This is a genomic window from Pseudoalteromonas sp. MEBiC 03485, from assembly GCF_004195145.1.
Classification (GTDB): Bacteria; Pseudomonadota; Gammaproteobacteria; order Enterobacterales; family Alteromonadaceae; genus Pseudoalteromonas; species Pseudoalteromonas apostichopi.
In genome coordinates, this window is record NZ_SGBT01000001.1 from 2,735,368 (window position 1) to 2,793,038 (window position 57,671).

The 57,671-nt window shown below is 39.5% G+C and carries 57 protein-coding genes and 1 tRNA gene (2 of these 58 only partly in view); 21 read left to right on the plus strand and 37 right to left on the minus strand.

Annotated elements, in window-relative coordinates:
* Positions 1-893, minus strand: partial view of a gamma-glutamyltransferase gene (gene ggt, locus EVU92_RS12585; RefSeq protein WP_130051513.1) — the 5' portion only. Its footprint begins 865 nt before the window's first position; only the first 893 of its 1,758 coding nucleotides appear in the window; the start codon lies at positions 891-893; the stop codon falls past the left edge of the window.
* A gap of 85 nt (positions 894-978) precedes the next feature.
* On the opposite strand from ggt, the gene rrtA reads away from it, so the two are divergent.
* Both rrtA and EVU92_RS12595 read left to right on the plus strand, forming a co-directional pair.
* Complete coding sequence (rrtA, locus tag EVU92_RS12590) at positions 979-1,563, plus strand: rhombosortase (RefSeq protein ID WP_130051514.1); 585 nt, start codon at positions 979-981, stop codon at positions 1,561-1,563.
* 53 nt (positions 1,564-1,616) lie between these two features.
* On the plus strand, positions 1,617-2,210 hold the full coding sequence (locus EVU92_RS12595; protein ID WP_130051515.1) for a hypothetical protein: 594 nt from the start codon (positions 1,617-1,619) through the stop codon (positions 2,208-2,210).
* Between the two features lie 73 nt (positions 2,211-2,283).
* Here the strand turns inward: EVU92_RS12595 and EVU92_RS12600 are convergent, their stop codons facing one another.
* From EVU92_RS12600 to EVU92_RS12635, 7 genes are all read right to left on the minus strand, one after another.
* Positions 2,284-4,776, minus strand: coding sequence for a prolyl oligopeptidase family serine peptidase (locus EVU92_RS12600; RefSeq protein WP_130051516.1), 2,493 nt, complete (start codon positions 4,774-4,776; stop codon positions 2,284-2,286).
* Between the two features lie 105 nt (positions 4,777-4,881).
* A complete protein-coding gene (locus tag EVU92_RS12605; protein WP_130051517.1) occupies positions 4,882-6,045 on the minus strand; it encodes an endonuclease/exonuclease/phosphatase family protein in 1,164 nt (387 codons plus the stop codon).
* Positions 6,042-6,974, minus strand: coding sequence for a putative sulfate exporter family transporter (locus EVU92_RS12610; RefSeq protein WP_205987932.1), 933 nt, complete (start codon positions 6,972-6,974; stop codon positions 6,042-6,044). Before EVU92_RS12610 ends, EVU92_RS12605 begins: the two co-directional genes overlap by 4 nt.
* Entirely contained in the window at positions 6,971-7,201 is a 231-nt protein-coding gene (locus tag EVU92_RS12615; protein ID WP_130051519.1) for a DUF2798 domain-containing protein, read from the minus strand. The genes EVU92_RS12610 and EVU92_RS12615 overlap by 4 nt, the downstream gene beginning before the upstream one ends.
* Positions 7,202-7,518: 317 nt before the next feature.
* Positions 7,519-8,667, minus strand: coding sequence for a 5-(carboxyamino)imidazole ribonucleotide synthase (locus EVU92_RS12625; protein WP_130051521.1), 1,149 nt, complete (start codon positions 8,665-8,667; stop codon positions 7,519-7,521).
* A 1-nt stretch (position 8,668) separates the two neighbouring features.
* Complete coding sequence (gene purE / locus EVU92_RS12630) at positions 8,669-9,151, minus strand: 5-(carboxyamino)imidazole ribonucleotide mutase (RefSeq protein WP_054553887.1); 483 nt, start codon at positions 9,149-9,151, stop codon at positions 8,669-8,671.
* A 148-nt stretch (positions 9,152-9,299) separates the two neighbouring features.
* Positions 9,300-10,886 carry an ABC-F family ATPase gene (locus tag EVU92_RS12635; RefSeq protein WP_130052292.1) on the minus strand — a complete coding sequence of 529 codons (1,587 nt, stop codon included), beginning with the start codon at positions 10,884-10,886 and terminating at the stop codon, positions 9,300-9,302.
* 207 nt (positions 10,887-11,093) lie between these two features.
* Between EVU92_RS12635 and EVU92_RS12640 the strand changes: the two genes are divergently transcribed.
* Together EVU92_RS12640 and EVU92_RS12645 are read left to right on the plus strand one after the other, a co-directional pair.
* Positions 11,094-11,615: a TetR/AcrR family transcriptional regulator gene (locus EVU92_RS12640; protein WP_130051522.1), complete on the plus strand. Its 522-nt coding sequence runs from the start codon at positions 11,094-11,096 to the stop codon at positions 11,613-11,615.
* A 171-nt stretch (positions 11,616-11,786) separates the two neighbouring features.
* Positions 11,787-12,995 carry a porin gene (locus EVU92_RS12645; protein WP_130051523.1) on the plus strand — a complete coding sequence of 403 codons (1,209 nt, stop codon included), beginning with the start codon at positions 11,787-11,789 and terminating at the stop codon, positions 12,993-12,995.
* A gap of 631 nt (positions 12,996-13,626) precedes the next feature.
* Here EVU92_RS12645 and EVU92_RS12650 read toward each other — a convergent pair.
* The 4 genes from EVU92_RS12650 to EVU92_RS12665 all read right to left on the minus strand — a co-directional run bounded on the left by EVU92_RS12650 (position 13,627) and on the right by EVU92_RS12665 (position 15,367).
* The gene (locus tag EVU92_RS12650) at positions 13,627-13,938 is read right to left on the minus strand and encodes an antibiotic biosynthesis monooxygenase (protein WP_175580369.1); all 312 of its coding nucleotides are present in this window, start codon (positions 13,936-13,938) and stop codon (positions 13,627-13,629) included.
* A 5-nt stretch (positions 13,939-13,943) separates the two neighbouring features.
* Positions 13,944-14,354, minus strand: a complete 411-nt coding sequence (locus EVU92_RS12655) for a GFA family protein (protein WP_130051525.1) — start codon at positions 14,352-14,354, stop codon at positions 13,944-13,946.
* A gap of 20 nt (positions 14,355-14,374) precedes the next feature.
* On the minus strand, positions 14,375-14,806 hold the full coding sequence (locus EVU92_RS12660) for a DUF3859 domain-containing protein (protein ID WP_130051526.1): 432 nt from the start codon (positions 14,804-14,806) through the stop codon (positions 14,375-14,377).
* 81 nt (positions 14,807-14,887) lie between these two features.
* Positions 14,888-15,367: a GNAT family N-acetyltransferase gene (locus EVU92_RS12665; protein ID WP_168990019.1), complete on the minus strand. Its 480-nt coding sequence runs from the start codon at positions 15,365-15,367 to the stop codon at positions 14,888-14,890.
* An 80-nt stretch (positions 15,368-15,447) separates the two neighbouring features.
* Here EVU92_RS12665 and EVU92_RS12670 point away from each other — a divergent pair, with 80 nt between their 5' ends.
* Positions 15,448-15,651: a hypothetical protein gene (locus EVU92_RS12670; protein WP_054561447.1), complete on the plus strand. Its 204-nt coding sequence runs from the start codon at positions 15,448-15,450 to the stop codon at positions 15,649-15,651.
* Positions 15,652-15,689: 38 nt separating this feature from the next.
* On the opposite strand, the gene htpX is transcribed toward EVU92_RS12670, so the two are convergent.
* The 5 genes from htpX to bioB form a co-directional block, all read right to left on the minus strand.
* Positions 15,690-16,550, minus strand: coding sequence for a protease HtpX (gene htpX / locus EVU92_RS12675; RefSeq protein ID WP_054561446.1), 861 nt, complete (start codon positions 16,548-16,550; stop codon positions 15,690-15,692).
* A gap of 174 nt (positions 16,551-16,724) precedes the next feature.
* Positions 16,725-17,408 carry a dethiobiotin synthase gene (bioD, locus tag EVU92_RS12680; protein WP_130051528.1) on the minus strand — a complete coding sequence of 228 codons (684 nt, stop codon included), beginning with the start codon at positions 17,406-17,408 and terminating at the stop codon, positions 16,725-16,727.
* 13 nt (positions 17,409-17,421) lie between these two features.
* Complete coding sequence (locus EVU92_RS12685) at positions 17,422-18,210, minus strand: methyltransferase domain-containing protein (RefSeq protein WP_130051529.1); 789 nt, start codon at positions 18,208-18,210, stop codon at positions 17,422-17,424.
* The gene (locus EVU92_RS12690) at positions 18,207-19,340 is read right to left on the minus strand and encodes an 8-amino-7-oxononanoate synthase (RefSeq protein WP_130051530.1); all 1,134 of its coding nucleotides are present in this window, start codon (positions 19,338-19,340) and stop codon (positions 18,207-18,209) included. Before EVU92_RS12690 ends, EVU92_RS12685 begins: the two co-directional genes overlap by 4 nt.
* A 7-nt stretch (positions 19,341-19,347) precedes the next feature.
* Positions 19,348-20,388 (minus strand): biotin synthase BioB, encoded by a 1,041-nt coding sequence (bioB, locus tag EVU92_RS12695; protein WP_054553903.1) that lies wholly within the window; start codon positions 20,386-20,388, stop codon positions 19,348-19,350.
* A 97-nt stretch (positions 20,389-20,485) separates the two neighbouring features.
* Between bioB and bioA the strand changes: the two genes are divergently transcribed.
* On the plus strand, positions 20,486-21,778 hold the full coding sequence (bioA, locus tag EVU92_RS12700) for an adenosylmethionine--8-amino-7-oxononanoate transaminase (protein ID WP_130051531.1): 1,293 nt from the start codon (positions 20,486-20,488) through the stop codon (positions 21,776-21,778).
* A 43-nt stretch (positions 21,779-21,821) separates the two neighbouring features.
* Here the strand turns inward: bioA and EVU92_RS12705 are convergent, their stop codons facing one another.
* Positions 21,822-22,256 (minus strand): ATP-binding protein, encoded by a 435-nt coding sequence (locus EVU92_RS12705; protein WP_130051532.1) that lies wholly within the window; start codon positions 22,254-22,256, stop codon positions 21,822-21,824.
* A gap of 271 nt (positions 22,257-22,527) precedes the next feature.
* On the opposite strand from EVU92_RS12705, the gene asnS reads away from it, so the two are divergent.
* Positions 22,528-23,925, plus strand: a complete 1,398-nt coding sequence (asnS, locus tag EVU92_RS12710) for an asparagine--tRNA ligase (protein ID WP_130051533.1) — start codon at positions 22,528-22,530, stop codon at positions 23,923-23,925.
* A gap of 155 nt (positions 23,926-24,080) precedes the next feature.
* Positions 24,081-25,013 carry a substrate-binding domain-containing protein gene (locus tag EVU92_RS12715; RefSeq protein ID WP_130051534.1) on the plus strand — a complete coding sequence of 311 codons (933 nt, stop codon included), beginning with the start codon at positions 24,081-24,083 and terminating at the stop codon, positions 25,011-25,013.
* Between the two features lie 237 nt (positions 25,014-25,250).
* On the opposite strand, the gene EVU92_RS12720 is transcribed toward EVU92_RS12715, so the two are convergent.
* Entirely contained in the window at positions 25,251-26,177 is a 927-nt protein-coding gene (locus EVU92_RS12720) for an FAD-binding protein (protein WP_130051535.1), read from the minus strand.
* Positions 26,178-26,927, minus strand: coding sequence for an electron transfer flavoprotein subunit beta/FixA family protein (locus EVU92_RS12725; RefSeq protein WP_130051536.1), 750 nt, complete (start codon positions 26,925-26,927; stop codon positions 26,178-26,180). It lies immediately after the preceding gene.
* Positions 26,928-27,120: 193 nt separating this feature from the next.
* Between EVU92_RS12725 and EVU92_RS12730 the strand changes: the two genes are divergently transcribed.
* The 6 genes from EVU92_RS12730 to EVU92_RS12755 all read left to right on the plus strand — a co-directional run bounded on the left by EVU92_RS12730 (position 27,121) and on the right by EVU92_RS12755 (position 33,824).
* A complete protein-coding gene (locus EVU92_RS12730) occupies positions 27,121-28,767 on the plus strand; it encodes an electron transfer flavoprotein-ubiquinone oxidoreductase (protein ID WP_130051537.1) in 1,647 nt (548 codons plus the stop codon).
* 109 nt (positions 28,768-28,876) lie between these two features.
* Complete coding sequence (locus EVU92_RS12735; RefSeq protein ID WP_054561436.1) at positions 28,877-29,341, plus strand: acyl-CoA thioesterase; 465 nt, start codon at positions 28,877-28,879, stop codon at positions 29,339-29,341.
* A gap of 239 nt (positions 29,342-29,580) precedes the next feature.
* Positions 29,581-30,153: an outer membrane beta-barrel protein gene (locus EVU92_RS12740; RefSeq protein ID WP_130051538.1), complete on the plus strand. Its 573-nt coding sequence runs from the start codon at positions 29,581-29,583 to the stop codon at positions 30,151-30,153.
* A 99-nt stretch (positions 30,154-30,252) separates the two neighbouring features.
* On the plus strand, positions 30,253-30,957 hold the full coding sequence (gene tsaA / locus EVU92_RS12745) for a tRNA (N6-threonylcarbamoyladenosine(37)-N6)-methyltransferase TrmO (protein ID WP_130051539.1): 705 nt from the start codon (positions 30,253-30,255) through the stop codon (positions 30,955-30,957).
* A gap of 126 nt (positions 30,958-31,083) precedes the next feature.
* Positions 31,084-32,808 carry a proline--tRNA ligase gene (locus EVU92_RS12750; protein WP_130051540.1) on the plus strand — a complete coding sequence of 575 codons (1,725 nt, stop codon included), beginning with the start codon at positions 31,084-31,086 and terminating at the stop codon, positions 32,806-32,808.
* Positions 32,809-32,990: 182 nt separating this feature from the next.
* Entirely contained in the window at positions 32,991-33,824 is an 834-nt protein-coding gene (locus EVU92_RS12755; protein WP_130051541.1) for a UDP-2,3-diacylglucosamine diphosphatase, read from the plus strand.
* Here the strand turns inward: EVU92_RS12755 and EVU92_RS12760 are convergent.
* The 4 genes from EVU92_RS12760 to EVU92_RS12775 form a co-directional block, all read right to left on the minus strand.
* Entirely contained in the window at positions 33,821-36,871 is a 3,051-nt protein-coding gene (locus EVU92_RS12760) for an ATP-binding protein (protein ID WP_240701313.1), read from the minus strand. The two genes, EVU92_RS12755 and EVU92_RS12760, sit on opposite strands and share 4 nt — an antisense overlap.
* Positions 36,872-37,026: 155 nt before the next feature.
* On the minus strand, positions 37,027-38,235 hold the full coding sequence (locus EVU92_RS12765) for an ABC transporter permease (RefSeq protein ID WP_130051542.1): 1,209 nt from the start codon (positions 38,233-38,235) through the stop codon (positions 37,027-37,029).
* The gene (locus EVU92_RS12770; RefSeq protein ID WP_130051543.1) at positions 38,228-39,016 is read right to left on the minus strand and encodes an ATP-binding cassette domain-containing protein; all 789 of its coding nucleotides are present in this window, start codon (positions 39,014-39,016) and stop codon (positions 38,228-38,230) included. The genes EVU92_RS12765 and EVU92_RS12770 overlap by 8 nt, the downstream gene beginning before the upstream one ends.
* On the minus strand, positions 39,013-39,825 hold the full coding sequence (locus tag EVU92_RS12775) for a DUF3025 domain-containing protein (RefSeq protein ID WP_130051544.1): 813 nt from the start codon (positions 39,823-39,825) through the stop codon (positions 39,013-39,015). Before EVU92_RS12775 ends, EVU92_RS12770 begins: the two co-directional genes overlap by 4 nt.
* Positions 39,826-39,935: 110 nt before the next feature.
* Between EVU92_RS12775 and EVU92_RS12780 the strand changes: the two genes are divergently transcribed.
* Together EVU92_RS12780 and EVU92_RS12785 are read left to right on the plus strand one after the other, a co-directional pair.
* Positions 39,936-41,561, plus strand: coding sequence for a M28 family metallopeptidase (locus EVU92_RS12780; protein WP_130051545.1), 1,626 nt, complete (start codon positions 39,936-39,938; stop codon positions 41,559-41,561).
* A gap of 71 nt (positions 41,562-41,632) precedes the next feature.
* Positions 41,633-42,805: a putative manganese transporter gene (locus EVU92_RS12785; RefSeq protein WP_130051546.1), complete on the plus strand. Its 1,173-nt coding sequence runs from the start codon at positions 41,633-41,635 to the stop codon at positions 42,803-42,805.
* Between the two features lie 61 nt (positions 42,806-42,866).
* Here the strand turns inward: EVU92_RS12785 and EVU92_RS12790 are convergent, their stop codons facing one another.
* The 6 genes from EVU92_RS12790 to seqA form a co-directional block, all read right to left on the minus strand.
* Positions 42,867-44,438, minus strand: a complete 1,572-nt coding sequence (locus EVU92_RS12790; RefSeq protein ID WP_130051547.1) for a dihydrolipoyllysine-residue acetyltransferase — start codon at positions 44,436-44,438, stop codon at positions 42,867-42,869.
* Between the two features lie 8 nt (positions 44,439-44,446).
* Positions 44,447-45,424, minus strand: a complete 978-nt coding sequence (locus tag EVU92_RS12795; RefSeq protein WP_130051548.1) for an alpha-ketoacid dehydrogenase subunit beta — start codon at positions 45,422-45,424, stop codon at positions 44,447-44,449.
* A complete protein-coding gene (locus EVU92_RS12800; RefSeq protein WP_130051549.1) occupies positions 45,424-46,638 on the minus strand; it encodes a thiamine pyrophosphate-dependent dehydrogenase E1 component subunit alpha in 1,215 nt (404 codons plus the stop codon). The genes EVU92_RS12795 and EVU92_RS12800 overlap by 1 nt, the downstream gene beginning before the upstream one ends.
* 269 nt (positions 46,639-46,907) lie before the next feature.
* Positions 46,908-47,963, minus strand: coding sequence for a succinylglutamate desuccinylase (gene astE, locus EVU92_RS12805; RefSeq protein ID WP_130051550.1), 1,056 nt, complete (start codon positions 47,961-47,963; stop codon positions 46,908-46,910).
* Between the two features lie 79 nt (positions 47,964-48,042).
* Complete coding sequence (gene pgm / locus EVU92_RS12810) at positions 48,043-49,680, minus strand: phosphoglucomutase (alpha-D-glucose-1,6-bisphosphate-dependent) (protein WP_130051551.1); 1,638 nt, start codon at positions 49,678-49,680, stop codon at positions 48,043-48,045.
* 16 nt (positions 49,681-49,696) lie between these two features.
* Complete coding sequence (gene seqA / locus EVU92_RS12815; RefSeq protein WP_130051552.1) at positions 49,697-50,299, minus strand: replication initiation negative regulator SeqA; 603 nt, start codon at positions 50,297-50,299, stop codon at positions 49,697-49,699.
* Between the two features lie 131 nt (positions 50,300-50,430).
* Between seqA and EVU92_RS12820 the strand changes: the two genes are divergently transcribed.
* The 5 genes from EVU92_RS12820 (at position 50,431) to fur (ending at position 52,973) form a co-directional block, all read left to right on the plus strand.
* Complete coding sequence (locus EVU92_RS12820) at positions 50,431-51,195, plus strand: alpha/beta fold hydrolase (RefSeq protein WP_130051553.1); 765 nt, start codon at positions 50,431-50,433, stop codon at positions 51,193-51,195.
* Between the two features lie 99 nt (positions 51,196-51,294).
* Positions 51,295-51,516, plus strand: a complete 222-nt coding sequence (locus EVU92_RS12825; RefSeq protein WP_036968243.1) for a DUF2788 domain-containing protein — start codon at positions 51,295-51,297, stop codon at positions 51,514-51,516.
* A 2-nt stretch (positions 51,517-51,518) separates the two neighbouring features.
* On the plus strand, positions 51,519-51,797 hold the full coding sequence (gene ybfE / locus EVU92_RS12830) for a LexA regulated protein (protein WP_004586673.1): 279 nt from the start codon (positions 51,519-51,521) through the stop codon (positions 51,795-51,797).
* A 14-nt stretch (positions 51,798-51,811) separates the two neighbouring features.
* Complete coding sequence (gene fldA, locus EVU92_RS12835; protein WP_130051554.1) at positions 51,812-52,339, plus strand: flavodoxin FldA; 528 nt, start codon at positions 51,812-51,814, stop codon at positions 52,337-52,339.
* A 190-nt stretch (positions 52,340-52,529) separates the two neighbouring features.
* Entirely contained in the window at positions 52,530-52,973 is a 444-nt protein-coding gene (gene fur / locus EVU92_RS12840; protein WP_130051555.1) for a ferric iron uptake transcriptional regulator, read from the plus strand.
* A 228-nt stretch (positions 52,974-53,201) separates the two neighbouring features.
* Here fur and EVU92_RS12845 read toward each other — a convergent pair whose 3' ends face one another.
* The 7 genes from EVU92_RS12845 to EVU92_RS12875 form a co-directional block, all read right to left on the minus strand.
* Positions 53,202-53,819, minus strand: a complete 618-nt coding sequence (locus tag EVU92_RS12845) for an FKBP-type peptidyl-prolyl cis-trans isomerase (protein WP_130051556.1) — start codon at positions 53,817-53,819, stop codon at positions 53,202-53,204.
* A 73-nt stretch (positions 53,820-53,892) separates the two neighbouring features.
* Positions 53,893-54,294, minus strand: coding sequence for a hypothetical protein (locus EVU92_RS12850; protein ID WP_130051557.1), 402 nt, complete (start codon positions 54,292-54,294; stop codon positions 53,893-53,895).
* Between the two features lie 52 nt (positions 54,295-54,346).
* Positions 54,347-54,437, minus strand: a tRNA-Ser gene (locus EVU92_RS12855).
* Positions 54,438-54,520: 83 nt separating this feature from the next.
* Complete coding sequence (locus EVU92_RS12860) at positions 54,521-54,898, minus strand: hypothetical protein (protein ID WP_130051558.1); 378 nt, start codon at positions 54,896-54,898, stop codon at positions 54,521-54,523.
* Positions 54,899-55,097: 199 nt separating this feature from the next.
* On the minus strand, positions 55,098-55,646 hold the full coding sequence (locus tag EVU92_RS12865; protein ID WP_130051559.1) for an NAD(P)H nitroreductase: 549 nt from the start codon (positions 55,644-55,646) through the stop codon (positions 55,098-55,100).
* 63 nt (positions 55,647-55,709) lie between these two features.
* A complete protein-coding gene (locus EVU92_RS12870) occupies positions 55,710-56,420 on the minus strand; it encodes a DoxX family protein (RefSeq protein WP_130051560.1) in 711 nt (236 codons plus the stop codon).
* 61 nt (positions 56,421-56,481) lie between these two features.
* Positions 56,482-57,671, minus strand: partial view of an NADPH-dependent 2,4-dienoyl-CoA reductase gene (locus EVU92_RS12875; protein WP_130051561.1) — the 3' portion only. It continues 772 nt past the right edge of the window; 1,190 of the gene's 1,962 nt are visible here — the last part of the coding sequence; its start codon lies off the right edge, out of view; it ends in the stop codon at positions 56,482-56,484.

Below are 57,671 nucleotides of genomic sequence, written 5' to 3' on the forward strand. Positions count from 1 at the left end.
GGAGCCATTGAACAAACCTCATACTGGCGATAATCAACACATACAGGTGCTCGTTCTTTGCTTTTGTAATTAGCTAAGTCTTCAACACTCAAAGTACCCGGTGCTACCACTGAGTTTTGCACTGCATTGACAAGTTCTTTTGCGTTTTCACCTTTATAAAAAGCATCAATACCTTGTTTAGCAATATCTTTATAAAGTGCGGCAAGTTCTGGGTTCTTCTTAACAGTGCCAACAGCAAGCGGTTTACCATCTGGGAAGAAATAATCACGAATAACAGGTAGCTTTGTAACCCCTGGGTTTAACTCTTTAGCGAGTAACTGATGTAAACGCGGCGACACAACAAAGCCTTTATCAGCCAATTCAATAGCAGGGCCAAACAAGGTTTGCCAGTCTAACTTTCCGTAACGCTTATGAGCAGTGGCAAAGGCATCTAAAATACCAGGTACACCTACAGAGCGACCGCCTACCACCGCTTCAATCCATTTCACAGCTTTACCGTGTTTATCTAAAAAGAGTGTTTCGTCAGCGTTACTTGGTGCAGTTTCTCGACCGTCAAAACTAGTAAGGCTTTTTGTTTTATTATCAAAGTACATCATAAATGTACCACCACCGATCCCCGACGATTGCGGTTCTACCAGTGTTAAAACAAGTTGAGTTGCAATTGCAGCATCAACTGCAGAGCCACCTAGTTCAAGCATTTTTTGGCCAGCTTTAACTGCATAAGGGTTTGCGGCAGCGACCATGTACTTATTGCCTTCAACAACCTGTTTATGAGCAAAGCCTGTTGCGGCTTCAGGTTCGCGAGTCTCAACTTTTGCAGGGGTAGCAAAAATAGCAGTTGAATAAATTAATGAAGTGGACAGAGCTAACAGCGCTTTGGTTTTGAATAACATAAATAAACTTAATCCCGTAGTGTATTTGGCATCTTAAAATTAAACGTGCACAATAGGCGACAATCTCAGATACAATAAAAATAACATGATAAACCTGCCCCTGAAACTAGAATATATTCTGCCTCCTTTGTGTTTAGTACTACTTAGTTCGTTGTTTGCAACTTTCAACTTAAATGAATATCTTGAATTTAACCGTGATTTAGTTGCAAATGGTGAATTTTGGCGTATTTTCACCAGCCAATTTGTACACGCAAATTGGCCCCATTTAGGCCTGAATTGTGCCGGGATTTTATTAATTTGGGCCTTGCATGCTGAGCATACAAGCCCTGCTCGTTATGCATTTAATATTGCTATTCTTGCATTGTGGTGTGGTTTAGGTGTTTGGCTATTTTGTCCAGATATCTATATTTACACCGGATTAAGCGCATTGCTTCACGGAGTTATTATTTGGGGCGCCGTTAAAGACGTTCAAGCAGGGGTGATTTCCGGCTGGTTATTGTTTGCTGGTACTTGGGCTAAAGTCATTTGGGAGCAAATAGCAGGCCCGAGTGATTCGGTGAGTCAGTTAATCGCCTCTAATGTTGCCATTGACGCCCACTTTATCGGCGCAATTGGCGGCACACTATTGGCTTTACCTGTCTTTATAAAAAAAATAAAAAATCGCGAGTAACCTTACTCGCTTTCTTATTACAGCTCTTTATTAGCTAGAAAAAGGAACTTTAAATGAAAGAAAATAAAGGCCGCTTTTATCTAAGCCTCATCTTGCTTTGTCTTTACGGCCCATTGCTGCTTTGCTTTTTAAGCTCATATATTAATTTAAATTTTGTATCACCTAGGTATATGAGTGATGTTTCTCAGGTAACCAATGTAATAATACTTGGCTCATCTATTTTAGGCTTTACTTTATTGCTCATGAAATACCAAGAAGTTAGAACGCTTTTTAACAATAGAATAATCGCCAACACCTTAATTATAATAAGCTTTTTGTATGCTTGTTTGATGTTCATTGCAGTGTCCTTAGTTGTATTTTTGGATGCAACTTTCAGCTCAAATAAAGATTACATTTATCAAGAGCAAACTTTTAATAACCGTACTTTTTATGTTTATACAGCAGACCCAGGTGCTTTTGGAAAAGCGCACCATTATGTGTATTTAAAGTGCCCTGCTTCCTTTAATCGCTATGAATTGGAGTTAATAGCCAATCTATCATGGATGAGAGACTATGAAATGAGCCTAGAGGGGGATGATCTAATTTTTCAAAGCGACTCAGAGGAAGGTAAAACTGTGCTCGATGTGAGTGAATTTTACTGCAAATAACCCCTTTTAGATAAATTCTATTACAAACAAAAACAGCCACTTAAAGTGGCTGTTTTTCATTTACGCTATTGGATTACAGGGTTTCTTTAAATAGCTTATGAATACGGCGGTATTCATCTAACCAGCTTGATGGTTGTACAAAACCATGTGGTTCAACTGGGAAGATAGCTGTTTCAAAGTTTTCTTTTTCAAGCTCAATTAAGCGCTGTACTAAACGTACTGAGTCTTGGAAGAATACATTGTCATCAACCATAGGCGCATTAATCAATAAATGGCTCTTAAGACCTTCAGCAAAATATATTGGTGAGCTCTTTTCATAGGCAATTGGATCAACATCTGGGTGGTTTAAGATGTTAGACGTATAAGGACCATTGTAGTGAGCCCAATCAGTTACCGGGCGAAGTGCAGCACCTGCTTTGAATAAATCAGGTTGTGTGAATAGCGCCATAAACGTCATGAAACCACCGTAAGAACCACCATAAGTGCCTACAGCTTGTGTATCTACGTTTGCATTGTCTGCCATCCAGCTTACGCCGTCTGCTAAATCTTGAATCTCAGGTGTACCCATTTGACGGTAAATAGCTGTACGCCAATCACGGCCGTAACCTTTCGATGCACGATAGTCCATGTCCATTACTACGTAGCCTTCTGAAGCCAATAGTGAGTGGAACATAAACTCACGGAAGTAACCAGACCAACCCATGTGTGAGTTTTGTAGGTAACCAGCACCGTGGTTAAAGATAACCGCTTTACGGTTTTTACCCGTTTCGCCTTCTTTATAATCAGCTGGGTAATATACTTTTGCGTAAATTGGCTGATCAGTGTGGCTTGAAGGCACAGCAACAATCTTAGGTGCGATTAGTTTCTTCGCTAAGAACTCATCAGAGACCGTGTGCGTTAACTGAGTTGCTTGGGTATTTGCTTTTGCATCAGCAACATAAAGCTCAGGTGGCGACATAATTTTTGAGTGAGTTAGCAATAGTTTGCTTTCATCTGGGCTTAACTGGTAGTCAGTCATACCATCGAGGTTGGTTACTTGCTCAGATTCACCGTTTGCAGGGTTTACACGATAGATTTCGTAAAGACCTGGGTGCTCAACGTTAGCTTTGTAGTAAATCGCTGAGTTATCATCCGTTAACGTTAAGTTAGAAACAACAAATTGGCCTTTAGTTAGCTGCGTTGCTTTACCGTTTAGTGACTTTTTGTAAATGTGGCTGTAACCAGACTCTTCAGATAAATAGTAAAGGGTATCTGAGTTGTTCAACCAACCAAAATCATTGTATGCATAGTTTACCCACGCATCGTCATGTAGACGGTGTTGTGAAACAAGCTTGTTGTTTTGTGTATCAACAGTGGCTAACCAACGGTCTTTGTTGTCCCATGCTTCAAGCATAAGAGCCACTTGTGAACCGTCTGTGTTCCATTGGATAGCACTCTGGTCCCAACCCCAATCCATCATTAGGTTGATGGCACGTGGTGCTTTTTCAGACTTATAAGTTTTGCCATCACGAGCGTAATTTTCTTTCTTAACAGCTGCAAGTACGTCTTCATCAAAACCAGGTAAAGTATCGAATGCTAGGGTTGTTTGCTCGCCTGATTTAAGGTCGATGTAAACAACGTCTGAGCTGATTGGTTTTTCATCAGCAACACGACGGCGAACTTTTTCTGCTTTTACGCGCGCATCATCGGCAATGTAATTAGGCATGATATCGCCTTCATCGCGCCATGAGCGGTTTTCTGTGGTTACTGCAACAAGTGCTTGGCCATTTGGTGAAAGCTGTACATCTGCTAAACGTTTACCTTTACCTAAGTAAAACTGTGCGTTAGCAATGCTGTCGTTTTGTTCGTTGATTTGTGCTTTACGCTCTTCACGATCTTTTTTGTTTTTATGAGTAAGCGCAATGTAATCAATTAGTTTGTGTTGCTCTTTTGCAATATAAGTGTCTGGCTCTTGTACACCTTTAGGTGCATCATCTAGGTGTAAGTTAACTAATTCAACTTGGCGACCGGTTGCTAAATCAACTTTATAAAATGCATTACCTTGGCGATAAGCAAGGCTACCATCAGTTAAAAACTGTGGTTTTGATTGCTTTGCGCTGTCGTGTGTAATTTGCGTAATTTGTCCAGTGCTTAAGTTTTTAATGAAGATATTACCTTCAAATGCATAAGCCTGTTGCTTTTTATCTGCTGAGTAAACTGCGTTTTTAGCGCCTACAGTGTGTAGTTTATTTAACGCTAATTGTGATGCAGATTGGCTATTTACCGCTTGAACGTATAAATCGCGTAACTCATTGCCTTGTTGCTTTTGTGCATAAACGATACTGTTAGAATCACCGTTCCAGAAAGCACGCTCAGGCTGACGACCTAACCAATCAGGATGAGCCATTGCTTGCTCTAACGTGATTTCAGCTGAACCTGTATCAGCAGGAGTAGCAACAACTGGGGCTACATTGGTAACTTGTTCTTCAGAAGGCGTTGAGGCGGTTGATTGACAACCTGCTAGCATGAAGCTAGATGCGACTGCGAGAGCCACTAACGTTTTATTAGCAGTGGTTTTGAATTTCATAGTGCTTCTTACGGGTTATTATAATTCGCCCTATTTAAGCAGAAGCACTGATGAAATAGCAATTTTTATAGGATAAACAGCCAAACTTTTCCGTTTAATAACTGCTTATTTTAAACTGATATCAAGCCATACCATACGGTGATCAGACGATGCGTTACGATCTTTAATTAAACGGAACAGTTCAGAGCTTTTCTGTGGCCAAAAAACCCCACCATCGTTAATCTCAATACCATAATTTGATGGTAATACGTAATCAGCACGAGCTTGCCAATAAGCGGTATAGTTTTTAGCGAAATCTTCTTTATACGACTCTTTAGCACCTTTGCTTGTTGGCGTAAAAGAGGTATTCACTAATGGGTTTTTTAAAATTTGGTCTGTGGTATTCGGGCGAGCCTTCCCCCCTTCTGGCGCAGCATTTAAATCACCCACAATCACAAAGCGGCTTTTCGCTTTTAAGCCCCCTTTTTGGCCTTTATCATCATAAATATAGTTAGCATTATTGATGTAGTCTGCAATCAGGCGTACTTCATCATGATTACGCTTACCGTTACGGTCTTCATCACCATCAAAAACCGGTGGGGTTGGATGCGAAGCAAGCAAATGAAGCGTTTTTCCTTTTACATCAATTGGTAAATCCCAAAATGATTTAGAGCTTAGGTGAATTGCTTGCCATTCCTCCGCAGAATACCAGTCTTTACCTGTTTTAGGGTCTATAGGCATTTGTGCATTTGGCATGTCTTTGTATTTGAATGTTTGTAGTGTGCGCGCTTTATCTAAATCGATTGGATAGCGCGACAATACAGCCATTGCATAATGCCCCTCAAAGAAGCCAAAACCCTGAGCATCACCTTTGTAATGCCCCTTTACACCATCGTTATCTAGGTCAAACTCGGTAGCTAAACCGGTGTTAACGGGTGCAATAAAGTAATACGGGTAATCGATAGCAACCTGCTTATTTTGCGATACTTGCAGGTAGTTTTTACGAAATACGTTGATGCCTTTGTCTGCATCAATATAATCAAACTCATTAAGTAAAATAACATCCGGTCTTACACGCTGAATTATTTCGGCAATGTTGCGTATTTGCTGGTGGTTGCTCGCTAAAGCTTTGCTTAAAGCATCTTTATCAATCGCTTCACCTTTTTTTGCATAGTTGGTTGCGTCCATACTTACGTTAAAGGTGGCAACTCGTAAATCAGCAGCCGATACATTGTTGGCAAATAAGCCTACAGTCAGTGCTATTGAAGAAGTTAATAAAGCGTTTTTCATGAAATAAATCCGTCTACAATAAGTAGTAAAATAATAGTGCTGACAATGATCCATAAGATCATCGCCATGATAAAAGGTTTAATGCCCGCTTGTTTTAAGACCGAAATTGATAAACCACTCCCAATCAAAAATAAGGTCATTACCAAAACTTGTTTAGCGCCAACATTAAGTGCATGCCAGAGTGTTTGGTACTCAGGGAAGCTTGAGTTGATCAATGCAGCTGCTAAAAAACCAAATATAAACAATGGGATACTGGCTTTTTCATCTGATTTCCAAAAAACACCTGCGATACTAGTATACGGTATGATCCACATCGCTCTAGTGAGCTTGATAGTGGTGGCAATTGCAAGAGCTGATGCGCCATAAGCAGCTGAGGCCCCAACTACACTACTAGTATCGTGAATAGCCAGTGCCGCCCATACCCCAAATTGATGCTCAGTCAGGCCCAAATAATGACCAATCATTGGAAATAACACCAAGCCAAGTGCGTTAAGTAAAAAAACTACAGCTAAAGATATCGCGACTTCGTGATCTTTTGCCTTGATAACTGGCGCCATTGCTGCAATTGCGCTACCACCACAAATTGCAGTACCAAATGATATGAGTACACCGGTATTTTTATTTAACTTAAACAACTGAGATAAAATTTCGCCAAGGCCAATAATCGCGGTAATACTGACAATAGTAAGTACAATTGAGCTGCGCCCTACTTCTATTACTTGACTAAAATCAACAGCAAAGCCTAAGCCAATAACCGCTAACTTTAGCATCCATTTACTAATTTTTTGTGACTGAACTGCAAATGGATTACCTAAAACCATAGCAAACAAAGCGCCAACAACAAGTGCCGTAGCAGAGCCAACAAAAGGTAAGGCCGATGCTAAAAATAGTGCAATAAAAAGAAATTGTTTTGGGCGTTCGGCTATCACAACGGTGCTCTGATAAATTTATTGGTTAACTTATGAACCACAGGTGCGACTAAAATAACGGTAGGAAATGCGACACAAAAAGCAAAAGCCCATGCTTTAAGCCAAATGGCTGCAATGTTATCGATTAAACCAAGGTTAAAAATACTGATCACTAAAGACATAAATCCAGACATAAACAGCGCCATAAAGAACGCAAATACGACTGTTCTAAATCGAGGATGTAACATAACGAACTAATATTAATATAAAAATATTAGTCTATAGCAAGATGTTCCTGACGCAAGTGCTTTGAGACAAGAGGTACAAAATTAGCGAAGTTTGCGGGTAATACCAATTCGCTTAATTAAGTAGTCTATTTTGAGGCAAGAAAACCTTGTTGATAACAAAGCAAAAATTTCGTTATTTAGTTGTTCTAAATGAGAAATTTTTAACGCAGGTAGCGACAGGTTTAATCCCTCAAAATGATTAAGTATTATTGCGGATTGGTATAAGTTATAGAGATTAAAAAGCCGAGACAAACTCGGCTTTTAAGAATTTAAACTGATTAGTTTAAAATAAGTTGGGTGCTGGTAGCAGCTACACCTGGGTAGTCTTGCTCAGGCAAGATTTCGGCAAGTGCTGCTAAACGCTCACCTAATTGGTGAAGGTTATCAGCTGATACATTGATATGACCCATCTTACGACCCGGTTTAGCCGTTTTACCATACCAGTGACTAGTAACGTCTTGCGTTGCCAGTACTGAGTGTGGGATTGAAGGCTGACCTAATACGTTGATCATAGCAGTAGGACGAAGACACTCTGTACTACCTAGTGGTAAACCTGCAACAGCACGCATGTGGTTTTCAAACTGTGAGCAATGTGTGCCCTGCTGTGTCCAGTGACCAGAGTTATGAACGCGTGGCGCAATTTCGTTAACTAATAACGTACCTTGTACATCAAAAAACTCGATTGCTAATACACCTACATAGTCAAGCTCTTGCGCTAACTTGTTAAATGCAAGCTCGGCTTGTTCTTGAATCGCTGCTTTTTCTTTACCCGCAACTGAAAGCGTAAGCACACCATTGGTGTGTTGATTTTCAGTTAATGGGTAAATAACTGTGTTACCCGCTTTGTCGCGTGCACCAATGATAGATACTTCACGGTCAAATGGGATCATCTTCTCTGCGATAATAGAGTGCGGAGCACTCTCGGTGCCAGATGCAATGAAATCTGCCATTTCTGACCAGATTTGGTCAATTTGGTCATCTGACTTTAAGCGCCATTGGCCTTTACCATCGTAACCCGCTTGGCAGGTTTTGATCACAAGCGGCTTGCCTAAGCGCTCTACAGCAGCGATAAGGTGCGCTTTTTCTGTAATTAATTGGTAAGGCGCACACTCAACATTTGTTTTATCAAGTAATGCTTTTTCAAGTGCGCGGTCGCCACCTGTTTTAATTGCCGCTTTACCCGGATAAAACTTATTGCTTTGACAGCACAGTGTTAGTACATCATCAGGAATGTGTTCAAACTCTGCGGTGATAGCGTCTGCGTTATCAATAGCTTGTTGTAATGTGCTGTTACGAACTTCACCAGTTAATGGGTGAATGATTTTTTTACTACCCACATCGTAGGCAACAACATTTAAATCAAGCGGTGCACCCGCTAAGCTCATCATACGAGCTAACTGGCCTGCACCTAAAATTAGAATATTCATATTACTCTGCAGGATTAGGGTTAGCTAAGATTGTGTCTGTTTGTTCTTTACGGAATGCTTCAACTTTTGCGAAGATTTCAGGCTGTTGGCAACCTAAAATTTGTGCCGCTAAAAGGCCTGCATTAGCAGCGCCAGCTTCACCTATTGCAAGAGTACCTACCGCAACACCTTTAGGCATTTGGCAAATAGATAATAAAGAATCTACACCATTTAGTGTTTTAGATTTAACTGGTACACCTAAAACTGGCAGTGATGTAAACGCAGCAGCCATACCAGGTAAGTGCGCTGCACCACCTGCACCAGCAATAATAATTTTAATACCGCGATCTGCAGCTGAGCTTGCATAGTCAGCAAGTAATTGAGGGGTACGGTGAGCAGAAACAACTTTAGTTTCGTATTCAATGCCGAATTTTTCTAGCATTAACGCCGCATGTTCCATCGTTGGCCAGTCTGATTTGGAACCCATAATAATGCCAACAGTCATAAATACACCTCAGTTAAATTGTTTTCTAAAAAGCGGACTTTTGTCCTTATTTTGTGGCGGGTATTATATACCTAACTCACATCAAGATGCGACTCTAGAAGCACAAAAAAGCCATGACATGCATGGCTTTTAATCACTCATCAGCTAATTAAGCTTCTTTGCTTGCTAGGTACTCAGTGTATGTACCTTTAAAGTCGATAACTTTGCCGTCTTTGATTTCCCAAATACGGTTAGCAAGCGATGATACAAATTGTCTATCGTGTGATACGAACAATAATGTCCCTTCGTATGCTTCAAGTGCTAAGTTAAGCGCTTCGATAGATTCCATGTCCATGTGGTTGGTTGGCTCATCCATTAATAAGATGTTTGGTTTATGCATCATAATTTTGCCAAACAGCATACGGCCTTGCTCACCACCTGAAATCACTTTTACTGACTTTTTGATGTCGTTTTGTGAAAACAGCATACGACCTAAGAAACTACGAACAACTTGTTCGTCGTCACCTTCTTGTTGCCATTGTTCCATCCACTCAAATAAGTTCATGTCTTGTTCGAACTCGTCAGCATGGTCTTGTGCGTAATAACCAATATTAGCGTTATCAGACCATTTAAATTCACCTTGTTTTGGTGCTAAACGACCAGCTAAAGTATTTAATAATGTTGTTTTACCAACACCGTTCTCACCGATAATCGCAATACGCTCACCTACTTCAACTAAGCCTTCAAGGCCGCTGAATAAGGTCTCTTCGAAACCTTGCGCTAAGTTAGTTAGCTCTAACGCATTACGGAATAACTGCTTCTCTTGCTCAAAGCGAATAAACGGACTTTGACGAGAAGATGCTTTAACTTCTTCGAGCTGAATTTTATCGATTTGTTTCGCACGTGATGTTGCTTGCTTTGCTTTTGAAGCGTTCGCAGAGAAGCGCGATACGAATTGTTGAAGCTCAGCAATTTGGCTTTTCTTCTTCGCGTTTTCGCTAAGTAGTCGCTCACGAGCTTGCGTTGCTGCAAACATGTACTCATCGTAGTTACCAGGGTAAATACGAAGCTCGCCATAATCGATGTCAGCCATGTGTGTACATACAGAGTTTAAGAAGTGACGGTCGTGCGAAATGATGATCATAGTACAGTCGCGCTGGTTTAACACGTCTTCTAACCACTTGATGGTGTATATGTCCAAGTTATTGGTAGGCTCATCCAGTAGCATGATATCTGGATCAGAAAACAGCACTTGTGCAAGTAACACACGCAGTTTAAAACCCGGTGCGATTTCAGACATAGGGCCGTAATGTTGCTCTGTACCAATACCTACACCAATTAGTAACTCACCTGCTTTAGCTTCTGCTGAGTAACCATCCATTTCGGCAAACTCAGTTTCAAGATCAGCCACTTTCATGCCGTCTTCTTCGCTCATCTCAGGTAGGCTGTAAATACGGTCACGCTCTTTTTTTACTTCCCACAGCTCTTTATGACCCATGATTACTGTGTCGATTACAGAAAACTCTTCGTAAGCAAACTGGTCTTGATTTAGTTTTGCAATACGTTCGTTTGGATCTGTGCTGACATTACCTGAAGATGGCTCAAGTTCACCACTTAGGATTTTCATGAAGGTTGATTTACCACAGCCATTCGCACCGATTAAACCGTAACGGTTACCATCGCCAAATTTTGCTGAAATATTTTCGAATAAAGGTTTAGCACCAAATTGCATGGTGATATTAGCTGTACTAATGATAGCGGTACCCTCCAGCGGGTAAAAAAGTAAAAACGAAACTGCGGGCAATTTTAAACTAAAGCCGCTTAGCACGCCATGAAAGTTTAATTAAATACCCCCGCTAATTTTACAAGCTCACACCTAGCGACTACCTTTAATGAGCGCGCTCACTTAACCATATGAGCACGCTCACTTTTAATATAACTATTTATAAACAGTAGGTTAAGAATGAGCAAACATGCAGATACTCACCAACGTATTTTAGAGGCGGCTTGGCATCTATTTACTGAGCAAGGGTTTAATGATACTTCAACGAGGCAAATTTCTGCAGCAAGCAACATAGCAGTGGGCACCTTGTTTAATCATTTCTCTGATAAAGTGGCTATTTTAGAAGCATGCCTTGATGATAAATTTAATGATGTGCTAGAACGCGCCAAAGAAACGGATATACACCGCCCTGCTCGCTTAAAGATTAATCATTACGCGCAATATTTTTATCAGTTTTATTGTTTACATCATCGCTTTTATAAAGTGCTTTTTAGCCAGCGATTGTTTTCGCAACCATTCCAGCAACAGCACATGGAGCTAATACAATCATTAGTTTTTGCCGACCAGCCGCAATTTAATAAAGTAAAAGCAGCGATATTACTCGACTGCTATTTTATGACCTTGTTATATGGTCTAGGTGCCGAAACACCAAATACTAAATTAATGCTTAGAACGCTAAGCCAGAAAGTGTCTATTTTTTAGCCTTGGTAACTCATTGATAATTCAATATAGTGAACCTAAAATGAATAATTTTTCCTCAAAGACGCTTTGTTGCATGATAATTTTTCACTTTTTACCCTATTTTAGCTTTGATAATCTCCTACCTTTAACTAAATTATACCTATTAGGGACAATTATTAATCAAGGTACTTTATGAAAAGAACACACACTGCCTTATTTGTTGCAGGCATGATTGCCATACCGACAGCCAATGCCATCGAAATCTATAACGACCAAACCAATAGCGTTACTGTTGGTGGCTTTATCGATGCAAGAATTATTAATACGCAAGGCGAAACTGAGGTAGTAAACGGTGCATCACGCATTAATTTTGATTTTAAGCGCCAATTAAAAAACGGCTGGCAAGCTTTTGCTTTACTTGAATGGGGTGTTAACCCTGTTGGTAGCAGCGATATCGTATACAGCAATCGCTTTGAATCAATTCAAGATGAGTTTTTATATAACCGTTTAGGCTATGTTGGTCTTAAACATGACGATTACGGCCAAGTCACTTTAGGTAAACAATGGGGTGTATGGTACGACGTAGTTTACAACACCAACTACAGCTTAGTATGGGATGGTAATGCTGCAGGTGTTTATACCTACAATAAAGATGACGGTGCTGTAAATGGCACAGGTCGCGGCGATAAAGTACTGCAGTATCGCAATACCTGGGGTAATTTTCATTTAGCGCTTCAAGCACAACTGAAATCTGATGACTTTTATACCTGTGATATCGTTGATATATCAATGAGATCATGTGAGGTCCTTTGGAACCAAGGAAATAACGCCGCACAAAAAGTAGAATTTAATTCTACTTATGGCGCTGCACTCACCTACTCGGTTAGCCCTAATTTAAAAGTAACTGCGGGTGTTAACCGCGGTCAGTTTGATATCGTGTATGCAGGTGGGAGAAACCAATCTGTAAATGATTTAATTTATGGTATGGGCATTACCTATGGTGATTTTTATAAACCTGGTTGGTATGCATCAGCGAATATAAATAAAAACGAAAACCACGATACTGACAACTTAGGTCGCTTAATTAAAGATGCCGTTGGTTTGGAGTCTATCTTCAGCTATCGCTTTGATAATGACATTCGTACCTTTGTAGCTTATAACGTATTTGATGCCGGCGATGACTATGTTATTCAGCCAAACTTTAATGCCGATCCTGAAGATGTATTTAAGCGTCAATTTGCAGTAATTGGTGCGCACTACTTCATGGCAGAAGATACCATTTTATATATTGAAGCCCGTAAAGACTTTAGCGACTTTTCGAGTAATGACGCTGAGCAAGAAGCACAGATGTCACAAACCGAAGATGACGGTATTGCCATTGGTTTTAATTACACTTTGTAATCACGATTAACACTAAAGCCCACTTTTGTGGGCTTTAACTCACGATAAAAATACTGCAATACATTTTTTTTGTCGCAATATCAACCAACAAATGCTATTACTTAACATTCATAAAACTAAAAAAATGAAAATAATTGAGGTTAATATGTCTAACAGGACCAAACTTATTCTTCTCTGTGCAATCTCTAGCGTTTCATTTCTGCTCTTTTACTGGCTAACACATGTCAGAGAATCGGATACTGTTTTAGGTGTTAGCTCCGATTTATCTGGTGGTTTAGTTATGGGCTTTGCTATTGGTGTGATGCTAGTTACATTAAGTACATTTAAATTAAAAAAGCATTAAGTGTATTTAAAAACAAAGGTTTAAACCTTTGCCTATCTGTCATTCATCAAGACAAAAAAGATGACCTTAAAGTTTGCAAGCCATTGATATTGCAAATATAGAAAGAAAAATGATTTTTCATTTATGCATAAGGAATACTTGTGATTATTCCAAATCATTTCACGAGTATATTATTCGTACCCTATCACGCCCTCACCCTGTATATTAAAAAGCTTAAATTTTAGGTTATGCTGAGGTTGAAGTTAAACCAAATAGAGTATGATGTGTTCTTAATAAGGCTACTATGTATCACAATGAATAATCACGTTCTACTTTAGCAATACGCGTTGTAAAGGCGCTGTACCATTTGTCTCTGCCGAGCTGTTGGGCGTTTAAGTGCTCAATGTTTTGTTTCCAGGCTTTTATCGCATCTAAGCTTTGCCAATACGATACCGTAATACCCAAACCATCACGAACAGACTCCATGCCTAAATACCCTGGTTGTTGCTCTGCAAGCTCAACCATTCTATTGGCCACTTCTTCATACCCAGCGGTATCCTCAGATAAGATATTCGTAAAAATTACGGCGTAATAAGGCGGTTTAGGTGTATTCGCAATCATGGCTATTACTTCGCTCTACTTGGTTCAAAACCATCATAGCATGGTATTTCTGCGTCAAACGTATCCCAGTTTGCTTTAGAACTTACAAAGTTATGGCTGATCGGACGCTCGTTTATATCGCTATCTAACAAACCTAAGCGAATACGTAAACGGCTTGGGTCTTCTTTATTCTCACTATAAACTGGTGATCCACAGCAGCTACAAAAATAACGAATTCTACCGGGTTTAAATTCAAAGGCGCTCAGATGCTGCTTGCCCTCTGTGAGGTTAAAACCATCTCGTTGAATAAATCCATTGGTTGCGTAGGCTGTGCCTGAATTTTTACGACATAAAGAGCAATGACAATGAATAATTGAGTCTATGCCACCAGCAATAGTAACTCTTACTTTACTGCACAAGCAACGTCCTTGATACATAGTCCCTCTCAGATTAAAGATTAATAGCCGCGATGCTTCCAAAAATCAGTGGCTGTACCTTCGGCTTCCTTTAATAAGTTAAAGGATTTATCGGCAATTATATGACCATTTAACTCAATAGTCATGCGCCAAATGCCAACTTTATTATCAACAGGTGCCCATATAGTATCACCTAAGTAAAACTGCCAATCGTTTGTTTTAACGTACTGTTCGCCCTCAAATGGTGGCATGATCTCGCCATCTTCATCTGGGATATCTGGATGGTAAACGCAAAACTTTATTTTTTGTCCTTTGGCCTTTTTAATGTTAACAATAAAACCAAATTCAATATCTAACTGTGCCGGAACGTCTGTTGTAAACTCGGTGATTTGAGGCAGGTCTTTCTCTTTTGCATCCCAATGGCTGTAAATGCCATAACTTTCAATACTGATAATTGGTTTGGCTTTTGCCATCGTTGCAAGCGCTCCTTTTTAAAATGAGACGCCATTTTATAGTAGCAATACTAGCAGAACAAGATTGTAATATTATAGTAATTAGTTAATATACTTTATCCAGTGAGCTTCATGATTTTGAAAGCCGCATTTTTTTAACAGCTTAATACTTGCACTATTATTTGGATTAACTAAAGCCACCACACTGTTAAGCGGAGTCGCTACAAAGGTAGTCAGTTTGTCAAATAGCATTTCTAATACCTTTTGCATTATCCCCTTGCCAAAGAATTGCGATGACAATTCAAATCCCAACATACCTTGCCCGTTAATTATGTTAAATAGGCCAACACTGCCAATAACTTGCCCACTACTTCTTAAAACAATAACTAAACGAATGCCTTGTTGATTATAAAAACGTTCTATGTCGCCTTGAATAAAGTCATATACGTCACCTTTCGTTATTTCAGCGCTGTAATCATTAAACGATTGAACATGGGGATCTTTTAAAATACCCCAAATCGCTTGACAATCTTTATGACGAATGGGACGTAAGTCAAAGGCTAAGTCATCGTGGTTTGACACGTTAATTTCTTCTTTTTACTTTATGAGCTGGCATTATTGTCTTACTATAAATGCAATTTCAAGCAATTAGATTAAGTTCGATGAGTGAAGAATTTAAAGTAATTCAACCTACCACCACAGTCTACTGTAAAGAACGCGGCGAAGGCTGGACTTTAACAGGGATCACTAGTATTGATGAACACACTTCAGTGATGTTCGATGGTGTAAGATATACCTTACCGGCCCGTGAAATTGTTGAGGTTTTATTACCACAACAACTCGAGCGCGAGAAAAACCAACAATAAAAAAAGCCAGCATCAAGCTGGCTTTTTCGTCTTTACAATTAACGTAATGCGTTAATACGCTCATCAAGTGGTGGGTGTGATGAGAATAACTCAGCAACACCTTTACCGCTTGCAATACCAAATGCCATCATTGATCCTTCTAGTTGTGATGGGTGGTTTTGTTTTAAACGCTCAAGGGCGCTACGCATTTTATCTGCACCTACTAGTTTTGCTGCACCGGCATCCGCAGAGAATTCGCGTTTACGGCTGTAGTAAGCAACAATCACACTTGCTAGAACACCAAATAACATTTGGAAAATCATATCGAACAAGAAGTATGTCCAGCTACTACCGCCCTCTTCTTCATCACTATTAAGGAAGTTATCAACAATACCTGCCAATACTTTCGCCATAAAGATAACAAAGGTATTCACTACACCTTGAATAAGAGTAAGCGTTACCATGTCACCATTTGCAATGTGAGATACCTCATGAGCCAATACCGCCTCAGCTTGATCTTGATTCATGTTGTGTAATAAACCTGTGCTCACAGCCACCAGCGAGTTGTTCTTACTTGGGCCGGTCGCAAATGCGTTCATTTCAGGGCTATCGTAAATAGCCACTTCTGGCATCGCGATACCTGCTTTTTTCGCTTGCGCAGCTACCGTTGAAACCAACCATTGTTCTGTTTCAGAACGAGGCTGTTCAATAACATGTGCACCAGTTGATTTTTTTGCCATCCATTTCGACATAAATAACGAAATAAACGATCCACCAAAACCAAATACGGTCGAAATAACTAAAATGCCGCCTAAACTGCGATGGCTAATACCCAGTACGCTCATCACAATAGACAACACAATACCTAACACTAGCATTACCGCTAAGTTTGTAAGTAGAAACAGAAATACACGCTTCATAAAAACCTCAGAATAAACATACCAATTGTATTAACTAACGACATGGTTAAAAATCGTTAGTTAATAAAATTATCTGGGTGCTCTACCAACTCAGTTTAGGGCTTATGCAATTGGTTGCAAGGAACTAATTGCAACCAATTGTGACAGAGTATGTCAAAAGTAACAACTCAATTATTATGGGTTGATAGATAAAATTTCAAGTAAGGTTTTGTAAATTTTTAATTTAGGGGTGCCGTCTGTATACGGACTAATCGCTAAAAGCGGGAAAGGTAGTGCTGATTTTAAAGTTTCTAAATTGGCGTCTTGTTCACGCATGTTTGGGTCTACATGATTTGCTATCCAACCCACACAATTGACACCAAGTGCTTTAAAGTGAGCAGCTGTCAATAGTGCGTGATTAAGGCAACCAAGCTTCATGCCTACTACTAGCACAACATTAAGGTTTTGTGATTTAACCCAATCGCTGAGTAAATCGGTTTCGTTGATAGGTAAACACCAACCGCCTGCACCTTCTGTAAGAATATAATCGGTATTGAGTGCTTTTACATTTGCATAAGCAACATCAAGTTTATCAAATGTCAGTCTGTCCCCTACTTGAGCAGCGGCAATATGCGGTGCAATGGGCGGCTCATAAGTAAAGGGGTTAACAATGTTATATTTAACCCCAATCGATGAGCTTTCCATTAAAGTTAAAGCATCATCGTTAACTAGCTGACCAAATGCTTCTTCTGCACCTGCAGCAATAGGTTTAAAACCAACGGCACGCTGTTTATGTTGCGCCAGCAAGTTTAACAACAAACTGGTTACATGGGTTTTTCCAGCATCGGTGTCTGTACCAGTGATAAAAAATTCTTTCATTATTTAATTAATTCTATTTTTCTAGTTCTAAAAGGACAACTTGATAGCTCACTCTAGCATGCCCATCAACCAGAGGGTATGCCTTACAAACACTATTGAGGGCATGCCTCGTTAATAACCCTTGGCGTTTTTGCTTAGTTTGTAGTGATGTAGCGCCAATAGCTTTAATCGAACGCAGGGCTTCTAAGGGTGAATTATAGGTATCTATGTAACATCTATCGGCAGCAAAATTCAGTTTAAACCCCGCAGATTTTGCATACTCAATAACCTTATTAGCACAATGGAATTGATTAATATGACTTTGCTGATCTATACAACTAAATGCTTGTTTAATCTCTTTAAGCGATCCATCTACAACGCAACTTAAATAGACTTTTCCGCCTATTTTTAAAGAACAAAAAAGGTTTTTAAGCAGTTCTTTAAAATCAGCAGACCATTGCATTGCAAAATTACTAAATACACAATCAAGTGTATTTTGTTGTAAAGGTAAGTTATCCATATCAGCACACACTTTTAAACAACGCGGGCTTTGCTCTGTGCTTAGCATGGAATGACTTAAGTCCATTGCCAGTACAGTATCAAAATGTGTTTTAAGCATTGCCGTGTTAACTAAAGGCCCTGCCCCTAAGTCAAGGCAAGTACCCTGCTGATGCTTATTTGCCATCATTTTAAATAAGTGTGTAGCAGCTTGTTTTTGAACATTGGCATGACTTGCATAATTTGCAGCGGCTCTAGAAAACTTAGTTTGTGTTGTTAGCTTATTACTTTGACAATTTGTAGCGGCTTGCAATTGAACAATCATAAACACTCCACTAGCGAATCAACCAGCTGTTTTATATCGTCAGGTTGATGCGCGCTACTTAAGGTGATCCTAAGTCGTGCCGTATTATAAGGTACCGTGGGTGGTCGAATAGCAGTTAACCATACACCTTTTTCTTTGAGCTTATTCGCAACGGCAAGTGTATGTTCTGCATCACCTAGAACCAAAGGTTGTATAGCCGTTGTTGATTCCATTAATGCTAAGTTATGCTCTTTAGCAAGCACTCTAAAGTAGGCAATATTCTCTATAAGCTGAGAGCGTTTCTCATCAGCCTTAATTAACTTTTCAAGTCGCTCAAGGGTACAACTTGCCATCAATGGTGACATCGCTGTTGAATAGATGTATTCACGATTATACTGCAGCATGTAATCAACCATTTGTTTTGACGCAAGCAGGCAAGCACCACTACTTGCAAGTGCCTTTCCAAAGGTGATAATTAATAAATCTGGCTTGATTACCTCACAACTTCCTAAGCCTTGCTCACCCAATACGCCAAAGCCATGGGCGTCGTCAATCATGAGCCACGCATCGTATTGTTTAGCAAGTTTAAACAGTTCTTCAATGGGGGCTTTATCACCATCCATTGAAAACACCCCTTCACTCACAATGAGTTTATGCTTTGCTTTTGACTTTTGTAGCCGAGATTCTAGATGCTTTAGGTCGTTATGATTAAAACGCACCATAGCAGCGGCAGAATGAAGGCCGCCATCAATTAAGCTGGCATGATTGAGCTTATCTTGAAAAATTGCCGATGATTGCGCCACGCTTTTATCTTGAAACAATGCTTTTAATACGCTGCTATTAGCACTAAATCCGCTATTAAATAACATCGTGCTTTCAAAGCCTAATAGCTTGCATAAACGCTGTTCAAGCTGTTGCTGCGCTTTATTATAGCCATTCACTAGAGCAGAACTGTGGCTACCTAGTTGCTGTGCTTGTATTTCGATAAAATCATCAGCAAAGCCAAGGTAGTCATTACTGGCAAAATTTAAATATTGTTTACCAGCAACTTTTATAAAACGCCCGCTTGATTGCTCAACAAGTTGACGCTGTCTCAGTAATGCATCTGCTTGACGCTCTTCAAGATGCTCGGCAATAAAATCGAAAGCCATTTAAATGTTACGCTTCGTAAAATAGTTCTGATGTTGCTTTATCGGCAACTTTTGAAGAAAGCGATGCTGCAACCGCTTCATCAGAATAATCTTCACGGGTTTCTGGGTTCATACCTAATTTTTTAATCAGCATCATATCAGCGTCTGCTTCAGGGTTTTCTGTAGTCAGTAACTTATCACCGTAGAAAATTGAATTAGCACCAGCAAAGAAACACATAGATTGCATTTGTTCATTCATCGCAGTACGGCCAGCTGATAAACGAACATAACTTTTAGGCATCATAATACGTGCAACTGCGATAGTACGAATGAACTCAAAATGATCTAAGTCTTCTACATCTTCAAGAGGTGTACCTTTCACCTTAACTAACATGTTAATTGGCACACTCTCTGGCTGTTGCGGCAAGTTTGCTAATTGCATTAATAAACCAAAACGATCAGCAGCCTGCTCTCCCATACCGACTATACCACCTGAACACACTTTCATTCCGGCATCACGCACATTATCAATGGTATTTAAACGGTCTTGATAAGTACGTGTTGTAATGATCTGTTGATAATACTCTGGCGATGTATCAAGGTTATGGTTGTAGTAATCAAGACCGGCGTCTTTTAATGCATGAGCTTTTTCGTTATCTAGCATGCCAAGTGTCATACAAGTCTCAAGCCCAAGTTCTTTAACTTCTTTTACCATTTTTGAAATATATGGCATATCTCGCTCTTTAGGGTCAGACCAAGCAGCCCCCATACAAAAACGTGTTGCCCCTTTTTCTTTAGCAACACGCGCTTGTTCAACCACTTTTTCTACTTCCATAAGGCGCTCACGGTCTAGGTCTGTTTTATAATGACCTGACTGAGGACAATATTTGCAATCTTCTGGGCAAGCACCGGTTTTAATCGATAACAAAGTAGAAATTTGTACTTCATTTGGGTTGAAGTTTTCACGGTGAACACTGGCCGCTTTAAATAACAAATCATTGAATGGCATTTCGAATAATGCTTTTACTTCTTGGTGAGTCCAATCGTGACGGACAACTGCGTGCTCCATAATAGTCTCTTTTTTAAATTATTAGGACGGTTTGATTGGCTTAGTCTACGACTTGACGTAACATTGTCAACGAATTGAAGTGATACAAAGTTTACATATGATTAATAAACAACCAATAGATTTAGATTTTGATCGTGACCATATTTGGCACCCTTATACTTCTATGACTCAACCCCTTCCCGTGTATCCAGTAAGTCATGCAAATGCAAATCGTATTTTCTTAGAAACAGGTGAAAGCCTAATAGATGGTATGGCCTCTTGGTGGAGTGCAATTCATGGTTACTGCCACCCTGTTTTAAATGAGGCAATCACCAAGCAAGTTAGCAAAATGAGCCATGTTATGTTTGGTGGCTTAACTCATGAGCCCGCTGTTGAGCTGTGTAAAAAGTTGGTAAGTATGACACCTGCTTCACTTGATAAAGTGTTCTTAGCCGATAGTGGCTCTGTGAGTGTTGAAGTCGCAATCAAAATGGCTTTGCAATACTGGTTAAGCCAAGGATACACCAGCAAGCAAAAGTTAATGACGCCGCTAAAGGGTTATCATGGCGACACCTTCGCAGCCATGAGCGTTTGCGATCCAATAAATTCAATGCACAGCATGTATTCAGGGTTTTTACCTGAACATGTTTTTGTGCCGGCTCCTATTTCTAAATTTAATGAAGAGTTTAGCCCTGCTGAAGCGGATACGCTTGAAAGCTATTTTGCAACTCATCATCAAGATGTGGCTGCTTTTATCATTGAACCCATTGTTCAAAATGCCGGAGGCATGAATTTTTACCATCCTGATTACTTAAAACACCTGCGCATTCTTTGCGATAAGTATGATGTTTTACTTATTTGTGATGAAATCGCCACAGGGTTTGGCCGCACCGGTACCTTGTTTGCTGTTGAACATGCCAATATCGAGCCAGATATTTTATGTATTGGCAAAGCATTAACAGGTGGCATGATGACGCTATCAGCAACATTAACCACCAGCAAAGTCGCTGTTGGCATTAGTGAAGGTGAAGCCGGCGTATTAATGCATGGCCCAACGTTTATGGGTAACCCGCTTGCCTGTGCCACAGCCTGCGCGAGTATTGATTTACTACTAGAGCAACCTTGGCAAGAACAAATTGAACACATAAATGACGTGCTAACATCCCAACTTACTAAATGTAAGCAACTCGATGCAGTCGTTGATGTGCGCACATTAGGCGCTATTGGTGTTGTAGAGCTTAATCAAAATGTTGATGTAGCTAGAATTCAACGCTTTTTTATAGAGCAAGGTGTTTGGATCCGCCCATTTGGCAAGTTAATTTATTTAATGCCGCCATATATAAGCAATGAACAAAGCCTAACGAAATTATGTGATGCTATTTTTGCAGCCATTGAACAACAGGCGTATTGAAGACATTAAAAAAGGAAGCTGCTGCTTCCTTTTCCTTTAAACTTTACCATTCAAACATATATGCCATTTTACTTATCATTCGAAGCGGTACTTTATGTTCACAGCGCTTGGCGTAAAGATGCTGGAGAGACTTGTCTTTAATTTCACCAACGATGACTTCTTTTACTTGATAACCCAATGCAGTGGCAGCTTGTGCGTAAGCGATAAATTCCCACTTTTTGATATTGGTGTTATCAACAATCACTAGCGGAATTTCTTCTGCTAAAGCATTAATAAAGCGCGCAAGGTTTAGATTATGATATTCAGGTAGCTTGTACTTATCAAATTGATATACACCTTCGCTATTGTAAAAATAATCATCTGTTGCGCACACTACATAGTCACTTTCATTACCTGCTACCAACTCATCAGCAAGGCTTTGTGCATAATATGATTTACCTGAACCTGGTAAGCCGCGAAGAATAAAAACTTGTTTCATAGCACCTGTTATACAAATTAATTAAAGACTAAAGGACAGTTATCCTGTTGAGAATTGTTAATAATGCCACAAAATAACCAATTAGCGCAGCGAGAATTTAAATAAACGCAAATTTTACGCAAAATATTGCTGCTATTTTATCCAATTGAAGAAAAACTACTAAAGAGTACGCCTGAATAGTTTTTTTATTTGATTTACGAAGGTAAGATAGTCGATTCAAGTGCAATGCACAGCATTATAATATTAGGCAACTTATATCATTGGAGTGAAGATGAGCCATTTAGCGATTTCAGAGCTATTAAAAGGCAAGGTTGCGGTAGACAGCCAAGTAACAGTAAAAGGCTGGATCCGTACACGCCGCGATTCAAAAGCAGGAATTTCATTTTTAGCCGTTCATGACGGTTCGTGTTTTGATCCTATTCAAGCGGTAGTACCTAATTCACTCAATAATTATGATGAAGTCACACGTTTAACTGCTGGTTGTTCAGTCTCTGTAACCGGTATCCTTGTTCCTTCAGCAGGCCAAGGTCAGTCTTTCGAGATTCAGGCTAACTCTGTTGAAGTATTAGGTTGGGTTGAGAACCCAGATACTTACCCTATGTCAGCTAAACGTCATAGCATTGAGTATTTACGTGAACATGCGCACCTTCGCCCTCGTACTAACATTATGGGCGCAGTAACTCGTGTACGTAACTGTTTAGCACAAGCGATTCACCGTTTTTATCACGAACAAGGTTTCTACTGGATCAGCACGCCTATTATCACTGCAAGTGACTGTGAAGGTGCAGGTGAAATGTTCCGTGTATCTACTTTAGATATGCAAAACTTGCCACGCACAGATAAAGGTGACATCGATTACAGCGAAGATTTCTTCGGTAAAGAAGCGTTCTTAACTGTGTCTGGTCAGTTAAATGGTGAGACATACGCATCTGCAATGTCAAAAATCTATACCTTTGGCCCTACTTTCCGTGCTGAGAACTCAAACACATCGCGTCACTTAGCAGAGTTTTGGATGGTCGAACCTGAAGTTGCGTTCGCAGATTTAGAAGATATTGCAAAACTTGCTGAAGACATGCTGAAATATGTTTTCAATGCAGTATTAACTGAACGTCGTGATGACATGGAATTCTTTGCACAACGTGTAGAGAAAACAGCTATCTCTCGTTTAGAAGAGTTCGTTACAAAAGATTTCGCTCAAGTCGATTACACTGATGCTATCGAAATCTTAAAAGCATGCGGCAAGAAGTTCGAGTTCGCTGTTGAATGGGGTGTAGATTTACAATCTGAGCACGAGCGTTACCTTGCTGAAGAACACTTTAACGCACCAGTAGTTATCAAAAATTACCCGCGTGATATAAAAGCGTTCTACATGCGTCAAAACGAAGACGGCAAAACAGTGGCAGCGATGGATGTCGTTGCGCCGGGTATCGGTGAAATCATCGGCGGCTCTCAACGCGAGGAGCGCCTAGATGTACTAGACAAACGTTTAGAAGAAATGGGCTTAGATAAAGAAGACTACAGCTGGTACCGTGATCTGCGTAAATACGGTACTGTTCCACACTCTGGTTTTGGTTTAGGTTTTGAGCGCTTAGTTGCTTATGTAACAGGTATGGGCAACGTTCGTGACGTTATCGCCTTCCCTCGTACAAAAGGCAGCGCGACTTACTAATAAGTAACGCTAGATTATTTAAAAGCCGCTTTCGAGCGGCTTTTTTGTGTGTAAATCATTAAATATTTTAAAAAATTACAGTCTAAAGAATTAGCAAAGCCAGACATATTGCCTATATTGATAAGAAGCTAACTATTAAGGAGTTTGTGTCTACTATGCTATTTCGCTCTATGAAAGCCCTTTTGCTATCTACAACCCTTATCTCTGCACATAGTGCGTATGCAATTGAAGAAAATATTAATTCGAAACCAATTTTTATTGCAGGCTCAACCACAGTGACAGAATTATTAGTCGATATAAAAGATGACTTAAGCCAAGAGTTTGGCAATAGCATACAAATTAGACCGATGGGCAGTGATAAAGGCATTAAAGCCATTGCCGAAAATGTTATCGATATCGGCACCAGCTCCCGTTATTTATCAAAAGAAGAGCAACAACGCTGGCCTTTTTTGCGGCAAATAATCATAGCCCAAGATGCAATCGCATTTTTTGTAAATAAAAACTTAAACATCACTGAACTTACCACTAAAAAGCTAAGCGATATCTACCAAGGTAAACTAAAGGCGTGGTCTGAGGTTTCACCTTATACACCTGAGCTTAGTGCAAAAAATGATGAGATCCTGCTTTTTAGTAAAGGCACTAACCATGGCAGCTTTGATGTATTTTTAGAATATCTAAATTTAGATTATATCCAAGAACCTGGCAGTAACTTTATACGCCTAAAAATAGCGGGTAACAGAGGTTTATTTTCAGATAAGAAAGTTGAGCTTTACGATCAGTTCAATCAAGCACTGGGGATAGTGCAACGTATACCAAATGCCATTGCCTATGATTCATATGGTGCTATCAGTAAATTAGAAAATGACAGACGCATTAATAAGGTTGCTTTACTACAGATTGATGGTGTCAGTCCTTCAGTCGAATCAATTCAAAATGGCGATTATGCCTTTGTTAGGCCTCTTGTGCTTATTGTTAATACACAATCACCACGCTCAAAAAAGATTGGTAATAGGCTCGATGTAATTGTTAAATCACACAAGATACAACAGAGGATGCTTGAATTTGGTTACCTTCCGGTAAAACAGTAATCTGAAGATATAATACCAACCCGCAATAATACTTAATCATTTTGAGGGATTAAACCTGTCGCTAACTGCGTTAAAAATTTCTCATTTAGAACAACTAAATAACGAAATTTTTGCCTTGTTATCAACAAGGTTTTATTGCCTCAAAATAGACTACTTAATTAAGCGGATTTGTATAAAACGAAAAAAAGCTGCGCACCGAAAAGGTGAACAGCTTTTAACAACCAGAATCGTTATGGGTTACAGAGCGCTTTCTAGCTCTGGTAACACATCAAATAAATCCGCAACTAAACCGTAGTCAGCGACTTGGAAAATTGGTGCGTCAGGGTCTTTATTGATGGCAACAATCACTTTAGAGTCTTTCATACCCGCTAGGTGTTGAATTGCACCACTGATACCCACAGCAATATATAGATCTGGGGCAACAATTTTACCTGTTTGACCCACTTGCATATCATTTGGTACAAAGCCCGCATCTACAGCGGCGCGTGAAGCACCAATGGCTGCGCCTAGTTTATCGGCAATACCATTTAACAACGCAAAGTTTTCACCATTTTGCATACCGCGACCACCTGAAATAACCACAGGTGCAGCAGTCAGCTCTGGACGCTCTGATTCAGTTTGTTCTTCTGATACAAACTCGCTTAGACCAACTGAACCTTTACCTGTAACACTAGTTGCAGCTACAGGTGCTTGCTCTGGTGCAACATCAAAGCTACTTGCACGAACGGTAATAACCTTTTTGCTATCAAGTGATTTTACTGTCGCAATTGCATTACCAGCATAGATAGGACGCTTGAAGGTATCAGCATCAATCACATCAATGATTTCAGAGATTTGAGCGACATCAAGAAGTGCTGCAACACGCGGCATAAAGTTCTTACCCGTTGTTGTTGCGCTTGCGACAATGTGTGAATAGTTATCTGCTAAAGATAAAACCAGATCCGCGACATTTTCAGCTAGTTGGTGTGCATAAGCTGCATCATCTGCAATTAAAACGTTGCTTACACCTGCAATTGACGCTGCTTGCTCACTCATTGCAGATAAGTTTTCACCTGCAAGTAATAAATCTACATCAAAGCCTAGTTTAACAGCAGCTGTAACCGTTTTATTGGTTTCAGGCTTTAGAACACCTTTGTCGTGTTCGGCTATCACTAATGTTTTCATTTAGATCACCTTCGCTTCTGTTTTTAACTTTTCTACTAATGTCGCTACATCTTCTACAACAATACCGCCGCTGCGCTTTTCTGGCTCGTTAACTTCAACCAATTGCACGCGAGGAGTAAGGTCTACACCGAGACTATCAGCGGCAATAACATCAAGCGGTTTACGCTTAGCCTTCATAATGTTTGGTAATGAAGCATAGCGTGGCTCATTTAAACGTAAGTCTGTGGTAACAATAGCTGGGAGTTTCAGCGCAACAGTTTGTAAACCGCCGTCTACTTCACGTGTTACATTAACCGTACCTGCTTGTACGTCCACTTTAGACGCAAAGGTACCTTGGCCACGACCAGTTAATGCAGCAAGCATTTGCCCAGTTTGATTGTTGTCAGAGTCAATCGATTGCTTACCTAAAATAACTAGCTCAGGTGATTCTTGCTCTACAATCTTGCTAAGTAATTTAGCAACATGCAAAGACTCAAGCTTTTCTTCTGTTTCAATATGAATGGCTTTATCAGCACCAAGTGCTAACGCTGTCCGTAATTGCTCTTGAGATGATTTATTACCAATAGTCACAGCAACAACCTCAGTGGCAGTTCCTGCTTCTTTTAAACGAATAGCTTCTTCAATTGCAATTTCACAAAACGGGTTCATCGCCATTTTCACATTAGCTAAATCAACATCCGTTTTATCGGCTTTAACGCGTGCTTTGACGTTGTAGTCAATTACTCTTTTAATTGGAACGAGGACTTTCATCGTGACTCCATCAATTGTGTGTTCTCAAAGTTAACCTTCGCGTCAACTTATTTATTTTATGAATTCAGACTACTTCCTGTTGACGTAAACGTCAACCTAAAATAACCTTAAAGTATTCACAGCCTGTAACGTTTCATTTGCAAGTATGAAATAAGGTTCTTTACAGCAGGTCCGTCACCGAGAAGAGGTTAATATGGTCGAACGCGAAACCATGGAATTTGATGTAGTCATCGTAGGCGCAGGCCCAGCAGGTTTATCAACTGCAATTAGATTGGCTCAACAAGCACAAGAAAAACAACAAGAATTAATGATCTGTGTGGTAGAAAAAGGCTCTGAGGTGGGCGCACACATTTTATCGGGTGCCGTTTTTGAGACTAAAGCACTCGATGAATTACTACCTGATTGGCAGTCATTAGGCGCTCCCGTTACTACTAAAGTAACTCAAGATGACATTTACTGGTTCAATAACAGTGAGAAAGCCACTAGCATCCCCCACTTTGCTAGTCCTAAAACTTTTCATAACGACGGTAATTACATAGTTTCTATGGGTAATGTGTGTCGCTTTTTAGCCGAGCAAGCTGAAAATTTAGGTGTAGAAATTTTCCCAGGGTTTAGCGCGCACTCTCTAATCATTGAAGAAGATACAGTTAAAGGCATTATTACCGGCGATATGGGTCTTGATAAAGACGGCAACGAAAAAGATGGTTATATGCCAGGTATGGAGCTTAGAGCTAAATACACCGTATTTGCTGAAGGCTGCCGCGGTCATTTAGGTAAAGAGCTAATCAAACACTTTGCCCTTGATAAAGATGCGTCACCACAGCATTACGGTTTAGGCTTCAAAGAAATTTGGCAAATCGATCCAAGTAAACACAAAGAAGGCACCGTAGTACATGGTACAGGTTGGCCGTTAACAGGTGATACCAGCGGTGGTGCGTTTATGTACCACAGCGACAACAACCAAGTTGTTGTTGGTTTAATTGTTGATCTGAACTATTCGAACCCGCATTTGAGTCCGTTTGATGAATTCCAACGTATGAAACATCACCCTATTTTTAAAGATGTTTTAGAAGGGGGCGAACGTATAGCTTATGGTGCTAGGGCTATTGCAAAAGGTGGGCTGCGCTCATTACCAAAAATGCACTTTCCGGGTGGTTTACTCGTGGGCTGTGATGCTGGCACATTAAATTTTGCCAAAATTAAAGGTAATCATACGGCAATGAAGTCTGGCATGGTCGCAGCTGATGTCATTTTAGCAGCCCTAGGTGATGGTAAAGAAAATGCTGATTTAGCTGAATATAAAACAGCCTTTGAACAAAGCTGGGCTTATAAAGAGCTATATCAATCGCGGAACTTTGGCCCTGTTATGCATAAACTAGGTAAGTTCTTAGGCGGTGCTTACAATACGCTTGATCAAAACCTATTCGGTGGCAGCTTACCGTTTAATTTTGAAGATAACATGCCAGACCATGCCACCTTAGTCACTGCTGATCAGGCTGAAAAAATCGACTACCCGAAAGCAGATGGCAAACTTAGCTTCGATAAACTTTCATCTGTGTTTTTATCAAATACCAATCATGAAGAATCGCAGCCATGTCATTTAAAGCTAAAAGATAACTCGATTCCCATCAAAGTGAATTTGGTACAATTTGATGAGCCTGCACAACGCTACTGCCCTGCTGGTGTTTACGAAGTTCAGGAAGTCGAAGGTGAGAAAGAGTTTGTTATCAATTCGCAAAACTGTGTTCACTGTAAAACCTGTGACATAAAAGACCCTAGTCAAAACATTACTTGGGTAACCCCTGAGGGAGCTGGTGGACCAAACTACCCTAACATGTAGTAACGCACGTTACTCATTTAATTAAAATTTATCCTAAATTGCAGGGGCTTCGGCCCCTTTTTTAGGCTATGCTGAAAATGTCGTGATTTATTATAAAAGTGAGTAAAGTATGCCGTCTTCAAGTGTAACCTTTCGTTTTTTAGCTGAACCTACCGATGTAAATTTTGGCGGTAAGGTTCATGGTGGTGTGGTAATGAAGTGGATTGACCAAGCTGGTTATGCCTGTGCTGCTGGTTGGAGTGGACATTACTGCGTTACAGTCTCTGTCGCAGGCGTGAAGTTTCAGCGCCCTATTTTGGTTGGCCAAATAGTCGAAGTGAAAGCAAGTATCGCCCACACTGGTAAAACCAGCATGCAAATCTTTATTCAAGTACGCTGTGGCGATCCAAAAACACAAAACCTGGTTGAAACCAATCATTGCGTTATTAGTTTTATTGCCATGGATGAAGCGGGTTACCCAATTGAAGTGCCTTCATATACAGCAGTAACAGATGAAGAGAAGAAAATCGAAAACTATGCGATTAAAATGAAAGAGATCGCGATTGAAACAGAAACCCTTTTGCAAAAAGCGTAAAAATACAAAACAACGCGAATTTAAAATCTGCACTTAGTAACTTCTACAGAGCACCCTGAAATTGTTACGACTGCCAAACTGAATGCCTGATTACAGTTTCAACAACCTGTTCAAAAAAACGCTTAATAAAGCCTAAAAACAATACTTTAGGCTTTATTTTTGCGTTGGCATTGTCATTGCAACACTCCTTGTGAATGACGCGAAACATTCGTTTATTTATTTTATAAAGGAGCTATTAAATGATTAAAGCAATTTCAATTTCTGCACTTTCTTTAGCACTACTGGGTTTTAACAATGCAGCACATGCAGATATTACCGAAATGGATTCTCCGCGTATTTATACCGGTATCGGCTATGGCCAATATTCTTTCGAGTTTGAAGATAGTGAAAATGACACTGACTTCGATGACGACTCGCAAATGCTAAAAGGTTATATTGGTACTCAGTTTAATAAGTATCTTAGCCTTGAACTTGCATACCAAAATTTTGATGAAGTAAGTGATATCGATTCTAAAGCTGAAATTGACGGTGTTTCTCTTGCGGCACGCTTAGCAGCACCAATTACTGATAACTTTTCTGTTTATGCTAAAGGTGGTTGGCTAGAGTGGGACGCTGAAATTGAGCAAGATCTAGGCGAGCTTGGCAGCATTAGTGCTGACACAGATGGCGGCGATGTATTTTATGGTGCAGGTATTGAGTATGCTTTTACAACAAACGTGCAAGTACGTTTAGAATATGAGCGCTATAAGTTAGAAGATGACATTGACCCAGATATGGATGTAGCGTCTGTATCATTCCAATACATGTTTTAATTTAGACTATACAGTCTAAATATTTAAAAGGCAGTCTCGACTGCCTTTTTTTGTGTTTGCATGTAAAATGTCGTTAGATTTTCTTAACGACATTGCACAATGAGCGAATACCAATTAACCGCCGTCGGCCACATTCAATCTCCATACAAACAAAAGTTTGCTATACCTCGCCAACCTCGCTTGGTTCCTGAAGCTAAAGCAAAGCTAGTATTTAGTAGTGATTTTAATCGTGAAGAGTTTGTACGTAGTCTCGATGAATTCAGCCATATTTGGTTATTATTCAGATTTCATGAAACCGCTGATAAAGGCTACTCAGCAATGGTTAGACCCCCTCGCCTTGGCGGTAACGAACGAAAAGGCGTATTTGCAACACGTGCCACCTTCCGCCCAAATGCAATTGGTATGAGTGCTGTAAAACTTGAAGGTATCGAGTATAAAAATGGTCAGTTAAGCTTATTACTATCAGGTATTGATTTACTCGATGGCACACCAATTTTGGACATTAAGCCTTACCTGCCGTATTCAGATGCAATGACCGACGCCACCGCTGGTTTTGCCGATACCCGACCAGAAACAGATATGAGTGTCGAGTTTAGTGATGAAGCTCTTGCGTTTATCGAAAAACAAACCGAACAACCTGAATTAAAAGCCTTTATAAGCAATGTATTAAAGCAAGATCCTCGCCCTGCATACAAAAAGCAACGTGACTCAGAGCAAAGCTACGGTATGACCTTATATGATTTTAATATTAGGTGGCATGTTCAGGATAATCATAATACAGTGACCAGCATTGAAAAATGCTAGTTTTTTAACACTTTTTTTAACACATAGCGCTTTAGTGTCAGTGCTTCCACTGGTAAACTTAGCAGCTTGTTATTACTCAAACGTCTTGAGTAAACGATAATAATTTTAACACTACTTGGAATAGAGATGCGTACCAGTCAATATATACTCGCAACACTTAAAGAAACTCCGTCTGATGCAGAAATTGTTTCTCATCAATTAATGCTACGAGCAGGCATGATCCGCCGCGTTGCGTCGGGTTTGTATACATGGTTGCCCTCTGGACTACGCGTACTTAAAAAAGTAGAAAACATTGTACGTGAAGAAATGGATAAAGCCGGCGCTATCGAAATGTTAATGCCTATTATCCAACCTGCTGATCTTTGGGAAGAGTCTGGCCGTTGGGAACAGTTTGGACCTGAATTGCTACGCATTACTGATCGCCACAATCGTCCATTTGCGCTAGGTCCAACTCATGAAGAAGTGATCACGGATTTTGTTCGTAAAGAAGTCAGCTCTTATAAGCAATTACCGCTTACTCTTTACCAAGTACAAACAAAAGTACGTGACGAAGTTCGCCCTCGTTTTGGTGTAATGCGTGCTCGTGAATTTACAATGAAAGATGCTTACTCTTTCCACTTAAGTGATGAGTGTTTAGAGAAAACCTACCAAGTAATGCACAAAGCATACTGTAACATTTTTGAGCGTCTTGGTCTTGATTATCGCCCTGTTATTGCAGATACAGGTTCTATTGGTGGTAGCGTATCACACGAGTTCCATGTCCTTGCAGAGTCAGGCGAAGATGCAATCGCATTTAGTGATGCAAGTGATTACGCTGCAAATATCGAAAAAGCAGAAGCATTAGCACCGACTGAAGAGCGCCCAGCTGCAAGTAAAGAGTTAAAAGCGTTCCCAACGCCTGATGCAAAATCAATTGCTGAGCTTAAAGAGCACTATGGTGTTAAACCTCATCGAGGCGTTAAAACATTAATCGTGTATGGCGCACCAGATGAAAACGAACAACGTGGTTTAGTTGCCCTTGTATTACGTGGCGACCATGAATTAAACGAGTTAAAAGCTGAGAAACATCCGCTTGTAGACTCACCGCTTGAAATGGCAAAAGAAGAAGACATCGTTGCAGCGATTGGTGCAAAACCTGGCTCTTTAGGCCCTGTCGGTCTATCAATGCCAATTATTGTTGATCGCACAGCTAACGTAATGGCTGACTTTGTAGCAGGTGCTAATAAAGATGGTGAACATTTCAGTGGTATCAATTGGGATCGCGATGTAGAAAACTACGAAGTGGCTGATATCCGTAATATCGTTGAAGGCGACCCAAGCCCATGTGGTCAAGGTTCACTGCAAATCAAACGTGGTATTGAAGTAGGTCATATTTTCCAACTTGGTACTAAGTACTCAGAAGCAATGAAAGCAGGCGTTTTGAGTGAAACAGGTAAAAACCAAGTAATGACAATGGGTTGTTACGGTATTGGTGTATCACGTATCGTGGCTGCCGCTATTGAGCAAAACAACGACCAATACGGTATTAAATGGCCGCAACCTATCGCGCCATTTGATTTAGCTATCGTACCTATGAATATGCATAAGTCTCATCGTATTCCTGATATTGCAGATAACCTTTACAAAGGTTTGAAAGATGCCGGTTTAGATGTGTTATTTGATGACCGTAAAGAGCGCCCTGGTGTAATGTTCAACGACATGGAGTTACTAGGTGTGCCTTTCACATTAGTTATTGGTGAGCGTAACCTTGATGAAAACAAGGTTGAGCTTAAAAACCGCCATACTGGTGAAAAGCTAATGCTTGATTTAGATAGTGCCGCTTCCGAAATTGCAGCACTTGTTAAAGGCTAATTAAGTCAGCTATACAAAATATAAAAAACCGCTTCGGCGGTTTTTTTGTTTTATTTTACCAATTCGCTTAATTAAGTATTATTGCGGATTGGGATTAATTGTCATAGATGTTTCGCTAAAGCGTCTTTTATCTGTCATTGATTCTACCTAGCATTTACTTTATTACACCATGAGTAAATGCCATGAATAACACCACTTGTAGTAGTAAAACCCACTATCCTGCCGTTTGGATTTCCGACGTTCACTTAGGTTATAAAGACTGCCAAGCGCAGTATTTACTAGACTTTTTAAATGCGATTGAATGCGATGTGTTGTATTTGGTCGGTGATATTGTCGATTTATGGTCAATGAAACGACAGTTTTTTTGGCATCCTAGTCATTATGATGTGTTAGCGCTTATTCAACAAAAAGCGAAAGATGGCACACGAGTGATCTACATACCGGGTAACCACGACGAAACCTTTCGCCATTATGCTAATGATTCATTATTCGGTATAGAAGTACATAAACAATATATTCATACAACTAAAGCCAACAAACGGTTTTTACTTTTACATGGCGACGATTTTGACTCAGCAACTCGCTACAACAAATTAATCAGCATTGCAGGCGATGCAGGATACGACTTTTTACTATTTTTAAATCGCTGGACTAATCGCATTCGCCGTCTATTTGGCGGTAATTATTGGTCATTAGCCTCTTGGATCAAAGCACGAGTGCATAAAGCACGTGAAGCAATTGATGCATTTGAAAAAGCGGCCATCCACGAAGCAAAAAAACAAGTCGTCGATGGCATCATTTGCGGGCACATTCATCACCCAGCCGTTAAAGTGGTTGATGGAATTTTGTATTGCAATGATGGCGACTGGATTGAAAACTGCACTGCATTAGTAGAAAACAGCTCTGGGCGTATTGAATTACTGCACTGGAGTGAAACACAAAAAGTGATTCACTCTGCTGATATTAGTAAACTAACACCAAAAGCTGCGTTTAATAAAAACCAAGATGCAGCTTAAGACTTCAGCCACATTGATAGCTTTTTGCGCAATGTGGCTTGTTTAATTGGCTTGGTGATATAGTCGTTCATGCCAACACTCAGGCATTTTTCTCTATCACCCGCCATGGCACTTGCTGTCATAGCAATGATCACGACATCTTGGTATTTATCACCTGTTTTGCCCTGTCTGATAGCTTTAGTACAGTCATAACCATTTAAGTTTGGCATTTGGCAATCCATTAAGATCAGATCAAATTGAGTTTCGCTGTTATTCAATACCTCAATTGCTTCAAGACCATCGCTGGCTGATTCAATATGAACATGGCTATCTCTTAAAATGGCTTTGCTCACTTCTATATTAATCATGTTATCGTCGACGATAAGCACTGAACGAGATGTTAAATCAAGCTCAATAATTTCTCTAGTATCTGTATTTTTACGCTCAATAACAGAATCATTGTCATTAAATAAAACCGCGAGTTTATAGGCTAATTCATCAGGAGTGACAGGTTTTGCAATAACAGTACAATTGCTCGGTAATGTTTCTTTTTGTTTAAGTGATGTCATAACACCTAAAATTAATACACAGGTGTCGGGATAGCGATTTGCAAAACTCAACACATTGTTTAGTTCTGGATGTTTATGATCAATGATAAGTAAATCTAACTCATTAAAATCAGTTTCAGAAACATCAGTTAAATGCGTTATTTTATGACTCTGGCCTAGTGTCGCTAGTTGCAGCTCAACATTGTTAGCCAGTAATTCATAATGAATTGCACAGCCTACTTGTTTATCATTCAGTACATTGCTTTGATGCGGCACTTTTGACGACTCACTTATCGATACACAAATACTTGCCCAAAAGCGGCTGCCCTTTCCTTTTTCACTTTCAACGATAATATCACCACCCATCAACTGAGCGAGTTTTCGGCTTATTGAAAGCCCTAAACCACTGCCACCATAATGCCGTGTTGTACTTGAGTCCTCTTGGGTAAACACTTCAAACAATTTACTTTGGTTTGCTTTCGAAATACCAATACCTGTATCTTCAACAACGAAGCTTAGGCAAAGCGTATTGTCTGAATGCAGCTGTTCTTTAACCGTTAAGCTTACATGACCTTTATGTGTAAACTTAAATGCGTTACTGAGTAAATTATTGAGAATTTGTTTTAAGCGGTGGCTATCACCCATTACAGTACGCTTAGTAATAGCATGAGCATCGAACAGTATTTCAATGCCTTTTTTCTGACCTTGAACGGCCATCGATGTTATTAAATCACTGCACACTGAAACAACATCAAACTCATGACTATCTAAATCAAGTTTACCAGCTTCAATTTTAGAAAAATCGAGAATGTCATTGATCAGTGTCATCAATGAGTTGGCACTGGTATTTGCATAATGTAAGTATTGCATTTGCTGAGTAGATAAAGGCTCTTCTTCGAGCATTTCCAGCATACCAAGTACCCCATTCATCGGGGTGCGGATTTCATGTGAGATATTAGCTACAAATTCACTTTTAGCTTTACTTGCTGCAAGAGCTTCTTCGGTGGCTTTTTCAAGCTCTGCTGTGCGACTTTTCACTTTTTCTTCTAATGTAGTATTAAGCTTTTCAAGTTGATGTTGAGCACACTTAAGTGAATCAATATTACGAAGTATGGCCGCTATTTGATATTGTTGTTTTGCTGCATCATAGACAGGTGTCATTGTGATCGAAAAATAATGCGTGTTTTGTTCATTAATGTGCACAGCTTCAAACGTAGATCGTTGCCCTTTTTTTATCGCTTCGCCAACCCCTTGAAAATCTTCTTCATTATAATCAAACAATGTATCAAAGTGGGTTGAATGCTCGGTGATACCAAAATACGTTTTTGCTGTTTCATTGGCATTGCAAATAACTCCATTTGGCTGAACCATAATGATAGCATCTGTCGAGTTTTCTATGATTTTACTATTCTTTTCTTTTAGAAAACTCAGCTCAATTTTTCTATTAATATCGCGTTGATAGATAGTAAATAGTATTAATACAGAAATAATCATTAAACATAAAGTGCTTATAAACCTCATACGTTTTTGATTGATTTCTTGCAAGAGTATCTCGGTTTTTATAGAAACAGCCAGAGTCAATGGCTGCATGTGAATGTCATTTTCAAACTCAATAGTTTTCTGAGCATATAATTTTTCAGGAAGATTCATTACATCAAAAAAATCATTGGCATTCATTTGTTGATCGATACTAAATTCTTCAGACCAATAATGAGAGTCGTCCAACTCAAAACTAAAGCGATACGACTCCTTTGGGTGATAAATAAATTGCTGCTGAGCATTTAAAAGATACACAGATAGCTTTTTAGAAGTATTACTTGTTAACTTATTGATAAGGTCTTCGGCATTATAGTTTAGGATCAAAACAGCAAACGGCTTACCTTCAGTGTCTTTTACAAGTTTAGCAATCCTATATGTGCTAACGTAAGGCTGTTGTAATCGTCCATTTTCACGGTTGTAGTTAATTGGTGATATATAAACTTGACCATCTTCTAGCTCTGCAGCAACTCGCATATAATCACGATGGCCTTTATGCTGTAAGTTCTCTTCACTAATTCTAATAACCTGATCGTTGACATTATCAACACGAACAACTTCTTTGCCATTGTCTGCAATATAAATATATCGCGCCTGCGCTAATTCTTTATCTGTAGTCATAAAACCACTAAAGATTTTTGCGAGGCGGTATTTCCAAGCAGAAATAGGCGTGCCTAAAACCGGATCTACCTGTTTATCATTAGTGGAACGCATTATAGCGAGTACTGGTGGGGTGGAATCTAAGAAATTAAGGGCTGAAACATTCTCTCTTAGACTTGTTTTAAACACACTTTGTTTTCTATCTAGTTCTCGCTGCATCTGTTCAAGTGCGCGGCTAAATACCTCTTCTCGAAGATCATATTCATATTTTACTGTAACAATACTGCCCAATATCAAGAGTATACAAATTGCTAGTATTGGTAGTTTATTACGTTGGAAGAAATGCGCTGAATGTCCAGAATCCATTGAATCGAAAGCCTTCATTGCTACTCTGCTTTAGAGTATAGGAGAGAATGATAACTAAAGTGGAGTATACAGAAAAAATTTTAGTTAATAAGGATTAGTAAGGAGTTAGCCTGTTCTATATACAAATAAAGCACCAAATTGGTGCTTTATTATTAGGTAAAATCAATAAATTCTTATCTAAATAAGACATCTTCTTTATTAAACCATTTAACACAAAATGCTAATAGTGCCCCTGCCACAATGACTGTTGCTAGGAAAATTAAACCCACTAGTGTGTAATCGACTGTGCCTTTAATGATTTCTTTGATTGCCAAAGCTACATTTGTTACAGGAATAAAGGCTGTTTTGCTCGTAAGCTCAACATTCGGCATCAACGCAATCATAATTGGAAAAATTACACCTATGCTTAGCGGAGCCATATAGTTTTGTGCTTCTTTAAAAGTTCGCGCATAAATTGAAATAGCCAATGCTAATGATGAGAAGATTGCAGCAATAGGCAATAACAACACAAAAATCAGCCCTAAATCTAATACAGTTAAAGAGCTAAATGCGTTTTTAACAACCGCTAAATCTACAAAAGCAATGGCCACCGATATCCACACACCCATACTAAGAACTGTAATAGTGGTTGTCGCAATTGAAGAAGCCAGCAAGGTTACAAACTTACCTAACACTAGCTGTGTGCGCGTGATTGGTGTAAGTAGAAGGGTTTCGAGTGTACCGCGCTCTTTTTCACCAGCCCCTAAATCAATAGCAGGGTACGTTGCGCCCATCAATACGAGAGGAATAAGTAGATAAGGAATAAACCCGCCAATTTTTTCACCCAGATTTTCACGTTTATCTGCAGTATCGACCTTAACAACTTTAATTGGCTCGATAATCGCGGCTTGTTGCTGCTCTGATACGCCAAAGCTTAACAGTTTAGTAGTACGCAGTTTATCACCATACTCTTTTGCAAGTTCTTTAACGCGGTCAAATAAGAAGTTAATCGCCTTAGCGTCGTTATACACAACTTGCCACTCACTTTGTTTAGCGTTATCGAGTGTTTGCTCAGCGTCTGAAGGTAAATAGATACCCATATCGATGGTACCCGCTTTAACCGCTTTAGTGAGATCTTCTACCGTATTAAAGGTTTCGTCGCCTTTATATAATGCAAAGCTCTTATGATAAAACACCTTATCTGTAAATTCTTGCGCGTAATTACCATTAATAATGGCGTAAGTATGCACTTCTTGCTCAGCTTCGAGTGCTGCTTGTGAACTAATAAATGCCATCACAGCAAATAAAAGAGGGAAAATAGCAACTGGCAGTGCGACAACGAATATCAATGTTTTACGGTCACGTAACAGCTCTTTTAATTCCTTTTTAAATACTTCAAACATCACGACTCTCCGTTAAAATATTCATAAACGCTTGATTTAATTCCTCACTTTGACCAGTTTGTTTAAACTGTTCTAATGTGCCATCAAAGCAACTAATACCTTGATTTATAACTGCAACGCGATCACAAAGTAATGCAACTTCATCTAGATGGTGAGTTGAAAAAATGACTGGAGTACCTTGCTCTTTAAGGCCACGAATAAAGCTAATTACAGTTTGCGTGGTCATAATGTCTAAACCTGTCGTTGGTTCATCGAGAATTACCACGTCAGGATGATGAACAACAGCGCGAGCAATATTGGCTTTTTGCTTCATACCTGTGGAAAGGTTTTCGGCACGCTTATCAATGAAGTTGTGCATATCAAGTAAGCTGAATAGTTCATCACAACGTGCCGCTACCGCCTTTTTACTCATGCCATGTAAACGGGCAAAATATTCTACGTTTTCTTTAACCGTTAAACGCCCATATAAGCCAGTGCTACCAGATAGAAAACCAATTGATTTGCGGCCAACTAATGGCTTTTTAACAATATCGTGACCAGAGATGGTGATACTGCCTTCATCTGGTTTTAATGCTGTTGAAATCATTCTAAGGGTCGTTGTTTTACCTGCACCATTTGGGCCGAGTAAGCCGAGCACTTCACCTTTATTACATTTAAAGCTGACGTCTCTTACAGAATGGAAAAACTCTTTATCTTCGCGGGGGTCTACATTGTCCGTTTTATTTTTTTTATGATCTTTTGTTAGCTTAAATTTCTTTTTAAGCCCTGCAACTTCAATCATGTGCGTTTCCTTCGTTTAGGTCTAAAGTAATCAGTGTTACTGTAAAATTCTGGATTTTCATTTTCAGTCCACCACCCTGGTACACCTAACAAGGGTAATGGAGATAAATTCTTATTATCACGTAAACAATCATCTACTTTAATCATCTCATAAAGACGTTGATCTAGATACGCATATTGCTCGCTTAAATCTTTACAAAATATGTCATTGGGTACAATTACAAATAATGCTTTCCCTGTTAAACCTATATAAGGCTGAGTGAGCATCTCGTAGTTAGCATGGCCGAACATGAACGGGCGAATATTTTTACCCCACTGCTCACGTTGTGTAACAAATGCTTGATGCCATTGATGATCGCGTAATTGTTGTTGCCAACTTTGTTCGGTAATTGCCAGTACTACACCACATTCGTCGAATAAGGTGAGAGCATTACGGTGTTTACTGCGCTCTTTTAGACCATGCAGTTTAATTTCTTCGATATGTTGATGATTTATCAGTGCTTTTGTTTTTGGAAATAAACACCAAATAAATCCACCAAAAAGGTCGTGCCAATTTTGTTGTCTTGTTGGTACTTGCCCTGTTTCATAAATAATTTGCTCATAATAACGAGTTTCGTCGGCAAATTTTTCATCCTCGACAAAGCTTATTACTGTGCCTTGTGTTGTTTTGGCATTTAAATATTGATTAAACCAGTCACAAGACGGCCAATTCGATAATTTGTCAATATTAAACAGCGTTGCTAGGTCACTAAAAGCACCGGTTGTAAGGTATTGTGTTGACCATTGCTCTGGTGCGCTAAATCGTTTCATTGCTTATTTTTTAACTTCTTGATGTATTGTGGGTAGTTTACCGTAAAAACTGGTTCTCATTAATAGAACCTCATATACTAATGCCACCATAAAACAAAAAAAGAGCTATTATGAAACGCTATTTTCCAATGACAGTACTTGCAAGTACCATTCTTGCAGGCTGTGCTTCAACAAGTATCACATCAGGTGATGTAGAAAAAGCCTATCAAAGCATCAACTCAGAGCAACTAGCAGAGCACATTAAAGTGTTAGCTTCTGATGAATTCGGCGGCCGTGCACCATCATCGAAAGGTGAAGAGCTAACGCTTGCCTATTTAACTGACCAATTTAAAGCATTGGGTTTTGAGCCTGGTAACGGTGATAGCTTCTTACAAGAAGTACCGCTTGTTTCACTTGAAGCAGACTCAAACATGGTACTTACCATTGGCGGCAAAGATTATCAGTATAAAAAAGATATGGTAATGGGTAGTAGCCGTATTAGTGCTAAACAAAGCATTAAAGATTCTGAATTAGTATTCGTTGGTTATGGTGTAAATGCGCCAGAGTACAACTGGAACGACTACGAAGGCATAGACGTAAAAGGCAAAACAGTTGTAATGCTAGTTAATGATCCAGGTTATGCGACTAAAAACCCAGATTTATTTACTGGCGATGCCATGACTTATTATGGTCGCTGGACATACAAATATGAAGAAGCAAGTCGTCAAGGTGCAGCTGGTGCAATTATTATCCACGAAACAGCACCAGCTTCTTACCCATGGTCAGTTGTTGAAAACTCTTGGAGCGGTGAGCAATTTGGTTTCCAAAAAGAAAATAACAACATGGATCGTGTTGCTGTTGAAGGCTGGGTAACAACTGATGTTGCCAAAGAGCTATTCACAAAAGCAGGTTTAGATTTCGATACTATGAAAGCAAATGCTGCAAAAGGTGCTTACCATATTGATATGGGCGACCTAACAGCTAGCGTTGAAGTAAATAACACGATTAAAAAGTCAATTTCATATAACTTCATTGCAACGTTACCTGGCAGCGAAAAGCCAGACGAGCACATCATTTACTCAGCTCATTGGGATCACCTTGGTACAGATAAAACACGTAAAGGTGACCAAATTTATAATGGTGCCCACGATAACGCGACAGGTACTGCAGGCTTAATTGAAGTTGCAGAAGCATTTGCTAGCCTTCCTGAGCACCCTAGCCGCTCAATGACTTTCTTAGCAGTAACCGCTGAAGAACAAGGTCTACTTGGATCAAAATATTACGCTGCAAACCCAGTGATCCCAGCTTCTCAAACTGTTGCAAACATCAACATGGATAGCTTAAATCTATTAGGTAAAGTGAAAGATATCAGTGTTGTTGGTATCGGCAAATCAGAAATGGATAGCTTGTTAGAAACAGCTGCTAAAGCACAAGGCCGAACTGTATCTGGCGATCCTAAACCGTCTTCGGGTGGTTACTATCGTTCTGATCACTTTGCATTTGCAAACATGGGTGTACCAGCAATGTATGCTGGCGGCGGCAGTGAAGCCCTTGATGAAGAAACTGCAAATTACCGTAAGCGTATGAGCTTAGTTCTTCGCGGTTGTTACCATCAGCCTTGCGATCGTTACCGTGATGAATGGGATTTATCAGGTGCCGTTCAGGATCTTCAGTTATTCTATCAAGTAGGTTTTGATATTTCAGAGCGTAAAGAATGGCCGACCTGGAATGCGAGCTCTGAGTTTCAACGCAAATAGATGTAAATGAGATTGATTTTCATTTAAATCGGTAATACAGTGTAACCTGATTAATTTTTAGGTTGCACTGTATGCTCTCATTAACACAAACGAGGTATTCCACCCATAAAGCGAGGTGTTATATTACGGACAATAAACGCTTATTTTTACCCCTATTATTGCTAATTTCTTTGGCAATACCAGCAAGCCGTGAGTTTACCCTCCAAGCGTTAAGTGATGCTTTTTTTCAAGTATCTGTGTTTGTTGCAGCCACTTTATTAATCTATTACTACTTGATTGATCGGCTACCTCAATTACAGCTCAGCTATTTACGAGCTAAATCAGGCATCCTAGAAATCGGTTTTGCGTCAATCTTAGGTGCTTTACCTGGCTGTGGAGGTGCCATTATTGTAGTTACCCAATTTACCAAAAAACAAGCTAGCTTTGGCTCTGTGGTCGCAGTATTAACAGCAACCATGGGTGATGCTGCATTTTTGTTATTAGCAACCCGCCCTCTTGATGGGTTATTAATGATGGTAATCGGTGTTAGTGTAGGCGTAATTAGCGGACAGGTGGTTAATACATTTCATAAATCAGATAAGTTTCAACCTACGCAAGCCAGTGACTTCAGCGAACAACCTCAATGCCAACCAAAAGCTTTAATATTTAGCCGCCCGGTTTGGAAATTTGCCTTAATGCCAAGCTTGATTGTTGCTATTGTTATTGCCACCAATACCGACCTTAGCGTATTTGGTAATGTTATTAATCATGGCATTACCCTATTTGGTTCAATCATGGCGCTATTTACTGTAGTTGTATGGGCTCTTTCATCTAAAGGCAGCAGTTATAAACAATTGACCAGCGAAGAAGCTCCATGCAATCCACCTTCAAAGCTCACGAAAGTGTTAATGGACACGCACTTTGTTACAGCATGGGTTGTCGCCAGTTTCATGCTATTTGAAGTTTTAGTTAATTTGCTAGGTGTTGATTTAAAAGCATGGTTTTCTGAATATGCTTATCTTGCTCCCTTGGTAGCTGTAGCAATAGGTTTGTTACCAGGCTGTGGGCCGCAAATTGTCGTAATGACACTTTATATTCAAGGCATTATCCCATTTAGTGCGATGGCAGCAAATGCAATATCAAATGATGGCGATGCTCTCTTCCCAGCCATCGCATTAGCACCAAAAGCAGCTTTAATGGCGACAGTCTATTCAACAATACCTGCGCTGTTACTCGGTTATGGATTGTACTATTACGGTCTTTAAAATATAAATTAAATACTATAAAAAAAACCAGCCGAGGCTGGTTTTTTATTTATTAATAATGTTAGCTCATAGCCATCATCATTTTTGCAGGATCTTCTAAATAAGACTTCCACAAGTTATTGAAGCGGGCAATTGTTCCGCCATCAATCACTCGATGATCGCCAGACCAGCTTACTTGCATAATGGCTGCTGAAACCACATTACCCTGTTCGTCAAAACGAGGTAAATGTTGTAACTTACCTAATGCAACAATGGCCACTTCTGGTTTATTGATGATCGGGGTTGCAATTGTGCCGCCAATAGCACCAATGTTAGAGATACTAATTGTACCGCCTTTTAAATCATCTGGTGATACACGTCCATCCCGTGCTGCTTCAGTTAAGCGCGTAACTTCATTTGCAACATCAACAATACTCTTTGACTGACATGCTTTAACATTTGGTACTAATAAGCCAATCTTAGAATCAACCGCCATACCAATGTTATGGTCGTCAAAATAAGTCAGCTCACTACAATCATCATTCACTTGTGAGTTAAGTACTGGGAACTGCTTCATTGCAAGCGATAGAGCTTTGATAAAGAATGGCATCATAGTTAACTTAACGCCCTGTTGCTTATACTGCTCTTTAAGTTCGCTTCGCATAGCAATCAATTTTGTCAGGTCAATTTCATCACAAAAAGTAAAATGCGGAATTGTCGATACTGACGCAACCATTTGCTTAGCCATTGCCGCTTTAATGCCTTTAATAGGCTCAACATGACTACCACCAGCTGTGGATGCTGCAGTTTTTACAGGCTCTGCCGCTTTAGGAGCAGCTTGTTGTGTTACTGCTTGGCTTGGTGATTCGTTCAAGAAATCTTCGATGTCTTGCTTGTAAATTCGGCCATTTTTACCAGAGCCTGGTACTTGCGTTAAATCTACATCAAGTTCACGTGCTTTACGACGAACAGCTGGTGAAGCAACTGCTTTCTTATTAAGTTGTTTAGTCTCATTTGATGCAGACACAGGCTTTTGTGCTGGTTTAGTCGCTGCATTTGTTTGCGCTTTAACTACCGCAGAGCTTACATCAGGCTCTGAGTTTTGGCCTACAATGCTCATTTGGAATAATGGACTGTGAACAGCGGCAATATCGCCTTTCTTATAATAAAGCTTTTCAACTTTACCTGTATATTTAGCCGGAATTTGAACCAATGCTTTGTCTGTCATTACATCACACACAGCTTGGTCTTCAACGATTTCATCACCTTCGCTGACTAACCACTCAACGATTTCACACTCAACAATACCTTCACCGATGTCAGGTAAAATGAAATCTTCTAAATGTTCACCAGATTCAGGTATTGCGGCTGCTTCAACTGGAGCTTGAGCTTCTTCGTTTTGCGTAGCTGCTTCACCATCAACATCCATCGCAAATAATGGTGCATGTACTTTAGCAATATCACCTTTTGCATAATAAAGCTTACTGATCACACCATCATGGACAGCTGGAATTTGCACAAGCGCTTTGTCGGTCATGACGTCACAAATTGGCTGATCTTCTTTTACAGAATCGCCCTCTGCAACTAACCATTCAACAATTTCACATTCTACGATGCCTTCGCCGATATCTGGCAAGATAAAATCTTTAGACATACTGACTCCTAAAACTCTACAGATTGCTTAATCGCAGCAAGCACTTTAAGTGCATCTGGCACATATTCTTTTTCAAGTGCTAATGGGTATGGCGTATCTAAACCACACACTCGAGCAATTGGCGATTCAAGGTGTAAGAAACACTCTTGTTGAATTGTTGCAACGATTTCTGCACCAAAACCATTTGTGATTGGCGCTTCGTGGCTAACCACTAAACGACCGGTTTTGGTTACTGATTTAGCGATTGTCTCAACATCCCACGGTAAAATAGTTCGTAAGTCGATGACTTCACAACTAATTCCTTGCTCTGCTGCTTTTTTAGCGGCATCTTCAACGATTTCCATTTGTGCACCCCAAGCAAGCAAAGTAACATCAGTACCCTCTTGAATGACTTCTGCTTTACCAAGCTCGATGCTGTAATCCTCTTCTGGTACCTCACCTGTTGATGCACGGTATAAACGTTTTGGCTCAAAGAAAATAACTGGGTTATCATCTTTAATTGATGCACGAAGCAAACCTTTTGCTTGATAAGGGTTACGTGGCACAACAAGTTTCAAACCCGGTGTATGAGCAAAATAAGCTTCTGGTGATTGTGAATGATATAAACCACCCGCAATACCACCGCCATAAGGAGTACGAATTGTTAGGTTGCCTACATTAAATTCATTACCACTACGGTAACGGAATTTAGCAGATTCATTTACGATTTGGTCAAATGCAGGAAAAATATAATCTGCAAATTGAATTTCAGCTAAAGCAGGCGCACCAAAAGCAGCCAGACCATTAGCAAAACCTAAAATACCTTGCTCAGTTAATGGTGTATTAAACACACGGTGCTTACCATATTTTTCTTGTAAGCCTGATGTTGCACGGAATACACCACCAAAATAGCCAACGTCTTCACCAAAAATACATGCATTTGGATGCTCTGCCATGGTGATATCAAGGGCAGAGTTAATTGCATGAAGCATGTTCATTTTAGCCATTACTTTAATCTCCCTGCAGTTGTTGGATAAGCATCAGGATGCTGCAAAATGTGCTCTTTTAATTCTTCGTATTGTTTTTGCAGTGATGGAATTGGCTTATCATAAACATCAGAAATAAGATCTTCTAATGCTGGTTTTGCAACTTTTTCAGCGCGTTTAAGAGCCGCTAAGATTTCTTCACGGATTGTTTCTTTATCTTTTGCGTCTTGCGCTTCGTCTAACCAACCTTGTTTTAATAACCACTTACGGAAACGCTCAATTGGACAGCCTTTATGTTTTGCTTCTTCGTCTTTTGTACGGTAGCCGCTAGGATCGTCACTGGTTGAGTGAGCACCTAAACGATAGGCAATCGATTCAATTAAAACTGGTTCACCTTTGGTAGTAGCAATTTCACGGGCTTTTTTCGTTGCAGCATAAACTGCAAGCGCATCAGCACCGTCAACACGAATTGTTTTAATGCCATAGCCAACACCGCGTGATGCAATACCATCACCTTTAAATTGTTCATCTGCGGGTGTTGATATCGCATAGCCATTATTACGCGCAAAAAAGATAACCGGTGCTTCATGAACTGCAGCCATATTTAAACCAGCATGAAAATCACCTTCAGATGCCGCACCTTCGCCAAAATAACAAATGGTGATGTTATCAATCGTACTGTTCAACTCACCTGTTTGGGCATCAATGTGACGAACTTTTTGACCATACGCATAACCTGTTGCTTGCGGAATTTGCGTACCAAGCGGAGATGAAATGGTCATATAGTTGAGTTCGCGTGAGCCGTAGTGAATTGGCATTTGGCGACCTTTACCCAAATCTTTTTCGTTTGAAAACATTTGGTTCATGAATTGGTCTAGGCTAAAACCACGATAGCGTAAAGCGGCTTGTTCACGGTACTGGGCCATGATCATGTCATTTTGGTCAAGCGCTGCAGACGATGCCGTTACAGCAGCTTCTTCACCTAAACATTGCATGTAAAAGCTAACTCGACCTTGACGCTGTGCTGCTTGCATACGCTCATCAAGCGCTCTAATAAAACGCATTGTCTCGTATAAACGGATTGCTGTTGCTTTGTCGATATCGGGTGCGGTTGCACCTTCGTGGATGTCGCCTTCCTCATTAAGAATGCTTAATGTAGGGATCGTTAATGCGTGACCATCAATAAATGACAGTTCATGATTAATGTTTAGCGATACGTTATTTGGATTACTCATAACCTACCTTCTTTCGTTGTCAGAAACCTACGCCACTGCCCTTATTACTATTTTTATCAGCATGAGCTGTAAGGATAAAGTTTGCGTAATATTCAATCTAATTAAATTAAACTGCCGTCACTTTACGTTAACGTAAGTTGTTATTCAACTAATCATAGACGAATAGGTGATAAATGGCTAAAAACGCATGGAAAGTTAACTATACAACGAAATAAATTCTTTATTGTCATATAGTTAACCAAAAATCGGTGGGTGATAATGCAGAGATTTTAAATAAAGTTGCTATCAACTTGCATTGGTACAACTGTAAGTAAAGCACGTTGACCTAAGGCTACATCAGCATTTGGGAAGATAATAGCTTCGCCGTCCACTTCCGCTTCATATCTGGTCTGACCATCAGTTGCTAATAAATCCCCCTTTGCAAAACCGGTGAAATTTTCGACATCATCAGCAAATGGGAAACTAAAATCTTCGCAAGTACGGTTTATTGTTCTATAAACTGAAAACAACTCAAAATCCTCTGCATTAAATTCTTTGTAATTAACAGTTTCCTGACTAATTAATGCAATTAATGTTTGTTTGGTTTTCTCAAATCGTGACATATCATTTTCGCCAAATGGCTTTACTTGACCAAGCTCTACGGTAAATGAATCAGCACCATGTACAAACGATGAGTAGTAGCTAAAAGTTGTTGCCGCTGATTTCATCATTAATACAGTGTTTACACCACAGCTAAGTAAGAATTGCAGCTGTGTTTTTTTCCACGGTTTACCATGTAAGAATGGATACACAGCGAACTTTTCATTTTTAGAACCTCGAATTGCAGTATGTAGGTCATAATGAAAACGTTCACTACCTTGGTTACCTCTTGCAAAGAAATCAGAAACTACATCTTCAAGTAGCTTTGCACGAACTCGCTCAGGATTTGAATCAACCCCCTCAACAGTGTGATGACCATTAAATAAACGATTTAAGTTTTCATCAACAAAGCGTTTACCGATATTTATCGATTTTGGATTACCAAAAATAAACAATACACGCTGTTTAAGTACAAGTTCTTGTGTAATGATTGCCTTGATTAATTGGTCACAGATTTCAATTGGTGCTGTTTCGTTACCGTGCACCGCACTCGAAAGTACAATATCTTTGTTTGTTTGCTCTTTTGGTTGAAACTCTATGATGCCAGTATCGTGAACTGTGACATCAGTGCCGTTTTCAAGCTTAAAAGCACAAGAATCTAGTGAAAATTCATTGTTTCGGGTTAGTGTTAAAAAGTCGCCAGTACTTTTTAATTTTTGGAGATATGAAGGAGTTGAATAGCTCATAGTTCTATCCTAAAAATACGTGAGAGTAGAATACAAAAACGGCTGAGAATCTCAGCCGTTTTAAAGGGTAAAAAAGAATTTAGCTAATTACTGAATCAACCAGCTTTTTCGCTTCTTTTTCTAATAATGCTAGATGCTCTTCACCTTTGAATGATTCAAGGTAAATTTTATAAATGTCTTCAGTGCCCGATGGACGAGCAGCGAACCAACCGTTTTCGGTAACAACCTTCAAACCACCAATAGCCGCATTATTACCCGGTGCATGGGTTAGCTTCTGTGTAATTGCATCGCCTGCTAAGGTGTTTGCTTTTACATCGTCTGCTGATAACGCTTTTAAACGTGATTTTTGCTGCGCATCAGCGGGAGCATCAATACGCTTGTAAATAGGTGCACCGAACTCTTGTTCAAGCTCTTTATAAAGCTGTGACGGTGTTTTAGCCGTTACCGCTAAAATCTCAGCAGCTAGTAAGCCTAAAATAAAGCCATCTTTATCAGTGTTCCACACGGTACCATCGAAGCGTAAGAATGACGCCCCTGCACTTTCTTCACCACCAAAAGCAAGGGTACCTTTGCTTAGGCCTTCTACAAACCATTTAAAGCCTACCGGTACTTCTTTTACTTCACGGTTATTACGTGCAACTACTTTATCAATCATGCCGCTTGATACCAGTGTTTTACCAATTGCGACATCTTTTGACCATTCGCGGTTGTTTAATAAGTAGTCAATCGCAACAGCTAAAAAGTGATTTGGATTCATTAAACCGTCAGGCGTAACAATACCATGGCGGTCATAATCAGGGTCGTTACCAATACCGATATCATAATCATCTTTTAATGCAATAAGGTTTGTCATTGCATAAGGAGATGAACAATCCATACGGATTTTGCCGTCTTTATCTAAAGGCATGAATGAGAACGTAGGGTCAACAGACTCATTTACGACCGTTAAGTCTAAATTATATTTTTCTGCAATGACTGGCCAAAAGTTGATACCTGAACCACCTAGTGGGTCAACACCAATTTTGATTTTTGCATCGCTAATTGCTTTTAGATTAACGATATTAACTAAGTCATCTACGTATGGTGTAATTAAATCTTGGTACTTAATAAAGCCCGAGCGTGATGCTTTAGCATACGGAAATAACTCTACTTCAACTAAGTCTTCTAAAAGTAATTGATTTGCTCTGTCTTCAATCCACTTAGTAACATCGGTATCTGCAGGGCCACCATTTGGCGGGTTATATTTGAAACCACCGTCTTCTGGCGGGTTATGTGAAGGTGTTACAACAATCCCATCTGCTAATTCATTTGGGTTTTCTTTATTATGACAAACAACAGCATGACTGATTACAGGAGTTGGTGTGTAATCATCATTTTCTTGTGCGATGACTTGTACTTCGTTTGCAACAAGTACTTCAATTGCAGAGTTAAAAGCAGCTTCACTCAATGCATGGGTATCTTTACCAAGGAATAGTGGGCCAAAAATGTTATTTTCTTTACGGTAATCACAAATTGCTTGTGTGATCGCTAAAATATGCGATTCATTAAATTTTACATCGAACGAACAACCACGATGGCCAGAAGTACCAAAAGCAACACAGTGCTCTGGGTTTTGTTCCAGATCAGGTTCATTTAAGTAATAAGCCGAGATCAGTTTTGGTACATTCACTAAGCTTGATTGCGGTGCAGGTTTACCTGCATCAGGATGAATCGCCATATTATTTCCTTATGGATTATAAGTAATCACGAATTTTTTCTGCTTCATCCGCGCTATAGCCTAAGCACAGTGCCACTTCGTGAAGCATCATTTTTTTTCTGGTTGTATTTGAATTTGTCATCACCCAATACTCAGTATCAGTGATATTTTTTGGATTCATGCTGCTACCGCTTTCAAGAAGTGCTTCTTTGCTTGTAGCAAAATAAACACGGTCACGGCCTTTAATTTCAAGTACGTTAGCAAAATCTTTCTTATGCGTTCTGTATAAAGCAGCAAGTATAAATAAGAATCGACCAACAACACCTTTTTGCATTGCTAGCTCTTCTTTGTTTAATACATTAAACACATTACCTTTCACTTGTGTCGATGCTGTGACAGTTTCAGCAGCCTCGTCAACATTTTCGTCGCTTGGTTCGAGACTTGATTCTTGTTTTGCTTCTTCTTTTACTTCAACAACTGGAGGTTCTTGTTCAGTTTTAGTAGTTGTTTCAACTGGGGCATTGGCGCCATCAGAGAGGTTTAATAAACGACGTAAAATGGTTGATGCACTTTCACCAATACTTTGCGTGTTGCTTGCAATGTATTGATATAACTCGTCGTCTATGTCGATTTTTTTCATGTTATTCCTGTCTTTACGGGTCACATTTTAAAAGTTCTCAATGATTATACCTAAGCTCGCAGCAATTCTCTATGTTTTGCATTTTGTAATTTCACTAGGCAAAATACTGCCATTAAAATTAGGAGTTGAAAATGCTATTAAACTACCAACAATTGGGTCAAGGTTCAGACGTTGTATTGATCCATGGTTTGTTTGGCTCGCTTGAAAACCTCAATGTAATTGCAAAAGCCTTAGCTGAAAATTACCGGGTTACCAATATTGATTTACGTAACCACGGTAGATCTTTTCACAGTGATACAATGAATTATCACGCAATGGCTAATGATGTTAGTGAATTACTAAAACATTTAAATATAAGTAAGGCTCACATCATTGGGCATTCAATGGGTGGTAAAGTTGCCATGCAATTAGCACTTAATCATCCGTCGCTCATCGATAAACTTGTGGTGTTAGACATTTCTCCTGTTGCCAATGCCCCCCGTCATAGCGCTATTTTTTCAGGCCTCAATGAGGTGGCAGAGTCAAATGTAGCTGATAGAAAAGCCGCTGATGAGATTCTTGCAAAACACATTGATGAGATGGGTGTCCGTCAGTTTTTATTGAAAAGTTTTGCTAAGAATGACGAAGGCAAATACCAATGGCGCTTTAATTTAGCGGTTTTATATCAGCAGTATGAAAATATTTTAGCGCGAGTTGGTGAAAATGATTCTTGTTTATGTGATACTTTGTTCATCAAAGGTAATGATTCAGATTACATTTTAGCTGAGCATCGACCCGCAATTATGGCTTTATTTCCTAATGCTAAAGCAAAAATTATTCATGGTGCAGGTCATTGGCTACATGCGCAAAAACCACTTGCCGTTAATAAAGCAATCAGCGATTTTTTAGCACAATAATTGCGCTGATAAAATTCGCTGTTTTTGATCGTGCGCACTAAATTATTACAAATTTTTGTGCTATAGTACGCGCCGTTTAATTTAAAGGTTTATACGTTGATGGTCAGTCAGTTAATTAACGAATTTGATACCTTAGGGTTGTATTTTGGCTTAGCTGGTATTTTCTTTTTTATTGGAATGGCAATTCAAGATGTCCTTAAAAAAGGTGATGTACCACGATTTGGCCGATACATCGTTTGGTTAGTGCTATTTTTAGGCTGTTCTGGGTTTATAGCGAAAGGGCTTATTCAAGTCTTCTGGCAAGGCGCAGGTGTGGGCTAGACATGGCAAAGTCAGAAACAGATAGAACAACACCCGATTTATTTGAATACGAAAAACGTCCAGGTAGACCTAAAACGAATCCCCTACCTCGTGACATGCAATTAAAAGTAAATAAACGTAATCAAATAAAGCGAGATAAAGCACGTGGTTTAAAGCGTGTAGAATTTAAGGTTTCATCACAGTTATATCAAGCATTAAGCGATATGGCAGATGCGCAGAATATTAGCCGTAGCGCGTTGATTGAAACAATTTTACAAGAAAGATTGGCTATTGATAGATAGAAGGTTTTAAATCCATGTCAAGCGTAGGTATTTTTTTCGGAAGTGACACAGGCAATACTGAACATGTAGCTAAAATGATTCAAAAGGAATTAGGTAAAAAGCTAGTTGCAGTTCATGACATTGCAAAAAGTTCAAAAGAAGAGATTGCTGAATTCGATTTATTGTTATTCGGTATTCCAACTTGGTACTACGGTGAAGCTCAATGTGACTGGGATGACTTCTTCCCTGAATTAGAAGAAGTTGACTTTGAAGGTAAACTAGTGGCTATCTTCGGCTGCGGTGACCAAGAAGACTATGCTGAATACTTCTTAGATGCAATGGGTATGATCAACGATATCGTAACTGAGCGTGGTGCAATCGTTGTTGGTCATTGGTCTACAGAAGGTTATGACTTTGAAGCATCAAAAGCTCTTATAGATGACAGCAATTTTGTTGGCTTAGGTATTGATGAAGACCGTCAACCAGAACTTACAGAAAAGCGTGTTAAAGACTGGTGTGCTCAGGTTTATGAAGAAATGTGTTTAGCAGAACTTGCTGATTAATAACAAGTACTACTCGCATTTACTAGCTGATGTAAAGATGCACAACCAGTTCATTTTTGTTCAAAAAAACAGCAACAAGACGAATTGTTCTTTGCACTTAGTAACTAGGCACGTTATTCTAACAGTTGCTAATGTGTCGTGTGCATCTTAATGATGCCTAGTATAACTAAATAAAATTGAGACAGATTGAATGACTGATCACAACTTGGAATTAAAAAAAGCAGGGTTAAAAGTAACACTGCCTCGTATTAAAATTTTAGAGATTTTACAATCTCCAGACAACCAACACATCAGCGCTGAAGATGTCTATAAAATTCTTTTAGACAAAGGCGAAGAGATTGGTCTTGCAACTGTCTACCGTGTTCTAAATCAATTTGATGATGCAGGTATTGTATCTCGCCACCACTTCGAAGGCGGAAAATCAGTATTTGAATTATCGGGTAGCACTCACCATGATCATTTAGTTTGCCTTAAATGTGGTAAGGTTGTTGAGTTTGAAGACGACACTATCGAACGTCGTCAAGAAGAGATCGCCAAAGAGAATGGCATCAAACTAACAAACCACTCTCTTTACCTATACGGTGAATGTGAAGACACTGCTGCGTGTAAAGAATTCGCTGAATCAAATAGCTAATTGAGTATTAAATTCAGACATAAAAAAACCTGCTTAAAAGCAGGTTTTTTTTATGTCTGAATAGCAACTCGTTTAATTAAGTAATCTATTTTGAGGCAATAAAAACATCGTTGATAAAAGGCAAAAAATCATTATTTAGTTGCTCTAAATGAGAAATTTTAACGCAGTTAGCGATAGATTTAACCCTTAAAATGACCAAGTATTATTACGAGTAGTATTAGAAATCAATTAGATGATATCTAATAGCTCAACGTCAAAGATTAGCGTTGAGAAAGGAGCGATTGCTGCACCAGCGCCGCGCTCACCGTAAGCAAGTTCGTGTGGTACGTATAAACGCCACTTAGAACCAGTACCCATCATTTGTACCGCTTCAGTCCAACCTTTGATTACACCGCCCACAGGGAACTCAGCTGGTTGACCACGCTCATATGAGCTATCAAATACTGTACCATTGATTAGTGTACCGTGGTAATGTGCACGGATAGTTGAATCTGCAGTTGGCTTTTCACCGTCGCCTGCAGTAAGTACTTCATATTGAAGACCTGACTCAGTTACTGTTACTTCAGGACGTTTTGCATTTTCTTCTAAGAATGCAATACCTTCAGCTGCAAGAACTTTAGCTTCTTCTTCACGACGAGCTTGGATCTCAGCGTTGATTTTCTCAAATGCTGCTTGAATTGCTGGGATTTCAACTTGGAAATCGTTACCAGTGTATGCGTCTTTCATACCTTCAAATACAGAGTTTAAGTTTAAACCTTCAAATGGATTCGCCTTTAATTGCTCACCCATTTGTAAACCAATACCGTAACTTGCTTTTTCAGCGTCTGTTGTAAAATTATCTGACATGTTTTAATTCACGTTTATTTAGTTAAAAGACGTGGTCATACTAACATAAAAAAACAACGAATATCGCCTAGTTTTACTGCGTTTGCTCAGTGTTTGCACTAATTCGCAGCTTTATTTTATCAATAACGAAAGTCGCAACTGGTAAAGTGGCGATCATCGATGCAATAAAAAAGCCACTCATTAAGCCCTCTTTGCCTAACATGATTAAAGGCACAACAATAAGCCCTATCGAAGAAATTACAAAGGCTGCGATAGTAGGCCAGTGTTTGTCGTATTTACCAATGAGATGGCCAACTAATACATTAAAGCCGATTCCATAAGCTATTGAAGATAATAATCCGTAATCAGGTTGTGCATCATGGGCCATGGCAACGAGTACGTTGATTCCGCTGTGATAAAAATAAGAAAAGATACACCAAAGTAAAACGTGTTTTACAAAACGTATTGGTGTAAAAGAAGACTCGCTTGTTGACATTACTTATCTCCAGATAGCAAAAAACCGCCCTGTAGGCGGTTTTTCTAAATAATGGTGGAGAGATAGGGATTTGAACCCTAGAGGGGCTACAAACCCCTGCCGGTTTTCAAGACCGGTGCATTCGACCACTCTGCCATCTCTCCGTACGGCGCGCATAATAGTGTTTACTGCGTACGTTGTAAAGCCTTAATTGTAAAAAACTTTAAAAAACTAAAATCTATAACTATCAATAATACTGCTTCGGGCGTTTTGCAATTAAAGAACACACCAGACAAACAATAAGGCTGACAAGTGCAAAGCCAGAGCCTTGAACAATCACATCAATTTTATTGAGGTTATAACTAGGTATGATGACTAACACGAATGCCGGTAAACAAGTGAGCGTTAAAACATAACAACATATTTTAAAGGCGCGACCAAAATCGAAACGTTTAGTGCTTTGCATCCACCATGTAAGGAAGAGTAATACAACTACTGCAGACAAGCCTAGATAATGAGGTTGATTAGTCGCCATAGCAACAAAGAAAGTGACTACAGCACCAATTATGCCCCAAATTGACCAAGCGAACCAATTTTCTTTTTCACGTAAAAATAAGTTTCCCATTGTTCTCGTCTTCTTTATCGTTATTTTTTTAAGACCATCCATACGTTAACAAAAAATAACCGATTAAAAAACACACTGAAGAAGAATTATTTCGTTTTTTGCATCCGTGCGCTTCTTACAGCTAAGCTAAATCTGAAAAAACTAACATAAGTAAGCTTAATAGTGTCTGACTGCTTAACTGTATAAAAGTTCCTACTATTTATAAATTCTCAAAAAACGTCTCTGGCTTGTGTCTAATTGGCTTTTTGATATCTACTTCTGGCGTGCCCAAATATAGGTAACCAACAATTTCATCTTCTTCTTTACAGCCAAGTGCTGCTTTCACTGCTGGACTCTGTGCAAAATAGCCTGTGCGCCAAATACCTCCTAAACCTTGTGCAAACGCAGCTTGTTGCATTGCAAGAACACTACATCCTGCACTTTGCACTTGCTCAATCCGAGGCACTTTTGGGTTTTCTGCTACATCTGCAATAGCAATTATCATCATAGGTGAACGCAGCGGTAATTCTTTTGCTCGATCAATCGTTCTTTGATCCTGTTTTTCAGCAACAGCAGCTTGGTGATAGATTTCACCCAATTTATTCCGAGCATCCCCCTCTACAACAATAAACCGCCAAGGAGCAATACAGCCATGATCTGGTACTTTGATAGCTGCGCGCTTAATAATTTCAAGTTGTTCTGCCGTAGGCCCTGGTGCTACAAGGCGAGGGTCTGATTGTCGAGTTTGTAATAGCGTTAAAGCGTCCATGAATGTTCCGTAAAAGCTTAAGACAAGGCCCCTATCAAGTAGAGGCAATATAACTCTAGCTTATCATTTATCTTTATTAGCAATAAAGCTATTCGGTACTTTTCTAGTTAACCAATAATCTAAACTAACGTAACGACCGCCACCTACAAAAAATAAGCTTAACAGCATAACAAAGTAAATTGCGGAAAATTCAATCCCATTATTTAAGATCACAGGTTTACCTTTTTCATAAAGGTATTCTGTATAACCATGAGTCTCTAGCAACTCGCGCATTTTAGTCAATCTCTCACTTGCTTCATCTGAATTAACCAAACTGGCTTCACTACCTGGTATTGAAAGCCAATTGAGAACTCTTGCTGGGCTAGTGCTTGCATCTGTGGGGGTTACAGCAAACCAGCCATTACTAGCGTGTACTGTAGTCGCTGCAACAACCATAGTGATCATCAAAGGAATTGCGGTTAAGCGGGTAAATAAACCTAATAAAAGAAATATCCCCCCTAAAAATTCTGTCCATGCCGCTAAAAATGCTAGTACGGAGGGCATTGGCAGGCCTAAGCCCCATTCGTTATTGCCAAACCATGCAACAATATCATTGGATGCTAAAAAGTATTGGTGGAAGTGAGTGACATCACCACTTAAGGCAAGTTTATTAAAACCTGCAATTATCATCACTGGAGCTAAAATTAAGCGAATTAAAAGGCTGGGTAGTCCATCTAAAAACTGAAAGTTGTTTAAGATGCGGTTGTATAAAGGTCGAAGGTGTGTGTTCAACATAGCGGTCTCGTGACTAATTTTATTAATCACACAGACCGCGAGTTTTCTAGTTTACTTTCAATTATATTTTACGAGCAACTTGTAATGCTTCAAAAATTGCACGTTTTGCATCAATGGCTGCAGCAAGCTTGGCTCCTCCAATTACGTGTACTTTGGCGTTTTCAGTTTCTTTTTCAAAAGTTTCAGTATTTGAAACCTGACCAATACAAGCAATCACGGTATCTACATCTAAGATTTGTTCTTCACCTTTAACAGTAATTTTTAAACCTTTTTCATCAAAGCTTATGTACTGACACTCAGCAATTTGTTTTACATCGTGCTGTTTAGCAACTTGACGATGGATCCAACCTGTCGTTTTACCAAGCTCACTACCAAAACGCCCTGCACTGCGCTTAAGCATGTATATTTGGCGGTTGTCTTTATCAGGTGCAGCTTCACATTCAATGCCCCATTGAGTTTTGAATTGCTCTATAGTTTGCCCTTTATGCTCACTTAAAAAGGCAACCATATCAAAGCCTATACCTCCGGCACCAAGAATAGCAATTTTCTCACCAAGTTCGACTTCACCACGAATAACTTTATCATAAGCAAATACGCGTTTCCCATCTCCACATTCGATTTTGGCTTCACGCGGACGTACGCCCGTTGCAAACACCACATCATCGTATTGATTAAGCATATCATCAGTAAAGTCAGTACCAAGCTGCAAATCTACATTCAACCGCTTTAATTCATTAGTGAAATAATTGAGTGTATGGTTAAAGTCTTCTTTACCTGGCACTTGCATTGCTAAGTTAAACTGACCACCCATTTGCTCTTTACGTTCAATTAAGGTCACCTTGTGACCTTTCTCTGCTAGGTAACAACTTGCAGCAAGGCCGGCGGGGCCTGCACCAACAACCAGGACTAATCGTGAAAATTTTGTTTTTTCTAAACTGTAATCTAATTCAAAAGCCGCTTGTGGATTAACCAAACAAGTTGCACGTTTGTTTTTAAACACATGGTCTAAACAGCCCTGATTACAACCGATACAAATATTGATTTGCTCAGCTTTATTATTAACGTACTTATTGAAAAAATCAGGGTCCGCTAATAAAGGACGTGCCATCGAAATTAAATCTGACTCACCCGCCGCTAAAATACCATTAGCAATTTCTGGTGTATTAATGCGGTTAACCGCGATAACAGGCACTGATACCGTATCTTTTAAGCGTTTTGATGCTTCTTTAAATGCCCCCGGTGGTACCATAC

Coding starts and splice junctions, on each gene's coding strand:
- pgm (WP_130051551.1), bottom strand. CDS start 49,680: ATGGCGATTCATCCTGATGCAGGTAAACCTGCACCGCAATCAAGCTTA.
- EVU92_RS12735 (WP_054561436.1), top strand. CDS start 28,877: ATGCCGTCTTCAAGTGTAACCTTTCGTTTTTTAGCTGAACCTACCGAT.
- EVU92_RS12730 (WP_130051537.1), top strand. CDS start 27,121: ATGGTCGAACGCGAAACCATGGAATTTGATGTAGTCATCGTAGGCGCA.
- EVU92_RS12615 (WP_130051519.1), bottom strand. CDS start 7,201: ATGTTACATCCTCGATTTAGAACAGTCGTATTTGCGTTCTTTATGGCG.
- EVU92_RS12825 (WP_036968243.1), top strand. CDS start 51,295: ATGGTCAGTCAGTTAATTAACGAATTTGATACCTTAGGGTTGTATTTT.
- EVU92_RS12765 (WP_130051542.1), bottom strand. CDS start 38,235: ATGTTTGAAGTATTTAAAAAGGAATTAAAAGAGCTGTTACGTGACCGT.
- EVU92_RS12650 (WP_175580369.1), bottom strand. CDS start 13,938: ATGATTGCGAATACACCTAAACCGCCTTATTACGCCGTAATTTTTACG.
- EVU92_RS12670 (WP_054561447.1), top strand. CDS start 15,448: ATGAGTGAAGAATTTAAAGTAATTCAACCTACCACCACAGTCTACTGT.
- EVU92_RS12785 (WP_130051546.1), top strand. CDS start 41,633: ATGCTCTCATTAACACAAACGAGGTATTCCACCCATAAAGCGAGGTGT.
- EVU92_RS12780 (WP_130051545.1), top strand. CDS start 39,936: ATGAAACGCTATTTTCCAATGACAGTACTTGCAAGTACCATTCTTGCA.
- EVU92_RS12660 (WP_130051526.1), bottom strand. CDS start 14,806: ATGGCAAAAGCCAAACCAATTATCAGTATTGAAAGTTATGGCATTTAC.
- EVU92_RS12820 (WP_130051553.1), top strand. CDS start 50,431: ATGCTATTAAACTACCAACAATTGGGTCAAGGTTCAGACGTTGTATTG.
- EVU92_RS12725 (WP_130051536.1), bottom strand. CDS start 26,927: ATGAAAGTCCTCGTTCCAATTAAAAGAGTAATTGACTACAACGTCAAA.
- EVU92_RS12715 (WP_130051534.1), top strand. CDS start 24,081: ATGCTATTTCGCTCTATGAAAGCCCTTTTGCTATCTACAACCCTTATC.
- tsaA (WP_130051539.1), top strand. CDS start 30,253: ATGAGCGAATACCAATTAACCGCCGTCGGCCACATTCAATCTCCATAC.
- EVU92_RS12600 (WP_130051516.1), bottom strand. CDS start 4,776: ATGAAATTCAAAACCACTGCTAATAAAACGTTAGTGGCTCTCGCAGTC.
- htpX (WP_054561446.1), bottom strand. CDS start 16,550: ATGAAGCGTGTATTTCTGTTTCTACTTACAAACTTAGCGGTAATGCTA.
- EVU92_RS12770 (WP_130051543.1), bottom strand. CDS start 39,016: ATGATTGAAGTTGCAGGGCTTAAAAAGAAATTTAAGCTAACAAAAGAT.
- EVU92_RS12740 (WP_130051538.1), top strand. CDS start 29,581: ATGATTAAAGCAATTTCAATTTCTGCACTTTCTTTAGCACTACTGGGT.
- purE (WP_054553887.1), bottom strand. CDS start 9,151: ATGACTGTTGGCATTATTATGGGTTCCAAATCAGACTGGCCAACGATG.
- bioD (WP_130051528.1), bottom strand. CDS start 17,408: ATGAAAGAATTTTTTATCACTGGTACAGACACCGATGCTGGAAAAACC.
- EVU92_RS12860 (WP_130051558.1), bottom strand. CDS start 54,898: ATGGGAAACTTATTTTTACGTGAAAAAGAAAATTGGTTCGCTTGGTCA.
- EVU92_RS12790 (WP_130051547.1), bottom strand. CDS start 44,438: ATGTCTAAAGATTTTATCTTGCCAGATATCGGCGAAGGCATCGTAGAA.
- EVU92_RS12605 (WP_130051517.1), bottom strand. CDS start 6,045: ATGAAAAACGCTTTATTAACTTCTTCAATAGCACTGACTGTAGGCTTA.
- EVU92_RS12595 (WP_130051515.1), top strand. CDS start 1,617: ATGAAAGAAAATAAAGGCCGCTTTTATCTAAGCCTCATCTTGCTTTGT.
- EVU92_RS12625 (WP_130051521.1), bottom strand. CDS start 8,667: ATGAATATTCTAATTTTAGGTGCAGGCCAGTTAGCTCGTATGATGAGC.
- astE (WP_130051550.1), bottom strand. CDS start 47,963: ATGAGCTATTCAACTCCTTCATATCTCCAAAAATTAAAAAGTACTGGC.
- EVU92_RS12775 (WP_130051544.1), bottom strand. CDS start 39,825: ATGAAACGATTTAGCGCACCAGAGCAATGGTCAACACAATACCTTACA.
- EVU92_RS12690 (WP_130051530.1), bottom strand. CDS start 19,340: ATGGCTTTCGATTTTATTGCCGAGCATCTTGAAGAGCGTCAAGCAGAT.
- EVU92_RS12645 (WP_130051523.1), top strand. CDS start 11,787: ATGAAAAGAACACACACTGCCTTATTTGTTGCAGGCATGATTGCCATA.
- ybfE (WP_004586673.1), top strand. CDS start 51,519: ATGGCAAAGTCAGAAACAGATAGAACAACACCCGATTTATTTGAATAC.
- EVU92_RS12845 (WP_130051556.1), bottom strand. CDS start 53,819: ATGTCAGATAATTTTACAACAGACGCTGAAAAAGCAAGTTACGGTATT.
- EVU92_RS12795 (WP_130051548.1), bottom strand. CDS start 45,424: ATGGCTAAAATGAACATGCTTCATGCAATTAACTCTGCCCTTGATATC.
- EVU92_RS12850 (WP_130051557.1), bottom strand. CDS start 54,294: ATGTCAACAAGCGAGTCTTCTTTTACACCAATACGTTTTGTAAAACAC.
- EVU92_RS12755 (WP_130051541.1), top strand. CDS start 32,991: ATGAATAACACCACTTGTAGTAGTAAAACCCACTATCCTGCCGTTTGG.
- bioB (WP_054553903.1), bottom strand. CDS start 20,388: ATGGAGCACGCAGTTGTCCGTCACGATTGGACTCACCAAGAAGTAAAA.
- rrtA (WP_130051514.1), top strand. CDS start 979: ATGATAAACCTGCCCCTGAAACTAGAATATATTCTGCCTCCTTTGTGT.
- EVU92_RS12685 (WP_130051529.1), bottom strand. CDS start 18,210: ATGATTGTTCAATTGCAAGCCGCTACAAATTGTCAAAGTAATAAGCTA.
- bioA (WP_130051531.1), top strand. CDS start 20,486: ATGATTAATAAACAACCAATAGATTTAGATTTTGATCGTGACCATATT.
- asnS (WP_130051533.1), top strand. CDS start 22,528: ATGAGCCATTTAGCGATTTCAGAGCTATTAAAAGGCAAGGTTGCGGTA.
- EVU92_RS12640 (WP_130051522.1), top strand. CDS start 11,094: ATGAGCAAACATGCAGATACTCACCAACGTATTTTAGAGGCGGCTTGG.
- EVU92_RS12720 (WP_130051535.1), bottom strand. CDS start 26,177: ATGAAAACATTAGTGATAGCCGAACACGACAAAGGTGTTCTAAAGCCT.
- EVU92_RS12800 (WP_130051549.1), bottom strand. CDS start 46,638: ATGAGTAATCCAAATAACGTATCGCTAAACATTAATCATGAACTGTCA.
- EVU92_RS12760 (WP_240701313.1), bottom strand. CDS start 36,871: ATGAAGGCTTTCGATTCAATGGATTCTGGACATTCAGCGCATTTCTTC.
- EVU92_RS12750 (WP_130051540.1), top strand. CDS start 31,084: ATGCGTACCAGTCAATATATACTCGCAACACTTAAAGAAACTCCGTCT.
- EVU92_RS12705 (WP_130051532.1), bottom strand. CDS start 22,256: ATGAAACAAGTTTTTATTCTTCGCGGCTTACCAGGTTCAGGTAAATCA.
- fldA (WP_130051554.1), top strand. CDS start 51,812: ATGTCAAGCGTAGGTATTTTTTTCGGAAGTGACACAGGCAATACTGAA.
- EVU92_RS12865 (WP_130051559.1), bottom strand. CDS start 55,646: ATGGACGCTTTAACGCTATTACAAACTCGACAATCAGACCCTCGCCTT.
- EVU92_RS12870 (WP_130051560.1), bottom strand. CDS start 56,420: ATGTTGAACACACACCTTCGACCTTTATACAACCGCATCTTAAACAAC.
- fur (WP_130051555.1), top strand. CDS start 52,530: ATGACTGATCACAACTTGGAATTAAAAAAAGCAGGGTTAAAAGTAACA.
- seqA (WP_130051552.1), bottom strand. CDS start 50,299: ATGAAAAAAATCGACATAGACGACGAGTTATATCAATACATTGCAAGC.
- EVU92_RS12655 (WP_130051525.1), bottom strand. CDS start 14,354: ATGTATCAAGGACGTTGCTTGTGCAGTAAAGTAAGAGTTACTATTGCT.